This window comes from Gordonia metallireducens, assembly GCF_021245825.1.
In the GTDB taxonomy this organism is placed as follows: Bacteria; Actinomycetota; Actinomycetes; order Mycobacteriales; family Mycobacteriaceae; genus Gordonia; species Gordonia namibiensis.
The window spans coordinates 57,672-115,342 of record NZ_JAJQJP010000057.1 but is presented as its reverse complement, the minus strand read 5'-3'; the positions used below and the strand labels follow the sequence as shown (position 1 = coordinate 115,342).

The 57,671-nt window shown below is 69.2% G+C and carries 49 protein-coding genes (1 of these 49 only partly in view); 45 read left to right on the top strand and 4 right to left on the bottom strand.

Annotated features, from left to right (window positions below):
* The 14 genes from LQD00_RS21870 to LQD00_RS21805 form a co-directional block, all read left to right on the top strand.
* Positions 1 to 259 carry the final stretch of a hypothetical protein gene (locus LQD00_RS21870; protein WP_204718183.1) on the top strand. 512 nt of this gene lie to the left of the window's left edge, so only the last 259 of its 771 coding nucleotides appear in the window; its start codon lies off the left edge, out of view; it ends in the stop codon at positions 257 to 259.
* A gap of 157 nt (positions 260 to 416) precedes the next feature.
* Positions 417 to 896 carry a helix-turn-helix transcriptional regulator gene (locus LQD00_RS21865; protein ID WP_232719386.1) on the top strand — a complete coding sequence of 160 codons (480 nt, stop codon included), beginning with the start codon at positions 417 to 419 and terminating at the stop codon, positions 894 to 896.
* A gap of 45 nt (positions 897 to 941) precedes the next feature.
* A complete protein-coding gene (locus LQD00_RS21860) occupies positions 942 to 1,796 on the top strand; it encodes an acyl-CoA thioesterase (protein ID WP_006866372.1) in 855 nt (284 codons plus the stop codon).
* Positions 1,793 to 2,413: a pyridoxal 5'-phosphate synthase glutaminase subunit PdxT gene (pdxT, locus tag LQD00_RS21855; protein WP_232719385.1), complete on the top strand. Its 621-nt coding sequence runs from the start codon at positions 1,793 to 1,795 to the stop codon at positions 2,411 to 2,413. Before LQD00_RS21860 ends, pdxT begins: the two co-directional genes overlap by 4 nt.
* 144 nt (positions 2,414 to 2,557) lie before the next feature.
* Positions 2,558 to 3,313, top strand: coding sequence for a YebC/PmpR family DNA-binding transcriptional regulator (locus LQD00_RS21850; protein ID WP_232719384.1), 756 nt, complete (start codon positions 2,558 to 2,560; stop codon positions 3,311 to 3,313).
* Positions 3,314 to 3,421: 108 nt separating this feature from the next.
* On the top strand, positions 3,422 to 3,991 hold the full coding sequence (gene ruvC / locus LQD00_RS21845; RefSeq protein ID WP_232719506.1) for a crossover junction endodeoxyribonuclease RuvC: 570 nt from the start codon (positions 3,422 to 3,424) through the stop codon (positions 3,989 to 3,991).
* The gene (ruvA, locus tag LQD00_RS21840; protein ID WP_232719383.1) at positions 3,988 to 4,581 is read left to right on the top strand and encodes a Holliday junction branch migration protein RuvA; all 594 of its coding nucleotides are present in this window, start codon (positions 3,988 to 3,990) and stop codon (positions 4,579 to 4,581) included. The genes ruvC and ruvA overlap by 4 nt, the downstream gene beginning before the upstream one ends.
* On the top strand, positions 4,581 to 5,669 hold the full coding sequence (ruvB, locus tag LQD00_RS21835; protein ID WP_232719382.1) for a Holliday junction branch migration DNA helicase RuvB: 1,089 nt from the start codon (positions 4,581 to 4,583) through the stop codon (positions 5,667 to 5,669). The genes ruvA and ruvB overlap by 1 nt, the downstream gene beginning before the upstream one ends.
* Before the next feature lie 176 nt (positions 5,670 to 5,845).
* Entirely contained in the window at positions 5,846 to 6,232 is a 387-nt protein-coding gene (gene yajC, locus LQD00_RS21830) for a preprotein translocase subunit YajC (protein ID WP_006866366.1), read from the top strand.
* A 190-nt stretch (positions 6,233 to 6,422) separates the two neighbouring features.
* Positions 6,423 to 8,111 (top strand): protein translocase subunit SecD, encoded by a 1,689-nt coding sequence (secD, locus tag LQD00_RS21825; protein ID WP_006866365.1) that lies wholly within the window; start codon positions 6,423 to 6,425, stop codon positions 8,109 to 8,111.
* A complete protein-coding gene (gene secF, locus LQD00_RS21820) occupies positions 8,108 to 9,313 on the top strand; it encodes a protein translocase subunit SecF (RefSeq protein ID WP_232719381.1) in 1,206 nt (401 codons plus the stop codon). The genes secD and secF overlap by 4 nt, the downstream gene beginning before the upstream one ends.
* Before the next feature lie 10 nt (positions 9,314 to 9,323).
* On the top strand, positions 9,324 to 11,039 hold the full coding sequence (locus tag LQD00_RS21815) for an ABC transporter substrate-binding protein (RefSeq protein WP_232719380.1): 1,716 nt from the start codon (positions 9,324 to 9,326) through the stop codon (positions 11,037 to 11,039).
* A gap of 29 nt (positions 11,040 to 11,068) precedes the next feature.
* On the top strand, positions 11,069 to 11,644 hold the full coding sequence (locus LQD00_RS21810; RefSeq protein ID WP_232719379.1) for an adenine phosphoribosyltransferase: 576 nt from the start codon (positions 11,069 to 11,071) through the stop codon (positions 11,642 to 11,644).
* Positions 11,645 to 11,696: 52 nt separating this feature from the next.
* The gene (locus LQD00_RS21805; protein WP_232719378.1) at positions 11,697 to 14,051 is read left to right on the top strand and encodes a RelA/SpoT family protein; all 2,355 of its coding nucleotides are present in this window, start codon (positions 11,697 to 11,699) and stop codon (positions 14,049 to 14,051) included.
* A gap of 127 nt (positions 14,052 to 14,178) precedes the next feature.
* Here the strand turns inward: LQD00_RS21805 and LQD00_RS21800 are convergent, their stop codons facing one another.
* Positions 14,179 to 15,099, bottom strand: a complete 921-nt coding sequence (locus LQD00_RS21800; RefSeq protein ID WP_232719377.1) for a peptidylprolyl isomerase — start codon at positions 15,097 to 15,099, stop codon at positions 14,179 to 14,181.
* Between the two features lie 244 nt (positions 15,100 to 15,343).
* On the opposite strand from LQD00_RS21800, the gene LQD00_RS21795 reads away from it, so the two are divergent.
* The gene (locus tag LQD00_RS21795; RefSeq protein ID WP_232719376.1) at positions 15,344 to 16,093 is read left to right on the top strand and encodes an MBL fold metallo-hydrolase; all 750 of its coding nucleotides are present in this window, start codon (positions 15,344 to 15,346) and stop codon (positions 16,091 to 16,093) included.
* Positions 16,090 to 17,355: a histidine--tRNA ligase gene (gene hisS, locus LQD00_RS21790; protein ID WP_232719375.1), complete on the top strand. Its 1,266-nt coding sequence runs from the start codon at positions 16,090 to 16,092 to the stop codon at positions 17,353 to 17,355. The genes LQD00_RS21795 and hisS overlap by 4 nt, the downstream gene beginning before the upstream one ends.
* Before the next feature lie 76 nt (positions 17,356 to 17,431).
* Here the strand turns inward: hisS and LQD00_RS21785 are convergent, their stop codons facing one another.
* Positions 17,432 to 19,120 carry a DUF885 domain-containing protein gene (locus LQD00_RS21785; RefSeq protein WP_232719374.1) on the bottom strand — a complete coding sequence of 563 codons (1,689 nt, stop codon included), beginning with the start codon at positions 19,118 to 19,120 and terminating at the stop codon, positions 17,432 to 17,434.
* A 12-nt stretch (positions 19,121 to 19,132) separates the two neighbouring features.
* Positions 19,133 to 19,996, bottom strand: coding sequence for a KPN_02809 family neutral zinc metallopeptidase (gene ypfJ, locus LQD00_RS21780; protein WP_232719373.1), 864 nt, complete (start codon positions 19,994 to 19,996; stop codon positions 19,133 to 19,135).
* Positions 19,997 to 20,189: 193 nt separating this feature from the next.
* Here ypfJ and aspS point away from each other — a divergent pair, with 193 nt between their 5' ends.
* The 14 genes from aspS (at position 20,190) to aroB (ending at position 41,357) form a co-directional block, all read left to right on the top strand.
* A complete protein-coding gene (gene aspS / locus LQD00_RS21775) occupies positions 20,190 to 22,007 on the top strand; it encodes an aspartate--tRNA ligase (protein ID WP_232719372.1) in 1,818 nt (605 codons plus the stop codon).
* Between the two features lie 143 nt (positions 22,008 to 22,150).
* Positions 22,151 to 25,684: a transglutaminase family protein gene (locus LQD00_RS21770; RefSeq protein ID WP_232719371.1), complete on the top strand. Its 3,534-nt coding sequence runs from the start codon at positions 22,151 to 22,153 to the stop codon at positions 25,682 to 25,684.
* Positions 25,681 to 28,437: a circularly permuted type 2 ATP-grasp protein gene (locus LQD00_RS21765; RefSeq protein ID WP_232719370.1), complete on the top strand. Its 2,757-nt coding sequence runs from the start codon at positions 25,681 to 25,683 to the stop codon at positions 28,435 to 28,437. Before LQD00_RS21770 ends, LQD00_RS21765 begins: the two co-directional genes overlap by 4 nt.
* Complete coding sequence (locus LQD00_RS21760) at positions 28,434 to 29,393, top strand: transglutaminase family protein (RefSeq protein ID WP_232719369.1); 960 nt, start codon at positions 28,434 to 28,436, stop codon at positions 29,391 to 29,393. The genes LQD00_RS21765 and LQD00_RS21760 overlap by 4 nt, the downstream gene beginning before the upstream one ends.
* Before the next feature lie 131 nt (positions 29,394 to 29,524).
* Complete coding sequence (locus tag LQD00_RS21755) at positions 29,525 to 30,763, top strand: hypothetical protein (protein ID WP_232719368.1); 1,239 nt, start codon at positions 29,525 to 29,527, stop codon at positions 30,761 to 30,763.
* 7 nt (positions 30,764 to 30,770) lie between these two features.
* Positions 30,771 to 32,144, top strand: coding sequence for a replication-associated recombination protein A (locus LQD00_RS21750; RefSeq protein WP_232719367.1), 1,374 nt, complete (start codon positions 30,771 to 30,773; stop codon positions 32,142 to 32,144).
* 101 nt (positions 32,145 to 32,245) lie between these two features.
* Entirely contained in the window at positions 32,246 to 34,921 is a 2,676-nt protein-coding gene (gene alaS / locus LQD00_RS21745; RefSeq protein WP_232719366.1) for an alanine--tRNA ligase, read from the top strand.
* A complete protein-coding gene (gene ruvX / locus LQD00_RS21740; protein ID WP_232719365.1) occupies positions 34,921 to 35,352 on the top strand; it encodes a Holliday junction resolvase RuvX in 432 nt (143 codons plus the stop codon). Before alaS ends, ruvX begins: the two co-directional genes overlap by 1 nt.
* Complete coding sequence (gene mltG, locus LQD00_RS21735; RefSeq protein WP_232719364.1) at positions 35,339 to 37,138, top strand: endolytic transglycosylase MltG; 1,800 nt, start codon at positions 35,339 to 35,341, stop codon at positions 37,136 to 37,138. Before ruvX ends, mltG begins: the two co-directional genes overlap by 14 nt.
* Positions 37,135 to 37,989: a shikimate dehydrogenase gene (locus LQD00_RS21730; RefSeq protein WP_232719505.1), complete on the top strand. Its 855-nt coding sequence runs from the start codon at positions 37,135 to 37,137 to the stop codon at positions 37,987 to 37,989. Before mltG ends, LQD00_RS21730 begins: the two co-directional genes overlap by 4 nt.
* A gap of 52 nt (positions 37,990 to 38,041) precedes the next feature.
* Positions 38,042 to 38,437 carry an A24 family peptidase gene (locus tag LQD00_RS21725; RefSeq protein ID WP_232719363.1) on the top strand — a complete coding sequence of 132 codons (396 nt, stop codon included), beginning with the start codon at positions 38,042 to 38,044 and terminating at the stop codon, positions 38,435 to 38,437.
* A 42-nt stretch (positions 38,438 to 38,479) separates the two neighbouring features.
* Positions 38,480 to 39,688, top strand: coding sequence for a chorismate synthase (aroC, locus tag LQD00_RS21720; RefSeq protein WP_232719362.1), 1,209 nt, complete (start codon positions 38,480 to 38,482; stop codon positions 39,686 to 39,688).
* Positions 39,685 to 40,248 (top strand): shikimate kinase, encoded by a 564-nt coding sequence (locus LQD00_RS21715; protein WP_232719361.1) that lies wholly within the window; start codon positions 39,685 to 39,687, stop codon positions 40,246 to 40,248. Before aroC ends, LQD00_RS21715 begins: the two co-directional genes overlap by 4 nt.
* Positions 40,245 to 41,357 (top strand): 3-dehydroquinate synthase, encoded by a 1,113-nt coding sequence (gene aroB, locus LQD00_RS21710; RefSeq protein WP_006866342.1) that lies wholly within the window; start codon positions 40,245 to 40,247, stop codon positions 41,355 to 41,357. The genes LQD00_RS21715 and aroB overlap by 4 nt, the downstream gene beginning before the upstream one ends.
* Positions 41,358 to 41,427: 70 nt before the next feature.
* Here aroB and LQD00_RS21705 read toward each other — a convergent pair whose 3' ends face one another.
* On the bottom strand, positions 41,428 to 41,919 hold the full coding sequence (locus LQD00_RS21705; protein WP_232719360.1) for a B-4DMT family transporter: 492 nt from the start codon (positions 41,917 to 41,919) through the stop codon (positions 41,428 to 41,430).
* Between the two features lie 109 nt (positions 41,920 to 42,028).
* Between LQD00_RS21705 and LQD00_RS21700 the strand changes: the two genes are divergently transcribed.
* The 15 genes from LQD00_RS21700 to metK all read left to right on the top strand — a co-directional run bounded on the left by LQD00_RS21700 (position 42,029) and on the right by metK (position 57,616).
* Positions 42,029 to 43,144: a M24 family metallopeptidase gene (locus tag LQD00_RS21700; protein WP_232719504.1), complete on the top strand. Its 1,116-nt coding sequence runs from the start codon at positions 42,029 to 42,031 to the stop codon at positions 43,142 to 43,144.
* 21 nt (positions 43,145 to 43,165) lie between these two features.
* On the top strand, positions 43,166 to 43,729 hold the full coding sequence (efp, locus tag LQD00_RS21695; protein WP_005197124.1) for an elongation factor P: 564 nt from the start codon (positions 43,166 to 43,168) through the stop codon (positions 43,727 to 43,729).
* Positions 43,730 to 43,732: 3 nt separating this feature from the next.
* Positions 43,733 to 44,206 carry a transcription antitermination factor NusB gene (gene nusB / locus LQD00_RS21690; RefSeq protein WP_006357195.1) on the top strand — a complete coding sequence of 158 codons (474 nt, stop codon included), beginning with the start codon at positions 43,733 to 43,735 and terminating at the stop codon, positions 44,204 to 44,206.
* Positions 44,207 to 44,368: 162 nt separating this feature from the next.
* On the top strand, positions 44,369 to 44,953 hold the full coding sequence (gene pyrR, locus LQD00_RS21685) for a bifunctional pyr operon transcriptional regulator/uracil phosphoribosyltransferase PyrR (RefSeq protein ID WP_232719359.1): 585 nt from the start codon (positions 44,369 to 44,371) through the stop codon (positions 44,951 to 44,953).
* Positions 44,953 to 45,903, top strand: a complete 951-nt coding sequence (locus LQD00_RS21680; RefSeq protein WP_232719358.1) for an aspartate carbamoyltransferase catalytic subunit — start codon at positions 44,953 to 44,955, stop codon at positions 45,901 to 45,903. The genes pyrR and LQD00_RS21680 overlap by 1 nt, the downstream gene beginning before the upstream one ends.
* A 40-nt stretch (positions 45,904 to 45,943) precedes the next feature.
* Entirely contained in the window at positions 45,944 to 47,254 is a 1,311-nt protein-coding gene (locus tag LQD00_RS21675) for a dihydroorotase (RefSeq protein ID WP_232719357.1), read from the top strand.
* Complete coding sequence (locus tag LQD00_RS21670; protein ID WP_232719356.1) at positions 47,251 to 47,871, top strand: PH-like domain-containing protein; 621 nt, start codon at positions 47,251 to 47,253, stop codon at positions 47,869 to 47,871. The genes LQD00_RS21675 and LQD00_RS21670 overlap by 4 nt, the downstream gene beginning before the upstream one ends.
* The gene (gene carA, locus LQD00_RS21665) at positions 47,868 to 49,037 is read left to right on the top strand and encodes a glutamine-hydrolyzing carbamoyl-phosphate synthase small subunit (RefSeq protein WP_232719355.1); all 1,170 of its coding nucleotides are present in this window, start codon (positions 47,868 to 47,870) and stop codon (positions 49,035 to 49,037) included. Before LQD00_RS21670 ends, carA begins: the two co-directional genes overlap by 4 nt.
* Complete coding sequence (gene carB, locus LQD00_RS21660) at positions 49,037 to 52,372, top strand: carbamoyl-phosphate synthase large subunit (protein WP_232719354.1); 3,336 nt, start codon at positions 49,037 to 49,039, stop codon at positions 52,370 to 52,372. The genes carA and carB overlap by 1 nt, the downstream gene beginning before the upstream one ends.
* Complete coding sequence (gene pyrF, locus LQD00_RS21655) at positions 52,369 to 53,214, top strand: orotidine-5'-phosphate decarboxylase (protein ID WP_232719353.1); 846 nt, start codon at positions 52,369 to 52,371, stop codon at positions 53,212 to 53,214. Before carB ends, pyrF begins: the two co-directional genes overlap by 4 nt.
* Positions 53,215 to 53,685: 471 nt before the next feature.
* Entirely contained in the window at positions 53,686 to 54,000 is a 315-nt protein-coding gene (gene mihF, locus LQD00_RS21650; protein WP_004021989.1) for an integration host factor, actinobacterial type, read from the top strand.
* Between the two features lie 40 nt (positions 54,001 to 54,040).
* A complete protein-coding gene (gene gmk / locus LQD00_RS21645; protein ID WP_232719352.1) occupies positions 54,041 to 54,670 on the top strand; it encodes a guanylate kinase in 630 nt (209 codons plus the stop codon).
* A gap of 41 nt (positions 54,671 to 54,711) precedes the next feature.
* A complete protein-coding gene (rpoZ, locus tag LQD00_RS21640) occupies positions 54,712 to 55,011 on the top strand; it encodes a DNA-directed RNA polymerase subunit omega (protein ID WP_006357204.1) in 300 nt (99 codons plus the stop codon).
* Between the two features lie 13 nt (positions 55,012 to 55,024).
* Positions 55,025 to 56,284: a bifunctional phosphopantothenoylcysteine decarboxylase/phosphopantothenate--cysteine ligase CoaBC gene (gene coaBC / locus LQD00_RS21635; protein ID WP_232719351.1), complete on the top strand. Its 1,260-nt coding sequence runs from the start codon at positions 55,025 to 55,027 to the stop codon at positions 56,282 to 56,284.
* A 123-nt stretch (positions 56,285 to 56,407) separates the two neighbouring features.
* Positions 56,408 to 57,616 carry a methionine adenosyltransferase gene (gene metK / locus LQD00_RS21630; RefSeq protein WP_006866328.1) on the top strand — a complete coding sequence of 403 codons (1,209 nt, stop codon included), beginning with the start codon at positions 56,408 to 56,410 and terminating at the stop codon, positions 57,614 to 57,616.
* The last annotated feature ends 55 nt before the right edge of the window (positions 57,617 to 57,671 follow it).

Genomic DNA, 57,671 nt, shown 5'->3' with positions numbered 1-57,671 from the left:
GACCGGCGCCTCGTCGATCCCGTCGTCGGCCCAGGCCGCCCGACGCCTCGGCTGGCCGCTGACCAAGTTCAACCGCAAGCTCGACAACGTCTGCGACAAGCTCGATCAGCTCGGCGTCAGCGGGATGCGCGGCGGTGGCGGCAAACTCGCCAGCAACCGCCGGACCAAGCTTGTCGAATACGCGGTGTCCTCACGCATCGTGACCCGCGAGGACCTGCCGTTGATCGACGCGGAGGCCGCGCGGAACGCGGCGAGCTGACCGATCCTCTGACCTGCGGTTACGGCATGGGTAGTTCTCCCCATGCGGTGGGGAGTTCTCCCCATCGACCAGGGCACGGAACGCCCATAATCTTCAACTCATCGCCGGAGAAACCCGGCACCGACCACCCGGTTCGATGAGTGAAGAGGAAGCACACATGACTGCGATCGCCCACCAGGCCCCCCAGCACCCGCGCCAGATCAACGCTCGACGCGATGCCGAGGCGCAGGCCCGCCGCCAGGAGGCACTGGCCCGTCTCGCGGCCCGCCGGATGCCGCTCCCCGGACAGGTCTCCCGCCAGAACCAGCCCGGCCTCGGCCACCGCGCCGGGCACCCGCACCTGCACCGCGCCAATTCGCCCATGCCGGCGCCCGAGACCGCGGTGACCGCCGAGGTGTCCACGGGTCGCGCGAAGCCGAATCTCACCTCCCGCGAGGTCGAGGTGCTGCGTACTTGGATGCTCGTCGACTCCAAGCCCGCCGTCGCCCAGGAGCTCTACATCTCCCTCGGTACGGTCAACACGCACCTGACCCGCATCCGCGCCAAGTACGCCGAGATCGGTCGCCCGGCTCCCACCAAGGCCTCGCTGGTGGCCCGCGCCATCCAGGACGGGATCATGACGCTCGACGAGCTGTAGAGGCTGACGTCCGGAACGGTTGCCACGTGCGGGATACTGGACCGCGTGGCAGCCATCGAGGACATACTCCAGGTCGAGCAGATCGAGACCGACATCTACCGGGGTGGTGCTTTCCCCAGCCACCTCCAGCGCACCTTCGGCGGACAGGTCGCCGGCCAGGCGCTGATGTCGGCGACGCGGACGGTCGACGCGGACCATTACGTCCACTCGCTGCACGGATACTTCCTGCGACCCGGCGATCCCGACATCCCGGCGGTGTTCCTCGTCGACCGGATCCGCGACGGGCGGTCGTTCGTCACCCGGCGGGTCACCGGCATCCAGCACGGCGAGGCGATCTTCACGATGTCGGCGTCGTTCCATGTCCGGACCGACCAGGGCTATGAGCACCAGGACCGCATGCCGCCGGTGCCCGAACCCGAGGAACTCACCGACCGCCTCGACGAGCTCGGCGAGGAAGAGCGCGCGGTGTTCAAGGAATGGCGTAACTTCGACCTCCGCATCGTGCCGCCGGAGAAGATGGTCACCTCCCCGTATCTCGCTGCGCAGCAACGGGTCTGGTTCCGGTACCGGCACCCGTTGCCCGACGACACGGTGTTCCACGTGGGGACGCTCGCCTACATGAGCGACATGACGCTGCTCGGGTCGTCGCGCGTGCCGCACCCCGAGTCCAATCCCCAGGTCGCCTCCCTCGACCATGCGATGTGGTTCATGCGCCCGTTCCGCGCCGACGACTGGCTGCTCTACGACCAGACGTCGCCGTCCGCGGACGGGGGTCGTGCCCTGACTCAAGGCCGCATCTTCGACCGGCAGGGACGCATGGTCGCGGCGGTCACGCAGGAGGGACTCGCCCGCACCGGACGCCAGATGCCCGAGGACCAGCACGCCCGGACCGATCGGTGAGCGCCGGATCGCGACCGCGGATCGGGGTTCTCGCACTTCAGGGTGACGTGCGCGAACACATCCACGCCCTCGAGGCCAGTGGGGCCGACGCGCTGCCCATCCGCAGGCAGTCCGAGCTCGACGAGATCGACGGCATCGTCATCCCCGGCGGGGAGTCGACGACGATGAGCAAGCTGCTCGGCATCTTCGACCTGTTCGACCCGCTCGTCGAGCGGCTCTCCGATGGGCTGCCCGCCTACGGGTCCTGCGCGGGCATGATCATGCTCGCCTCCACGATCCTCGACACCCGCCCCGACGCCCGCCACCTCGACGCACTCGACATCACGGTGCGGCGCAACGCCTTCGGCCGTCAGGTGGAGAGTTTCGAGACCGATCTCGACTTCGCCGGAATCACCGATCGGGCCGGTTCACAGCCGATGCGGGCGGTCTTCATCCGGGCACCCTGGGTGGAATCGATCTCACCGGATGTCCAGGTTCTCGCCCGGGTCCCGGAGGGGCCGGCCGAGGGGCGGATCGTCGCGGTCCGCCAGGGAAATGTGCTCGCGACGTCGTTCCATCCGGAGGTCACCGGCGACCGACGCGTACATGAATACTTCGTGGAGATGGTGCGTCGGTAAGATCGTGCCGAACCAGCGACAGTGCAAGCGCCTGCGGCAGCAGTCGGCAGGCTTGAGGATCGCCGGATGCGGGGCCACGGGCCCGGCATGCGTGCCGCGGGCATCCACCCGCCGCGCACCGGCACCGGGAAAGGATGCGACGACATGAGCGGCCATTCCAAATGGGCCACCACCAAGCACAAGAAGGCGGTCATCGACGCCAAGCGCGGCAAGATGTTCGCCAAGCTCATCAAGAACATCGAGGTGGCCGCGCGAACCGGCGGTGGTGATCCGGCCGGCAACCCGACCCTCTTCGACGCCATCCAGAAGGCGAAGAAGTCGTCGGTGCCCAACGACAACATCGAACGCGCCCGCAAGCGCGGCGGTGGTGAAGAGGCGGGCGGCGCCGACTGGCAGACCATCATGTACGAGGGCTACGGCCCCAACGGTGTGGCGATCCTGATCGAGTGCCTCACCGACAACCGCAACCGCGCGGCCGGCGAGGTCCGCACTGCGATGACCCGCAACGGCGGCAACATGGCCGACCCGGGTTCGGTGTCGTACCTGTTCACCCGCAAGGGCGTCGTCACCCTCGAGAAGAACGGCCAGTCCGAGGACGACGTCCTGATGGCCGTGCTCGACGCCGGTGCCGAAGAGGTCACCGACCTCGGCGACACCTTCGAGATCGTCAGCGAGCCGACCGACCTGGTCGCGGTGCGCACCGCCCTGCAGGAAGCCGGCATCGACTACGACTCCGCCGAGGCCAGCTTCCGCGCATCGGTGGAGGTCGCCGTCGACGCCGACGGTGCGCGCAAGGTCTTCAAGCTGATCGACGCGCTCGAGGACTCCGACGACGTACAGAACGTCTACAGCAACGTCGACATCAGCGACGAGGTCCTCGCCGAGCTCGAGAACGACTGATCGGCACCGCCCCCGCGAGGGCGTGTTGCTCACCGGAGATGTCCGCCCACCCGGATAAGATCTCGAACAACTGTTCGTAACACTGTTCGGATGCCTGGGAGGGTACGAGTGCGCGTCATGGGCGTCGATCCGGGTCTCACCCGGTGCGGTATCGCGCTGGTCGAGTCGGGTCGCGGCAGGTCGGTGACCGCACTCGACGTGGACGTCGTGCGCACGCCGAGCGACATGGACCTGGCCGAGCGTCTGCTGGCCGTCTACACCTCGGCGTGCCACTGGCTCGACGTCCACCAGCCCGACGCGGTCGCGATCGAGCGGGTTTTCGCCCAGAACCAGGTGTCGACCGCCATGGGCACGGCGCAGGCCGGCGGCGTGATCGCGCTCGCCGCCAGCCAGCGCGACGTCCCGGTGCGTTTCCACACGCCCTCGGAGGTCAAGGCCGCCGTCACCGGCAGCGGTCGCGCCGACAAGGCCCAGGTCACCGCGATGGTCACGCGCATCCTCGGCATGCAGACCAAACCGAAGCCCGCCGACGCCGCGGACGCGCTGGCGATCGCCATCTGTCACTGCTGGCGCGGGCCCATGATGGAGCGCATGGCGGCCGCGCAGAAACAGGCCGACGCGGCCGCCGCGAAGCATCGTCAGCGGCTCGCCCAGGCACGAGAGGGGAGTCGCGCATGATCGCGTCAGTCCGCGGTCCGGTTCTCGAGATCGCCCTCGATCACGCCGTGATCGACTGTGCGGGAGTCGGTTACCGGGTTCTGGCGACTCCGGTCACGCTGTCCCGGCTGCGTCGCGGCGACGAGGCGACGCTGTTGACGTCGATGATCGTCCGCGAGGACTCGATGACGCTGTACGGGTTCACCGAACCCGACGCCCGCGCCCTGTTCGCGCTGCTGCAGACGGTCACCGGAGTCGGCCCGCGGCTGGCGATGGCTACCCTCGCGGTCCTCGAACCCGACGCGCTGCGTCGTGCACTGGCCGACTCCGACACCAAGGCGCTGACGTCGGTGCCCGGCATCGGTAAACGAGTCGCCGAACGGCTCTGCGTCGAACTCCGCGACAAGGTGGACCGCCCGACGGCAGACACGGCCGCCGGCAGCGTCCCCGCCGGCGGAATCCGCGAGCAGGTCGCCGAGGCTCTCGTCGGTCTCGGCTTCACCGCCGCCCCGGCCGAGAAGGCGGTCACCGCGGTGCTCGCCGAGAATCCCGACGCCGACGCCTCGACCGTGCTCCGCCGGTCGCTGGCGATGCTGGGCAAGGCGTCGTGATGACCGGCGATCCCGACGACCTCGAGGATCGCGAGGTCAGCGCCACCCCGGTCCGGTCCGACGGCGACCTCGACGCGGGCCTGCGCCCACGCTCGTTGGCCGACTTCATCGGCCAGCCGCGTGTCTGCGAGCAACTCGAACTCGTCCTCCACGGCGCGAAGGGCCGCGGCGGGACCCCCGATCACATCCTGCTGTCCGGCCCGCCGGGACTCGGCAAGACCTCGCTGGCCATGATCATCGCCTCGGAGATGGGTGCGGCGATCCGGGTGACCTCGGGTCCGGCGCTCGAACGCGCCGGGGACCTCGCCGCCATGCTGTCGAACCTCGTCGAGGGCGACGTGCTGTTCATCGACGAGATCCACCGCATCGCCCGGCCCGCCGAGGAGATGCTCTACCTCGCGATGGAGGACTTCCGTGTCGACGTCGTGGTCGGCAAGGGCCCGGGCGCCACGTCCATCCCACTCGACGTCGCCCCGTTCACCCTGGTCGGCGCCACCACCCGTTCGGGATCGCTGACCGGCCCGCTGCGGGACCGCTTCGGGTTCACCGCGCACATGGAGTTCTACGATCCGGCCGAACTCGTCCGGGTGCTCAACCGTTCCGCGGGCATCCTCGGCATGGAACTACGGCTCGACGCCTCCGAGGAGATCGCACGGCGGTCGCGTGGGACGCCACGAATCGCCAACCGTCTGCTCCGCCGGGTCCGCGACTACGCCGAGGTCCGCGGTGACGGCTCGATCACCGTCGACGTCGCACGTGCCGCCCTCAAGGTCTACGACGTGGACGAACTCGGCTTCGACCGACTCGACCGCGCCGTCCTCGACGCCCTGATCCGGGCGTTCGGCGGGGGACCGGTCGGGGTGTCGACGCTCGCGGTGGCCGTGGGCGAGGAGCCCGCGACCGTCGAAGAGGTCTGCGAGCCGTTCCTGGTCCGGGCCGGGATGATCGCCCGCACCCCACGTGGGCGCGTCGCCACCGCGGCGGCGTGGCATCACCTCGGCCTGACCCCGCCGGCAGGCGCGATGAACGCCTCCTTCGGCGCCCGCCCCCGCGACATCGGGGGCGAGTCCCTGTTCGACGACCTCTGACCCGACCCGCACCGAAAACCCGCGTGTGACGCGGGGCACCACCTGCGGGGATGCCCTCACGGGTGGACGTGGCACACTGTGTGGAGCACAGCGTGGCCACATGACGCCTCTCGCCGATCGGCGCGGGGCGGTGGTGCACGCGGTACAACCCGAAACAAAAGGACTGACTCTCACCCATGGACGCTCTGCTCTTCCCCCTCTTGCTGGCTCTCCTCGCCGGCTTCATGTTCTTGTCGATGCGGAAGCAGAAGAAGCGCGCGGCCGAGATGCAGGACATGCAGGCCTCGGTGTCGACGGGTACCCGCATCCAGCTGACCTCGGGCCTGTTCGGCACCGTCATCGACGCGGCGTCGTCCGACTACGTCGACGTGGAGATCGCCACCGGTGTGGTCACCCGCTGGAACCGTCTCGCGATCATGCGCGTCATCCCCACCGACGAGGCCGCCGCGACCTACCCGGGCCACACCGCGCCGGAGGCCGACTACACCGACTACGCCGACGACTCGGACTCGGTCAGCCTCGACAAGCCGTCGTCCGACGACGCGCGCGACACCGACAAGTAATCCCGGAGCAGCGCCGCGCCGTCGACCGGCGTGGCGCCTCCTGCCCACCTCCCGCGCATCCTGTCTTGCCGAGGTCTGCGTGCCCCCGCTGTGCTGAACAGCGCGTGCGCGCAGACCTTTCGGAGTCGGTGGGTCATGCGGTCCGAGCGCCCTCGGCCGGTTGACGTTCCCAAAGGAGACCTGAACAGCTGTGACAAGTCCTCGTTCGACCGCGAAGGCGGCCAAGTCCGCCGGCAAGCGGTCGCGACCGAGTCGAGAGATCCCGCCGTGGCGTCCGCTCGTGGCCTTCCTCGCTCTGCTCGCCGTCGTGTACGGGTTGATCTACTTCACCGGTCCCAAGACGCTCGAGCCCAAACTGGGCATCGACCTGCAGGGCGGAACCCGGGTGACGCTGACCGCGCGCACCGAGGACGGCAAGGAACCGACCCGCCAACAGCTCGATCAGGCCAAGCAGATCATCGAGCAGCGTGTGAACGGTCTCGGTGTCTCCGGATCCGAGGTCGTCGTCACCGGCAACAACCTCGTGATCACGGTGCCCGGTGAGGACGGCGCACAGGCCAAGTCGCTGAGCCAGACCGCGCGTCTGTACGTGCGGCCGGTCGTCGGCGCCACGGCGGCGACCCCGCAGCCGCCGAAGCCGGAGGACCAGGACGAGGACCAGGCCGACGGGATGCCCACCGAGGTGGCCGCGGCGGCGATCGCCGAACAGCGCAAGATCCGTCAGGCTCCGGGCGACGCCAAACAGGAGCAACTGGTCCCGCTGCAGGAGCAGATGGCGAAGATGGACTGCTCGCCGACCGCCAACGACCCACTGCGCGGCAACGATCTGCCCGATCAGTACCTGGTGGCGTGTTCCACCGACGGCAAGGAGGTCTACCTCCTCGGTCCGCAGATCATCGACGGCCGCGACATCAAGGACGCGTCGGCCGGCACCGATCCGCAGACCGGCGAATGGGTCGTCACCCTCGAGTTCAAGGGCAAGGCCGCGGACTTCTGGCCCAAGTACACCGCCCAGGAAGCGCCCAACCGCACGCAGACCGCGTTCACCCTCGACTCGGCCGTCGTCTCCGCGCCGGCCATCAACGAGCCGATCCCGGGCGGCCAGACCCGCATCAGCGGCAGCAGCGCCGACCCGTTCACCGAGAAGTCGTCCAACGAGCTCGCCAACGTGCTGAAGTACGGCTCGCTGCCGCTGTCGTTCAACGCCTCCGACGCCGAAACCGTCTCGGCCACACTGGGTCTCTCGTCGCTGAAGGCGGGCCTCCTCGCCGGCGCGATCGGCCTCGTCGCGGTGCTGATCTATGCACTGGCCTACTACCGGATGCTCGGCATCCTGACGACGCTGTCGCTGGTCCTCGCCGGCGCGATGGTCTACGGCATCATCGTCCTGCTCGGCCGCTGGATCGGGTTCACCCTCGACCTCGCGGGCATCGCCGGTCTGATCATCGGTATCGGTATGACCGCGGACTCGTTCGTCGTCTACTTCGAACGCATCAAGGACGAGATGCGTGAGGGTCGGAGCTTCCGCTCGGCCGTGCCACGCGGTTGGGCGAGTGCCCGTCGCACCATCTGGTCGGGTAACGCGGTGAGCTTCATCGCCGCCGCGGTCATCTACATCCTGGCGATCGGTGAGGTGCGCGGCTTCGCGTTCACCCTCGGACTCACCACCATCCTCGACGTCATGGTCGTGTTCCTGGTGACCCACCCGCTGGTGGTCTACGCGAGCCGGTCGTCGTTCCTGTCCAAGCCGAGCGTCAACGGCCTCGGCGCGGTCAGCGAGGTGGCCCGCGAGCGCAAGGTCGCGGCCCGCCGCCAGGCCGAGGCCGCCGAAGCAGCCCGTGCCGACGCGTCCACCAGCGAGAAGGGGACTGTGCGATGACCCGTCCGGACAACCCGAACAAGGACTCGCGGGAGCCCGGCGACACCGCGGTCGTCGAGCCGCCGTCACCGTCGACCGGTACCGACGCGGACTTCGTCTCCGACACCAAGCGCGGCTTCTTCGCCCGCCTCTACACCGGTACCGGTGCCTTCGAGATCGTCGGCAAGCGGAAGTTCTGGTACATCGTCACCGCCGCGATCATGCTGATCTGCCTGGCGTCGATCGCGATCCGGGGCTTCACCTTCGGCATCGATTTCGAGGGCGGCACCCAGATGTCGGTGCCGGTCGCCTCGTCGGAGATCACCGCCGACTCCGTCGAGAAGGTCGTCACCGAGGCACTCGGTGAGGAGCCCGAATCGGTCCAGACCGCCGGTGCCGGCAACAGCGCCACCGTGCAGGTGCGCACCGAGACCCTCGACCTGGCCCAGGCCGAGGCCGTGACCCGCGCTCTCACTGCGGAATTCGGTCCGGCACTGACCGCCTCGGAGGTCAGCATCTCCGACGTGAGCTCCACCTGGGGCCGTGAGATCACCGAGAAGATGGTCATCGCGCTCGCGGTGTTCCTCGTCATCGTGTTCGTCTACATCGCGGTCCGGTTCGACCGGGAGATGTCGATCGCGGCGATGGCATCCCTCGTCTTCGACATCGTGGCCACCGCGGGCGTCTACTCGCTGGTCGGCTGGGAGGTCACCCCGGCCACGGTGATCGGTCTGCTGACCATCCTCGGCTTCTCGCTCTACGACACGGTCGTGGTGTTCGACAAGGTGCAGGAGAACACCCGCTCGGTACTGCAGACAACTCGTCGGACCTATGGCGAGCAGGCGAACCTGGCGGTCAACCAGACGCTGATGCGATCGATCAACACGACCATCATCTCGGTCCTGCCGATCATCGCGCTGATGGTCGTGGCCGTCTGGCTGCTCGGCGTCGGCACGCTGAAGGACCTGGGTCTGATCCAGCTCGTCGGCGTCGTCGTCGGCACGTACTCCTCCATCTTCTTGGCCTCGCCGCTGCTGGTGACGCTGAAGGAACGCCGCGAGGACGTCTCCCGGCACACCGCCAAGGTGCTGAACCGTCGCGCCGGGATCGAGTCGGGCGTGGCTCCGAGCGCCGACGTCCGGCCGGTGCGCCGTCGTCGTGGCGCGGCCGACACGGACGACGCCGAACGGGTACCGACCGGCAAACGCCGTCGCAACCGTTAGTCTCACCCACGTGATCGTCAGGCACCGGGAGTTCATCAGGGTCCTGAGCCTGCTCGTCGGGATCGTCACGGGCGCCGGCGTCCTGACGGCCTGCGGCGACGACGGGCCCCCGACCATCGACTACGTGGTCGACGCCCACGTGACCAGCTACAACGCGAACACCGTCGACGGCAACGCCGACGGTGTGCTCATGGCCACCAGCCGTCTGTTGCCGGGTTTCAGCCTGCTCGGACCCCAGGGGCAGGTCATCCCGGACCGCGACGTCGGCACCGTGACCCGGATCCCGGGACGCGCACCGGCGCTGCGGTACGAGTTCACGCCCGAGGCGGCCTTCACCGACGAGGTCGCACTCGACTGCGACGACCTGATGCTGGCGTGGGCGGCGATGAGCGGACGTTTCCCGGGGTTCACGCCGGCGACGACCGCCGGGTACCGCGACATCGAGAAGGTGGAGTGCTCGCCCGGCGAGAAGTCGGCGACGGTCACGTTCGCGCCGGGTCGTGAGTACCGCAACTGGCTGTCGTTGTTCGGCGCGGGCACCTTGCTGCCGGCGCACATCGTGGCCCGCGAAGCCGGGCTCGCCAACGTCGTCGACCCCATCCGCGCGAAGGACCGCGGCGCGCTGGCCCGCATCGCGACGGCCTGGAACACCGGTTTCGACCTCACCTTCGGACCGGTAGACCATGCCCGGTTCCCGTCCTCCGGGCCGTACCGCATCGACCGCTACTCGCGGTCGGGCGGACTGGTCCTGGTCGCCAACGAATCGTGGTGGGGGGACAGGCCGGAGACCTCACGCATCGTGATCTGGGGTCGCGGAACCGATTCGACGCGCCGCCTGCCCGACGGCAAGTTCGACATCGTCGACGTCACCGCGGGCGTCGTAGAGGGCGACCTCGCCGGGACGTCGGGGCCCGACGGGCCGGCGTCACCCGCCCGGGCGATCGGTGTGGAACAGATCGTGCTCGCCGGCAAGGGCGTCTTCGGGGACGTGCGGATGCGCCAGGCGTTCGCCTCGTGCGTGCCGCGCGCCGACCTCGCCCGCGATTTCTCCGGTGGCGCCGCCGTCTGGAATCTGCGCGTCCTCGCACCCGCCGACAACCTCGCCGGTCCGATGAACCCCGAGTTCGGCCGCGCCTACCAGACTCCCGACCTCGAGCGGGCCCGGAACCTGCTGCGCGCCGCGACCGGTCAGGGTGCAGGGGACGGGAGCACGACCACCGCGAGTCTGCAGCCGCGGCGCGTCCGCATCGGTTACGTGGCGCCTACCCTGCGCTGGCAGCAGATGGTCGCGGCCATCGCGGCGTCGTGCCGGGATGCCGGCTTCGTCGTCGAGGATGTCGCCACACCCGACGTCCAGCCCGGCTCGCTGGGCAAGGACGTCGACGCGGTCATCATGGCCAGCGGCGACTCCTTCGCCGCGGCCGGCGCCGCCGACCCGAGCCGGGACGCCTACTCGTTGCGCGGCGGCGACCCGCTGAACCTCTCCGGGACGCGGGACCCACAGGTGAGTCGCGGGATCGATCAGTTCGCGGTCACCGTGTCCGAATCCGACCGGCTGCGGCTGGCCCGGTCGATCGAGAACGCGAGCTGGTCGTCGATGCCGTCGATACCCCTGTTCGCCTCGCCGCGCATCCGGCAGTGGAAGGATCAGGTGGGTGGTGTCGCCGCGGGACTCAGTCGCGCCGGCACCGGATGGAACATGGATCGATGGACGATCAGCAAGTGACAGTGCAGACAAATGGCAGGGGAGTTCTGATGGCCGGCGTGGTACCGGAACGGACCGCGGAAGCGGTCACACGTGCCCAGGCGGCGATCGCCCGGCACACCCGACTCGTCGACGACTTCCCGAGCCCCGGGATCGCCTTCAAGGACCTGACCCCGGTGCTCGCCGATGCCGTGGGGCTGTCGGCGATCGTCACCGCGCTGACGCACGGCTGTACCGAGATCGACCTCGTCGCCGGCATCGACGCCCGCGGCTTCCTCCTCGGCGGTGCGGTCGCCCGTGAGCTCGAGGTCGGGGTCCTCGCGGTGCGCAAGGGCGGCAAGCTGCCGCCGCCGGTGCACGCGGTCACCTACAGCCTCGAGTACGGCTCGGCGACGCTGGAGATCCCCGCGGACGGCCTCGACCTGACCGGGCAGCGTGTACTGCTCGTCGACGACGTCCTGGCCACCGGCGGTACCGCGGTCGCCGCGGCGGATCTGCTCAACCGGACCGGAGCGCGCGTGGTCGGGGTCGCGGTCATCATGGAGCTCGTCGGCCTCGGCGGCCGGGACACGATCGCCCGTGGACTCGGTCCGGACGTCCCCGTCCACTCGGTGGCGCTCGACTGACCGTCGGGGATCTAGACTCGAAAAGACCACGACACGCGGAGGAGGACCGGCAATGCCCGATGAATCCGGCACGGCTCAGCACTCCGTGACCCCTGCCGACGCGACCGGCGACGCCGTCGTCCAGGGTGCACCCGCCGCGACGTCGACCTCCCCGTCCGCCTCACGGCGCGTGCGCGCCCGCCTCGCCCGGCGGATGACCGCCACGCGCAGCCAGGTCCGCCCCGTCCTCGAGCCGCTGGTCACCCTGCACCGCGAGATCTACCCGAAGGCCGACGTCGCGCTCCTGCAGCGGGCCTACGACGTCGCCGAGGAGCGCCACAGCGGGCAGAAGCGCAAGTCCGGTGACCCCTACATCACCCATCCGCTGGCAGTCGCGACGATCCTCGCCGACCTCGGCATGGACACCACGACCCTGATCGCCGCGCTGCTGCACGACACGGTCGAGGACACCGGCTACTCACTGCAAGCGCTCGAACGCGACTTCGGTCAGGAGGTGGCACACCTCGTCGACGGCGTCACCAAACTCGACAAGGTCGCGCTGGGCAGCGCCGCCGAGGCCGAGACGATCCGCAAGATGATCATCGCGATGGCCCGCGACCCGCGGGTGCTCGTGATCAAGGTCGCCGACCGGTTGCACAACATGCGGACGATGCGTTTCCTCCCGCCGGAGAAGCAGGCGCGCAAGGCCCGCGAGACGCTGGAAGTCATTGCGCCGCTTGCTCATCGACTCGGTATGGCGACGGTCAAGTGGGAACTCGAGGACCTCTCCTTCGCGATCCTGCACCCCAAGCGGTACGAGGAGATCGTGCGCCTGGTCGCCGACCGCGCCCCGTCGCGCGACACCTACCTCGCCCGGGTCCGGGCCGACATCAACAACGCGCTGTCCGCGGCGCGGATCTCGGCAACCGTCGAGGGTCGGCCCAAGCACTACTGGTCGATCTATCAGAAGATGATCGTCAAGGGACGCGACTTCGACGACATCCACGACCTCGTCGGCATGCGCATCCTCTGCGAGGAGGACCGCGACTGCTACGCGGCCGTCGGCGTCGTCCACTCGCTGTGGCAGCCGATGGCCGGACGCTTCAAGGACTACATCGCGCAGCCGCGGTTCGGTGTCTACCAGTCGTTGCACACCACCGTGATCGGGCCCGAGGGCAAGCCGCTCGAGGTTCAGATCCGCACGCACGAGATGCACCGCACCGCCGAGTTCGGCATCGCCGCTCACTGGCGGTACAAGGAGAGCGGCTACCGCAAGTCGGGCAAGAAGTCCGACACCGCCGAGATCGACGACATGGCGTGGATGCGGCAGCTGCTCGACTGGCAGCGTGAGGCCGCCGACCCCGGCGAGTTCCTGGAGTCGCTGCGCTACGACCTCGCCGTCCGCGAGATCTTCGTCTTCACTCCGAAGGGCGACGTGGTCACGCTGCCCGCCGGATCGACGCCGGTCGACTTCGCCTACGCCGTCCACACCGAGGTCGGTCACCGTTGCATCGGCGCCCGCGTCAACGGCCGGCTGGTCGCGCTCGAACGCAAGCTCGAGAACGGTGAGGTGGTGGAGGTGTTCACCTCCAAGGCGCCGACCGCCGGGCCGTCGAAGGACTGGCAGACGTTCGTGGTGTCGCCGCGGGCCAAGGCCAAGATCCGGCAATGGTTCGCCAAGGAGCGCCGCGAGGAGGCCCTCGAGGCCGGCAAGGACGCGATCGCCAAGGAGGTCCGTCGCGGCGGACTCCCGTTGCAGCGCTTGCTGTCCGCGGAGTCGATGGCGGCGATCGCCAAGGAGTTGCGGTACAACGACGTCACCGCGCTGTACACCGCGGTGGGCGAGAACCACGTCTCCGCACGGCACGTCGTCAACCGCCTCGTCGCATCCCTCGGCGGCATCGAGGACGCGGAGGAGGCGCTCGCCGAGCGGTCCACCCCGTCGACGATGCCCACCCGCTCACGTCAGGGCGGCGATGCCGGCGTGGTCGTCGACGGCGTCGACAACGTGGTGATCAAACTCGCCAAATGCTGTACGCCCGTACCGGGTGACGACATCATGGGCTTCGTCACCCGCGGCGGCGGCATCAGCGTGCACCGCACCGACTGCACCAACGCGACCTCGCTGCAGCAGCAGTCCGAACGCATCCTCGACGTGTCGTGGGCGCCGTCCCCGGAATCGGTGTTCCTGGTGGCGATCCAGGTCGAGGCACTCGACCGCCATCGCCTGCTGTCCGACGTCACCAAGGTGCTCGCCGACGAACGCGTGAACATCCTGTCGGCGTCGGTCACCACCAGCCGCGACCGGGTGGCCATCTCCAAGTTCACCTTCGAGATGGGCGACCCCAAACACCTCGGCCACGTACTGAACGTGGTCCGCAACGTGGAGGGCGTCTACGACGTCTACCGCGTCACCTCGGCTGCGTGATCCACCACGCTGGTTGAGTAGGCGAGGAGCTTGCGACGAGCCGTATCGAAACCAGAGATCCCGTTGCGTTTCGTCCCGGATTCCGGGACAAAACGCAACGGGATCTTCGTTGGCTCAGCGGGTTTCGCTAGTCGATGACCGCGGTCTCGACGGTCACCGGGAGCTTCGGCTTGCCGTCACCGGGCTGGCTGCCGGCCGGGCCGGGGGTGATCCCGCCCTCGTAGATCTTGTCCAGCACGGCGAGTCCGGGCTCGTCGACCTTGCCCACGACGGAGTAGTCGGGACCCAGCTCGCTGTCGTTGATGACGATGAACAGCTGGCTCGACCCGGTGTTGGGGTTCTGGCCGCCCTGGCTGCTGTTGGCGATGGCCACGGTGCCGCGCGGGTAGACGACCGGCTGCGATCCGGTCATCGGATCGGGCTGCCCGACCTTCTTCAGGTCCGTCGGCGGCTCGTCGGGGCTGGTCCAGCCGGGACCGCTCATGCCGGTGCCGGTGGGGTCGCCGCACTGCAGGATCTTCAGCTTGTCGCTGGTGGTCATGCGGTGGCAGGTGGTGTCGTCGTAGAACTTGTTCTCGATCAGCGAGGTGACCGCGGCGACGTTGCAGGGGGCGCCGTCACGCTCCAGCGTGACCGGCAGGACGCCCTGGGTGGTGGTGAAGGTGGCCTGCTCGGTGCCGGACTTCAGGACCTTGTCGTCGGGCCTGGGGGACTTGCGCTCGTTCTTCGCGGCAGCCTTCAGCTCGTCGAGTTCGGCCTGGTACTGCGGACGCTGGTCCGCCGGCACGTTGTCGGGAACCTGGTCGGGGAGCTGGTCGAAGCGGCTCGGGGAGTCCTCGAACGCGCAACTCGTCCAGCGGGCGGCCTCGCGGTCGTCCATGATCTTCTTCACCACGACGGCGGTCACGCCGGCGACGACGGCGACCACGACGGCAGTCGAGACCGAGGCGATGACGATCTTCCGCTTGCGCCGGGCGCGGCGCTCGGTTTCGAGGCGTTCCTCGAGCTTCCGCTTCGCTGCCTCGCGGCGCTCCTCATTGGTGGTCACGCGGGTGGATCCTCCTGAATCCCGGCACATGGTGCCGTCTCAGCTGTACAGCATCGTCGTGCCGACAATCTGCGCGGATGTCACTTACTCGAGAGGCAAGTGTGCCAGTTGTACCTGAGAACGTCGCTCAGCGGGTGTTGGAGTGGGGTGTCGCGGTCGGCGAAACGACGCGTGGAGAACCGGCTGTCGGTCGCCGTGGGCAGCTAGGACACAATGGAAGGACCCGCGACCCTCGAGGAGTGCCATGCTGATCACCGGATTCCCCGCCGGCATGTTCCAGACGAACTGTTACCTCGTGGCGGCCGAAGCCGGATCGGATGCGGTGATCATCGACCCGGGCCAGGACGCCGCACCCCGCGTGCGCGAATTGCTCGCCGAGCACGACCTCACCCCGGTCGCCGTCCTGCTGACCCACGGGCACCTGGACCACACCTGGAACGCCACCCAGCTCTGCGACGAGTACTCCATCCCCGCCTACATCCATGCCGCCGACCGGCCGATGCTGACCGACCCCGGCCTGGGCATCGGGCGAGCGCTCGGCGCGATGATCGGGGACGAGAAGTTCCGCGAGCCGGAGAAGGTCATCGAGTTCGACGACGGTGAACCGGTCGAGCTCGCCGGCATCCACTTCGCGGTGGACCTCGCGCCCGGGCACACCCAGGGGTCGGTGCTGCTGACCGTCGACGTGGCCGTGCCGGGGGAGTCGGAGTCCGACGCCCCGACGACCGTGCCGGTCTGCTTCTCCGGCGACGTGCTGTTCGCCGGCTCCATCGGACGCACCGACCTGCCCGGCGGCAGCCATCAGCAGCTGCTCGACTCGATCGCCGCGAAGCTCCTGCCGATGCCGGACGACACCCTGGTGCTGCCCGGCCACGGGCCGCAGACCACCATCGCGCAAGAACGCGCCACCAACCCCTTCCTGGTCGACCTGCGGGCTCCGGGAACCGACACCACCATCCCCACTGATCGACCGAAGGGACGACACGGACTGTGAGCGGAGCATTTCAGGCACCCCGGGGTATCCCGGACTACTTCCCGCCGAACTCGGCGGATTTCCGGAAGGTGCGGGACACGCTCACCGACGCGGCGCGTCGTGCGGGATACGGGCACATCGAGTTGCCGATCTTCGAGGACACCGCGCTGTTCGCCCGCGGCGTCGGCGAGTCGACCGACGTCGTCAGCAAGGAGATGTACACGTTCAACGACCGCGGTGACCGATCGGTGACGCTACGTCCCGAGGGCACCGCAGGTGTGGTGCGCGCGGTCATCCAGCACGGACTCGACCGCGGACAGCTGCCGGTCAAGGTCTGCTACGCGGGACCGTTCTTCCGCTACGAGAAGCCGCAGACCGGTCGCTACCGTCAGCTGCAGCAGGTCGGCGTCGAGGCCATCGGCGTCGACGACCCGGCACTCGACGCCGAGGTCGTGGCCGTCGCCGACGAGGGCTACAAGCGTCTCGGACTCTCCGGCTACCGCCTCGAGATCACCTCACTCGGCGACGATGCGAGCCGTCCCCGCTACCGGGAGGCGTTGCAGGAGTTCCTGTTCAAGCTCGACCTCGACGAGGCGACCCGAAAGCGCGCCGAGATCAACCCGCTGCGCGTGCTCGACGACAAGCGTCCGGAGATCAAGGAGGCGACCGCGAACGCGCCGCTGCTGATCGACTACCTGTCCGACGAGGCGAAGGCGCACTTCGACCTCGTGCTGGCCAACCTGGACCGGCTCGGCGTCTCCTACGAGATCAACCCGCGACTCGTGCGCGGCCTGGATTACTACACCAAGACCACCTTCGAGTTCGTCCACGACGGCCTCGGCGCGCAGTCGGGCATCGGCGGCGGTGGCCGCTACGACGGCCTCATGCGTCAGCTCGGCGCCAAACAGGATCTGTCCGGCATCGGCTTCGGCATCGGCGTCGACCGCACGATGCTGGCCCTCGAGGCCGAGGGTGTCGCCGGCACGCAGGCGGCACGTTGCCAGGTTTTCGGTGTCCCGCTCGGCGCGGACGCCAAGGCCGAACTGGTCGGCGTCGCAGGTGCTTTGCGTGCCGCGGGCGTCAGCGTCGACCTCGCCTACGGCGACCGCGGACTCAAGGGTGCGATGAAGGCCGCCGACCGGTCCGGCGCCCGTCTGGCACTGGTGCTCGGCGAGAACGAACTCGCGGAGCGCCAGGTCGAGGTGAAGGACCTGAGCAACGGTGAGCAGCACCGCATCTCGCTCGACGACGTCGTCGCCGAGGTCAACCGACTCCTGCGCTGAAAAGCGCCCCTGAGATCCGCCCTCCACAGGTCCGCCGCCGACATATCGTCGGCGCCGGTCCTCTGGAGGGTGCTTTCTAGGGGCGGATTTCGTCGCCGTCGCGGGTCATCTCGTCGGCCAGCACATCCAGCGACACCCCGCCCAGAGCCAGTGCGCGCGAGTGGAAGTCCTTGAGCGTCCACTCCGGGTGAGCGCTGAGGGCGGCGTGCCGCGTCTGTTCCCAGACCCGTTGTCCCAGTGCGTACGACGGCGCTTGACCCGGCCAGCCGAGGTAGCGGTCGAGTTCGAAGCGCAGCACGGAATGGTCCATGGCCACCGAGGCGGTCAGGAACTCCCACGCCTTGTCGGCATCCCAGATCCCGCCGCCCAGGGACTCCGGCGCGGGCAGGCGGCAGTGCACGCCGATGTCGACGACGACCCGCGCCGCGCGCAGTCGCTGCGAGTCGAGCATGCCCATCCGGTCGCCCGGATCCTCGAGCCAGCCGAGCTCGTCCATCAGTCGCTCGGCGTAGAGGGCCCAACCCTCGCCGTGACCGGAGGTGAACGACGCCAGTTTGCGCCAGGCGTTCAGGTCGGGATCGACGATGGCCGAACCGAGTTGGAGGTGATGGCCGGGGACACCCTCGTGGTAGACGGTCGTCTTCTCCTGCCACGTGTGGAAGACGGTCTGGTCGTCGGGGACCGCCCACCACATCCGGCCCGGACGGGAGAGATCGGCGGTCGGCTGCGTGTAGTAGATGATCCCGGTCGACGACGGCGCGAGCCGGCATTCGAGCCGAGACAGGCGGGCGGGGATGTCGAAGTGCCGCCCGGCGAGTCCGGTGACGGCGGCGTCCGAGGTCTCCTGCATCCAGTCGACGAACTCGTGGCGATCGTGGATCTGGTATTGCGGCTGGCGATCCAGCCAGGCGAGTGCCTCGGCGACGCCGCGTCCGGGCAGGAGCGACTCGGCGATCTCGTGCTGTTCGGCGACGATCTGCTCGAGGCGGGTCAGCGCCCAGGCGTAGGCGTCCTCGGGATCGGCGTCGGCACCGAGATACGACGGCAGGTGGAGCAGATAACGATCCCGGCCCACCGCATCGTCGTCGACGGAGGCCGGCAGGACCTCGGTCTCCAGAAAGTTGGCGAACGTGCCGAACGCGGTGCGGGCCGCGTCGAGGGCGGTGCCGAGCGTTCCGGCGAGCGCCGGGTCGGCAGCGATCGGCGCCGTGTTGTCGGTGATGGCGTCGGTGGCCGAATCAGCCTGTCGTACCACGGCCACGACCTGTCGTCGCGCGATCGGGGGACCGTGCCGCAGGCGGTGCGCCAGCCCGTCGACGGCCCGGTTCAACGCACCCGGGATCGCGGTGAGCCGGGCGAGGAACACCTCGCGGTCGGCACGGGTGTCGGTGGGCATCAGGTCGAAGATGTCGCGCAGCGCCTGAAGCGGTGACGCGATCACGTTGCACTCGCCGATGTGCTCGCCGGCCTCGGCGAGGGCGAGTTCGCGCCGCAGCGACGCGGACATCGTCGCGACCGTCACCCGGTCGATCGCGTCGACGACGGGTGCCTTGCCGAGCACCGCCAACGTGTCGGCGGCGACCGCGGCCCGTTCGGCACAGGCCTGCGCGGAGAAGTCGGTCAGGGCGTCGTCGTGCCCGCCGTGGCCGATCTCGGTGCCGAGCAGGGGATCGAGTTCACACAACCGGTCGAGGTGCGCCTCGGCGATCGCATCCACCTCGGTGCGTTCGCGGGGGCTCGTGGGGGTCGCGGCGGTGGGGGTCATCTCGGAGTCGCGTCAGAGATCGTTGGTCGCGAAGGTGTCGCAGCGGTTGGGGTCGCCCGACTGGTATCCGATGCCGAACCACTTCGCGCGCTGCGTGGCCGAGCCGTGTGTCCAGCCCTCGGGGTTGGAGCCGGGCCCCTGGATGGTGTCGTCGCCGATGGCCTTCGCGGTCTGGATGACGGTCGCGATCTGCTGTTCGGAGATGGGGGCGAGCAGCGCGTCGGGACCGTTGTCGGCGTGCTGGGCCCAGACGCCGGCGAGGCAGTCGGCCTGCAGTTCCACGCGCACCGAACCCGACCGCGGTCCCTGTGAGCCCATCCGCTGGCCCTTGGCGAGGGCGCCGGTCAGGTTCTGCACATGGTGGCCGTACTCGTGGGCCACCACGTACTCCTGGGCGAGGGGGCCGTCGCTGCCGCCCATGCGGCGCAGCTGCGTGAAGAACGACGGATCGAAGTAGGCGGTTCGGTCGGCGGGGCAGTAGAACGGGCCGGTCGCGGCACTCGCCGCGCCACACCCGGTGTTCACCGAGTCGGCGAAGATGACCGTCTTCGGCGGCTGGTACCCCGGCATGAGCTCCGACCACACGTCGTCGAGGCTGACGGTGGTCGCCTTGATCCGGCAGATGGTGTTCTCGTTGGCCATCTCCCAGGTGCAGGAGTCGAGCTGCTGCTGGATCTCGGCCGCATCCGACGAGGTGCCCTGCTGGGGAGCCTGGCTGCCGAGGAGTTCGCCGGGGTTCACGCCGAACAGCAGGGCCACGATCGTGATGATCAGACCTGCACCACCGCCGAGCGCGATCCGCCCGACACCGCCACCTCCGCCGCCACCGCCGGAGACGTTGCCGGTGCCGATCGATCCGCTGCCTTGGAATGTCACGCGGTCATTCTGGCACGATGCGGTGCGCGAACCGGACATCTCCGGGTGGCCGGGTTCAGGACACCGACGCCGATGCGGCACGATGGGTACCTGGCCTGCGTTTCCACCGGGTCACGAACAAGCCGACACAAACAACGCCGCCGACGCCGCCCGCGAGACCGGGCCGGCCGCATGACGTTGGGAAGGACTCTCAGTGCTCCGCACGCATTCCGCAGGTTCGCTGCGCCGGGCCGACGCGTCGCAGACCGTCACCGTCGCCGGTTGGGTCGCGCGCCGACGCGACCACGGCGGTGTGGTGTTCATCGACCTGCGCGACTCCACCGGTCTGGTGCAGGTGGTCTTCCGCGAGGAGTCGGTCGCCGCGGCCGCCCACCGCCTGCGCGCCGAGTACTGCGTTGCCGTCACCGGCGTGGTCGAGGTCCGTCCCGAGGGCAGCGAGAACCCGAATCTGAGCTCCGGTGAGATCGAGATCAACGCCGTCGAACTCGAGGTGCTCAACGAGTCGGCGCCGCTGCCGTTCCAGCTCGACGAGTCGCCGGGTGAAGAGGCGCGTCTGCGTCACCGCTACCTCGACCTCCGCCGCGAGGGCCCGAGCGCCGCGCTGCGCCTGCGCTCTAAGGCCAACGCCGCCGCCCGCGGTGTCCTCGCCGCCCACGACTTCGTGGAGGTCGAGACCCCGACGCTGACCCGCTCGACGCCCGAGGGCGCCCGCGACTTCCTGGTGCCTGCACGTCTGCAGCCCGGCACCTTCTACGCCCTGCCGCAGAGCCCGCAGCTGTTCAAGCAGCTGCTGATGGTCGCGGGTATGGAGCGCTACTACCAGATCGCGCGCTGCTACCGCGACGAGGATTTCCGCGCCGACCGTCAGCCGGAGTTCACCCAGCTCGACATCGAGATGAGTTTCGTCGACCAGGACGACGTCATCGCGGTCGCCGAGGAGATCCTGGTGGCCTTGTGGAAGCTGATCGGCGTCGACATCTCGACCCCGATCCCGCGCATGACCTACGCCGACGCGATGCGTCGCTTCGGCTCGGACAAGCCGGATCTGCGTTTCGGCATCGAACTCGTCGAGTGCGCCGAGTACTTCAAGGACACCCCGTTCCGCGTCTTCCAGGCCCCGTACGTCGGCGCCGTCGTCATGCCGGGCGGTGCCTCGCAGCCGCGTCGTCAGCTCGACGCCTGGCAGGAGTGGGCCAAGCAGCGCGGCGCCCGCGGTCTCGCCTACGTGCTCATCGCCGAGGACGGCACGCTGTCCGGCCCGGTCGCCAAGAACCTGTCCGAGGAGGAACGCGCCGGTCTCGCCGCTCACGTCGGCGCGAACCCGGGCGACTGCGTCTTCTTCGGTGCGGGCGAGGTCAAGCCGACACGCGCGCTGCTCGGCGCGGCCCGCGGCGAGATCGCCTCGAAGCTCGGCCTCATCAAAGACGGCGACTGGGCGTTCACCTGGGTCGTCGACGCGCCGATGTTCGAGCCGACCGCCGACGCCACCGCCTCCGGTGACGTCGCGCTCGGCCACTCGGCCTGGACCGCGGTGCACCACGCGTTCACCTCGCCCAAGCCGGAGTCGATCGAGAAGCTCGACACCGATCCGGGCGAGGCCCTGGCCTACGCCTACGACATCGTCTGCAACGGAAACGAGATCGGCGGCGGCTCGATCCGTATCCACCAGCGCGACGTCCAGGAACGCGTCTTCGAGATCATGGGCATCGGCCACGACGAGGCGCAGGAGAAGTTCGGCTTCCTCCTCGACGCCTTCGCCTACGGCGCCCCGCCGCACGGCGGCATCGCCTTCGGCTGGGACCGCATCACCGCGCTGCTCGCCGGTGAGTCCTCCATCCGCGAGGTCATCGCCTTCCCGAAGTCCGGCGGCGGCGTCGACCCGCTGACCGATGCACCCGCGGCGATCACCCCGCAGCAGCGCAAGGAGTCGGGTATCGACGCCAAGCCGGCACCGCGCGGCGGAGCCGAGCAGGCCGAGGGTGCGGCCGAGAAGGCAGCAGCCGACAAGTAGACCCCGGAGCAACGAAAAGCGGTGGCCGAGCGTGAGTTCGGCCACCGCTTTCGTCTCGGCGGTTTCGACGGCGGGCGGTCGCAGTCCATCTGTGGTGAGATCGATTCCATGTCTGCGAGCGCGTGCATTCCGGAGGTACGTCGGTGACGATCAAGGTGGCCCTCGAACACCGGACGAGCTACTCGTTCGACCGCCCGACGAAGATCTACCCGCACGTTGTCCGTCTGCGACCGGCACCGCATTCGCGGACGCCCATCGAGGCGTACTCGCTGAAGGTCGAGCCGGGGGAGCACTTCCTCAACTGGCAGCAGGACGCGTTCAGCAACTACCTCGCACGGCTGGTGTTCCCCGAGCCGTCGACGACTCTGAGCATCACCGTCAGCCTTGTCGCCGACCTCACGGCGATCAACCCCTTCGACTTCTTCATCGAGGACTGGGCCGAGCACTACGGGTTCGAGTACCCGGAGGAGCTGCGTCGCGACCTGGAGATCTTCCTGCGTCCGGTGGGTGTCACCGAGGGTGAGTTCGCCGGTGCTCCGGTTCATCCCGAGGTCGCCGCGTTCGCCGCGAGACACAAGCCGATCGGCAAGACCCGCGTCATCGACTTCCTGGTGGCGCTGAACTCCGCGGTCCGCGAGGCCGTCGGCTACACCGTGCGTCTCGAGGCCGGCGTGCAGACACCGGAGTACACGCTGGAGAGCGCGATCGGTTCCTGTCGTGACTCCGCCTGGCTGCTCGTGGCCCTGCTACGCGAACTCGGCCTGGCCGCACGATTCGTGTCCGGTTACCTGGTGCAGCTGACCTCCGACATCAAATCGCTCGACGGCCCGTCGGGCCCGGACGCCGACTTCACCGACCTGCACGCGTGGACCGAGGTGTACCTGCCCGGAGCCGGCTGGGTCGGCATGGACCCGACGTCGGGGCTGTTCGCGGGCGAGGGGCACATCCCGCTGGCCGCGACGCCGCATCCGGTCGGTGCCGCGCCGATCACCGGCGCGACCGGTCCGTGCCACGCGACACTCGACTTCTCCAACACCGTCACGCGTTTCCACGAGGACCCGCGCGTCACCCTGCCGTACACACCGGAGCAGTGGGACCGCGTCGTCGAGCTCGGTGCGGCCGTGGACGAGCGCATGGAGCGCAACGGCGTCCGCCTCACGATGGGTGGCGAGCCGACCTTCGTCTCCATCGACAACCAGACCGCGCCCGAGTGGAACACCGCTGCCGACGGTCCGCACAAACGACTCCTCGCGTCCCGGCTCGCCGAGCGCCTCAGGGAGGCGTATGCACCCCAGGGTCTGATCCAGCGCACCCAGGGCAAGTGGTATCCCGGAGAACCGTTGCCGCGCTGGCAGATGGAGATCATGTGGCGCGCCGACGGCAAGCCGATCTGGCGGAACCCGGAGCTGCTCGCCGACCCGTGGTCGACACCCGAGCAGTGTGCTGCGGCGATCGAGACCGAGACCAACGGCGCCAACCCGGACGGCACCGTCGGTGAAGACCCGGCCCGGGCCGAACGCGCCCAGAAGCTGCTGGCCGCCTTCGCGGCGAATCTCGGGCTGCCCGCCGAACAGGTGATGCCCGCCTACGAGGACCCGCTGGTGCGGATGCGCGAACTGGCCACCATGCCGCCCGGAGACCCCGGCGACGATCCGACCCTGCCGACCGCCCGCACGTTCACCCAGGCGGAGTTCGACGTCGACCTGGAGACCCTCGAGGACGGCGACGAGGAGGAGCTGGCACCGGAGAAGGACTCGGTGGCGCGACGCCGTTCGCTGCTGGCCCGACTCGACGCCGCGGTCAACGACCCCAGCGCCCATGTCCTCCCGTTGAGTCGGTCGGAGGACCGGACCGCCTGGCAGAGCGCGGTGTGGTCCCTGCGCCGCGGCCGCGTCGTCCTGACCCCGGGTACTTCGCCGGCGGGTCTCCGCCTGCCGCTGAACTCGCTGTCCTGGGGGCCGGCACCGACCATGTTCGAGGCCGACCCGACGGCGCCCCACGGAGCACTTCCGGCCGATCCGGCAGAAGCGCTCGGTCACACCGTCCGCCCGGTGGACCCGTCCGAGTTCCTGCCGCGCACGGCGCTGGTCGCCGAGGTCCGCGATGGCGTGACGTACGTGTTCATGCCGCCCACCTCGACCGCCGAGGAGTTCCTCGCCCTCGTCGAACTCGTCGAGGGTGCCGCCGCGGCGACCGCGACCCCGGTCGTCATCGAAGGCTATGGGCCGCCGTCGGATCCGCGTCTGACGTCCCTGTCGGTGACCCCCGACCCCGGCGTCATCGAGGTCAACATCCAGCCGACGGCGAGCTTCGCCGAACAGTCCGAACTGCTCGAATCCCTCTACGATCACGCCCGCCACGTCCGGCTCGGCACCGAGAGCTTCGACCTCGACGGCAGTCACGGCGGCACCGGCGGCGGCAACCACATCACCCTCGGCGGGACGACGCCGGCCGACTCGCCGATGCTGCGCCGCCCCGACCTGCTGGCGTCGATGCTGACCTACTGGCAGCGTCACCCGTCGCTGTCGTACCTGTTCTCCGGCCGCTTCATCGGCACCACCTCGCAGGCGCCGCGCGTCGACGAAGGCCGGGAATCTGCGCTCTACGAACTCGAGATCGCGCTCGCCGAGATCGACCGGCTCTCCGCCACGGTCGCCGACCCGCGGGGGACCGGCCCCAAGGGGGCCCACAGTGCCGACGATCCCGAGTCGAACGCACCCAATCCGTGGGTCGCCGACCGCGCTCTCCGCCATCTGCTCACCGACATCACCGGCAACACCCACCGTGCCGAGTTCTGTATCGACAAGCTCTACAGTCCCGACTCGGTCCGCGGCCGACTCGGCCTGCTGGAACTACGCGCCTTCGAGATGCCGCCGCACCACCGGATGGCGATGGTCCAGTCGCTACTGGTGCGCAGCCTGGTGTCGTGGTTCTGGGAGAAGCCCTACCGCGCCCGGCTCATCCGCCACGGCGGCGACCTGCACGGCAAACATCTGTTGCCGCACTACGTCATCGAGGACATCGCGCTCGTCGCCGAGGAACTACGCGAGGCCGGCTATCCGTTCGAGACCGCCTGGCTCGACCCGTTCACCGAGTTCCGTTTCCCGCGTCTGGGAACCGTGCAGATCCGTGATCAGGAAGTGGAACTGCGCGGCGCCATCGAACCCTGGAACACGCTGGGGGAGGAGTCGACCGGAGCCGGCACCGCCCGCTACGTCGACTCCTCCGTCGAGCGGGTCCAGGTGCGTGTCCTCGGCGGCGAGGACGATCGCTATCTGTTGACCTGCAACGGTTTCCCCATCCCGCTGCGGTCCACCGGCCGGACCGGCGAACGGGTCGCCGGTATCCGGTTCCGGGCCTGGCAGCCGCCGAGCGCACTGCATCCGTCGATCAGCATCGACACCCCGCTGACCTTCGATCTCGTCGACACCGTCAACGGTCGGTCGGTCGGCGGTGCGACCTACCACGTGGTCCACCCGGGCGGTCGCGCCTACGACCGTCCGCCGGTGAACGCCGTCGAGGCCGAATCCCGCCGCAACGGGCGCTTCGAGGCGTCCGGTCACACCACCGGCGCCGTCGACATCGGATTGCTCCGGGAACGACAGGCCCGGCAGGCCATCGACTTCGGGGTCCCCGGGATCCTCGATCTACGGCGGGCACGTACAGTTCTCCGGTGACCTCCACACCGGGCAACGCTTCCGCGGTGTTCGATGCATCCACGGTTTTCGACCGTTACCGTGACGAGGGTTACACGCTCTTCGACCTCGCCGGACCCGGTGATCCCGACCTCGTCTCGGGAACCCATTACGACGAGCTCCTCGACTCCGCCGGCATGGTCCGTCCCGCGTGGGAAGACCTTGTGCGGCTGTATCAGCGGCGCGGTGACACCCGCCTGCGCGAGTCCGCGGACCGGCTCGCCGCGGCCGTCCGCGACGACGGCGTGGTCTACAACGAGTTCGACGGTCAGACCACCCACACCCGCGACTGGGACATCGACGCGGTGCCGCTCATCGTCGACGGCGTCGAGTGGGCGGAGCTGGAGAAGGCGATCACCCAGCGCTCGATGCTGCTCGATCTGCTGCTGCGCGATCTCTACCGCGACCAGAAGACCATCACCTCCGGTCTCGTGGCGCCCGAGATGGTCTTCGGACACCCCGGCTACATCCGCAAGGCGGCACGCCTCGAGGTCGCCGGACCCCACGCCCTGTTCCAGCACGCGGTCGACGTCTCGCGTGCCGCCGACGGCCGGTTCGTCGTCTACCGCGACCGCACCCAGGCCCCGTCGGGCATCGGCTTCTCGATCGTCGGCCGGCGTCTGCTGACCAAGACCCTCCCGCAGCTCTTCCAGGCGTGCGCGCCGCGTCCGGTGACCGGTTTCGCCGGGACGATGCGCCTCGCGCTCGCCGAGTACGCCCCACCCGGCGTCGACGACCCGACGGTCGCCGTCCTCAGCCCCGGCAGCATGTCGGAGACCGCTTTCGACCAGGCATATCTGGCCTCGGCGCTCGGCTACCCGCTGGTCGAGGGTGCGGACCTCACCGTGCGTGACGGCGCGGTCTACATGCGCTCCCTCGGGCGGTACAAGCGCGTCGACGTCCTCCTGCGACGCGTCGACGCCGCCTACGCCGATCCACTCGATCTTCGGACCGACTCCCGGCTGGGCGTCGCCGGTCTCGTCGAGGCGATCTCACGCGGTAACGTCACCGTGCTGAACACACTCGGTTCCGGTGTCCTCGAGAATCCTGCCCTGCACACGGTGCTCGAACGTCTCGCACCCGTCCTCCTCGACGAGGAGCTCGCGCTCGGCTCCGTCACCACGTACTGGGCCGGAGATGACCTGCAGCGCAGCAAGATCCAGAGCCGGATCGGATCGCTGGTGCTCACCAACACCCGCACCGCCGAGGAGTTCATCGGCCCGCTGCTCGACACGCGGACCCGCACCGAGGTCGCCGCGCGGATCGACGCGCAGTCCTGGCAATGGGTCGGACGCGAACTCGACGCCTACTCGGTGGCGCCGACCATCACCACCGGCTCGCGGCCCGGACGTCACACCACCGCGCTGCGCGCCGCACCGGTGTCCATCCGCGCGTTCAGCGTCGCCCAGGGGCCGACCTACGCCGTCATGCCCGGCGGTCTCGGCGCCGTCCTGGCCGACGGTGTCGAAGGGGCCGCCCACCACATCGTCGCGGCCAAGGACGTCTGGGTCACCAGCACCGAGGTCGGCGGCCATGTGTCGCGCCGCTCGGAGACCCGCGCCGAACCCGCCGGCGAGGTCATCCCGGAGGCGGGGCGTCCCGTGTCGCTCGAGTACTCCGAGGTCGCGGCCGCCGCGAGTCCGCGTGTGCTCGCCGACCTGTTCTGGCTCGGCCGCTACGCCGAGCGCACCGAGCAGGTCACCCGCCTCGCGAAGGTCTCCCGGCAGCGCTACCAGGACTTCCAGTACCGGCCGTGGATGTCGGGGACCCCGGCGGTGCCGCTGCTGCTGCATGCGGTCGCGACGATCACCGGCACCGACGGGTACCTCGACACCGCGGATCTGTTGCTCTCGGACACCGACCGCCAGCCCTCGCCGGATCAGGTCAACGAGGCCATCGAGAAGATCGCCGACCTCACCGTCGCCCGCTCGATCCCGGGCTCGGTCGCCTACTCGGTCGAGCGCCTCGTCGCCTCCGCCCGCGCGGTCCGCGATCAGATGTCGACCAGCACGTGGATGGTCCTGGCGCCCGTCGAACGCGTCGTCGCGAGCACCGCGCGCCTGGTCGCCCGGTCGCGGGCCGATGCCTCCGACGCCGGCATCGAGGGTCTGGGCGACGCCGCCCTCGACCTCGGTCCCGACCTCGGACGGGCGCACGAGGAGGTCCTGCACGGCGTGCTCGCACTGACCGGACTCCAGGAGGAGTCGATGGTCCACGACCCGGGCTGGATGTTCATGGACCTGGGTCGGCGCATCGAGCGCGCGATCACCCTCGCCGACCTCACCAGGGCGATGTTCACCGAGGCCCACGACACCGACGTCGAGCAGACGTTGCTGGAGTCGTACCTGGCCGCCAACGAGTCGTCGGTGATCTACCGGCGCCGCAACCGCGGTCTGTACCGGTTCGCGAGCGTCGCCGAACTGCTGCTGTTCGACCCGACCAACCCGCGCTCGATGATCTTCCAGCTCGAGAAGATGAACCACGATCTGACCTCGGTCCCCGAACCGCTCCGCTCGGCCGGGGCCGAACGAGGAGTGCAGGACATGATCGCCGAGCTGCGCCGGAGCGGACCGGTCGACCTTTCCGGCGTCGACGCGCAGGGGACCCGGACCGAACTCGCGGAGCTGATGACCACGCTGCGCTCCGGTTCCCGCGACCTGTCCGACCTGCTCAGCCGGACCCGCTTCGCCGTGCCGCGCCAGGCGCAGCCGATCTGGGGCGGGGGTGAGATGTGAGCACCCGCGTCTACCGGGTCATGCATCGCACCCGGTACACCTACAACGACGACGTGTCCTCGTCGTACGGCCGCTGCTACCTGACCCCCCGCGACCTTCCGGGGCAGCGAGTCCTCTCGGCCACCGTCGACATCGAACCCGAGCCCGACGACAGGTCGACGGGCATCGACGTCTACGGCAACAACGACACCTACTTCCACGTGCGCACCGCCCATCGGGAGCTTTCGGTCACCGCGCGCTCGGTCGTCGAGGTGGACGGCGTCGACCAGGGCATGCTCATCGGTCCGGCGGCGCGGGCACCGTGGGAGTCCGCGCGCCCGGCGGCGGTCGGGAGCCGCGGGGCCGCGCTCGCCGCCGAGTTCGTCCTCGACCTCGATCCGCCGGAGATCACCCCCTCGGTACGCGACTACGCCGCTCAGGTGTTCACCCCCGGACGACCGCTGATCGAGGCCGTCACCGACCTCACCACGCGGATCTTCGACGACTTCACCTACCGCTCCGGGTCGACGGCGATCTCGACGAAGGTCGACACGGTGATGCAGCGCCGCGAGGGTGTGTGCCAGGACTTCGCCCGGGTCGCGATCGCGTGCCTGCGCTCGGTCGGGCTCGCCGCCCGCTACGAGTCCGGTTACCTGGCGACCGACCCGCCGCCGGGCAAGGAGAAGATCTTCGGCGCCGACGCCAGCCACGCGTGGGCGGCGGTGTGGATGCCCGACGACCGCTGGCTGCCGTTCGACCCGACCAACGACAAACTGGTCGACGAACGCCATGTGACCCTGGCCTGGGGTCGTGATTACGATGACGTCCCGCCGCTGCGCGGGGTCATCTACACCGACTCGACCAAAAGCCACATCGACGTCTCGGTCGACGTCCGGCCGGTCGAGGACGAACCGGCGGAGGCCGGTACGACGCCGGCGGTTGCGTCCACCGAGGGCGCAACCCGGCACGATTTGTGAGCCGGTCCGCTAAACGCCTGGGAGGCAGCGGAATCGACGTGACTGAATCGTGATTCACCGGTCACGACGTCGTACAGAAGGATGAACACCGGTGTTGCGACGGAGTTGCAACGGGTACCTTGGGACACGACATGACGGTCATTACTGAAAGCCGCATCACCAGCGTGGTGCGGGCGGCAGAGGCGCTGCTGTCACACCGCGCCGGTTCCTCCGTTGTCCTCGACGACCCGGAGGACCTCGGGGGTAGCGGCCGTACGACGGTGGTCCGGGTGAGGGTGGCGCAGAACCCACTCAGCCTGGACCGTTCGCTGGTGATCAAGGCGCTGCCCGAACACGAGGACCCACAGGCGTTCCACCGAGAGATCGCCTCGTACAAGTACGCCACCGCGCTCCCGAACGAGTCGCGGCCGGGCCCGCAGCTCATCGCCTCCGACCCCGACCAGCGCCTCATGGTGCTCTCCGACCTCGGCCACGGCCGGTCGATGCTGGAGTTCCTCGACGGCGTCGATCCGGTGGAGACCTCCCGCGCGGTGAGCGCCTGGGGTCAGGCCCTGGGCCGGATGCACGCGGCGACCGTCGGCGGCGAGATCGACTTCGATGCCCTGGTCCGTCGCGGCCCGTCGGGCACCGAGGGCCGCGACATCCTCCGGGACGAGGCCCGACGCTCCGTCGAGGCGCTCGCCGGACACGCGGCCGCACTCGGCGTGCAGGTGCCGGACCGCGTGATCGGGGCTCTCGAGACCGCCGCCGCCCTGTTCGACGACGGTGAGCACCGCGCGTTCAGCCCGTCGGACGTCGGTCCCGAGAACATCATGCTCAACGACGACGGCGTGCAGTTCATGGATTACGAGTGGGGTGGTTTCCGCGACGCCACCCTCGACATCGCCTACGCCGTGGTGACCATGACCGCGCAGCTGCCGGCGCACGCCGCGGGACGCGCCACCGACCTCGAGGTGTCGATGGTCGACGCCTGGCGGTCGGAGGTGAACCCGATCTGGCCGACCCTCGCGCACGAGCGTGAGATGCAGCGCAAGGTGCTCGTCGCCCGGTTGCTGTGGGTGTGGCTGTCCACCGCGTGGATGCTGCCCGCCGACTCCGACCTCGTCGACCCGGAGAACGCCGGCGCGGACGCCGACGCGAGCGTGGAGATCACCCCGTTCGATCCGGACCTGCAGAACTCGGCCGCGGGCACCCCGACGGAGAGCGCAGGCGGCTTCACCCACGACTGGGCACTGCACACCAACGACCCGCGTGTGCTCGTGTCCCGCTGGACCGACCTCGCGGCCGCCGCCGGTCGCGCCGGCGAGGACGAGATCGCCGACTTCGCGACTGCAACTGGTCTGGCGTTGCAGCGCATCTGGATGGCCTGATCGGCTCGTGGACGGATTGTTCGACCCGCCCGTGGATCCCCGGGCCGGAGCCGGTGGGCCGACGTCCGGCGCCGACGGCCTGACGGCGGCTCCGAAACCGACGGCACCGCTGGCGGTCCGGATGCGCCCGCAGACCCTCGACGAGATCGTCGGCCAGCAGCACCTGCTCGGCGACGGTTCGCCGCTGCGTCGCCTGATCAGCGGTGTGGGCGCGGCCTCGGTGCTGCTCTACGGCCCGCCCGGCACCGGCAAGACGACGATGGCGTCGCTGATCGCGCGCGCGACCGGCGGTCGGTTCGAGGCGTTGTCCGCGCTGTCTGCGGGAGTCAAAGAGGTGCGTGCGGTCATCGACATCGCCCGCCGCCGACTCATCGACGGCCAGCAGACCGTCCTGTTCATCGACGAGGTCCACCGCTTCTCCAAGACCCAGCAGGATGCGCTGCTCGATGCAGTCGAGAACCGGATCGTGCTGCTGGTGGCGGCGACCACCGAGAATCCGTCGTTCTCCGTGGTGGCGCCACTGCTGTCGCGGTCTCTCGTGCTGCAATTGCGGTCCCTCACCGACGACGACATCCGTGAGGTCCTGACCAGGGCCGTCGGCGACCCGCGAGGCCTCGACGGGCAGGTCGAGGTGACCGAGGCCGCCTACGACCACCTGGTCGCGGTCGCCGGCGGCGACGCCCGGCGCGCATTGACCGCACTCGAGGCCAGCGCCGACTCGGCCACCCACGTCGACCTCGCCGACGTCGAGACCGCGATCGACCGGGCGGCGGTGCGTTACGACCGCGACGGCGACCAGCACTACGACGTGACCAGCGCGTTCATCAAGTCGATCCGCGGTTCCGATGTGGACGCCGCGGTGCACTACCTGGCGCGGATGATCGCGGCGGGGGAGGACCCGCGCTTCATCGCCCGGCGCCTGATGATCCACGCCAGCGAGGACATCGGGATGGCAGATCCCACCGCGCTGCAGACCGCCGTGGCCGCCGCCCAGGTGGTCAATCTCGTCGGTATGCCGGAGGCCAAGCTGGCCCTGACCCAGGCGACGATCCATCTGGCGACCGCACCGAAGTCGGCCGGCGTGGTGTCGGCGATCGGCGCGGCGCTCGCCGACGTCGAGGCGGGCAAGGCCCGGGCGGTGCCCGCCCACCTGCGTGACAGTCATTACGCGGGTGCCAAGAAGCTCGGCAACGGCGTCGCTTACCGGTATCCGCACGACCATCCCGACGGCGTGGTGCCGCAGCAGTACCCGCCCGACGAGCTCGTCGGCGTCGACTACTACGAGCCCACCGATCACGGGCTCGAACGCGAGATCGGGCCGCGCGTGGCACGCCTGAGATCCATCGTCCGGGGTGCCGTCACACGCCGCCGATCCCGCTGATCGCGCCGGATGTGCCGGGGATGACGCCCGGGACCGGTTCCGCGACGCGCCGACGGTACTCTGGGATGTCGCGACAACCAACGGCGAGGACGAGACCAACAGTGCAGACGCATGACATCCGGAAGCGTTTTCTGGACCACTTCATCAAGGCCGGCCACACCGAGGTGCCCAGCGCCTCGCTGCTGCTCGACGACCCCAACCTGCTGTTCGTCAACGCCGGCATGGTTCCGTTCAAGCCCTACTTCCTGGGCGAGCAGACCCCGCCGTACACCCGCGCGACAAGCGTCCAGAAGTGTGTGCGCACCCTCGACATCGACGAGGTCGGCATCACGACCCGCCACAACACCTTCTTCCAGATGGCGGGCAACTTCTCCTTCGGCGACTACTTCAAGCGCGAGGCCATCAACTTCGCCTGGACGCTGCTGACCAACAGCGTCGAAGACGGCGGCTACGGCATCGACCCGCAGAAGCTGTGGCCCACCGTCTATCTCGACGACGACGAGGCCGAGGCGATCTGGCGGGACGAGATCGGTGTGCCCGCCGAGCGCATCCAGCGTCGCGGCCTGAAGGACAACTACTGGTCGATGGGCGTCCCCGGCCCCTGTGGTCCGTGTTCGGAGATCTTCTACGACCGCGGCCCCGAGTACGGCATCGAGGGCGGCCCGGAGGCCGACGAGGACCGCTACATCGAGATCTGGAATCTCGTGTTCATGCAGAACGTCCGCGGCCCGGGCGGCGGCAAGGACAACTACGAGATCCTCGGGCCCCTGCCCAAGAAGAACATCGACACCGGCATGGGCGTCGAACGCGTCGCCTGCATCCTGCAGGGCGTCGACAACGTCTACGAGACCGACCTGCTCAAGCCGATCATCGACCTGGCCGCCGAGCTCACCGGCCGCACCTACGGCTCCGGATCGCATGCCGACGACGTGCGCTTCCGCGTGATCGCCGACCACGCCCGCACCTCGGCGTTGCTGATCGGCGACGGCGTGCTGCCCGGCAACGACGGTCGCGGCTACGTGCTGCGTCGCCTCCTGCGCCGCGTCGTCCGCTCGATGCGCCTGCTGGGCGCCGGCGACAACCAGGCCACCATGGGCACGATCATCGGCAAGGTCATCGACCTGATGGCCCCGTCGTACCCCGAGCTCGAGACCAAGCGTGCCGACATCGTGAAGGTCGCGGTGGGCGAGGAGACCTCCTTCGCCAAGACCCTCGCGGCCGGCTCCAAGCTGTTCGCCGACGCCGCGACCGCCACCAAGAAGTCGGCGAGCACCACCATCACCGGTGCCGACGCGTTCACCCTGCACGACACCTACGGCTTCCCGATCGACCTCACGCTCGAGATGGCGGCCGAGGCCGGACTCGAGGTCGACCAGGAGGGCTTCACCGCCCTGATGGCCGAGCAGAAGCAGCGCGCCAAGGCCGACGCGACCGCACGCAAGACCGGCCACGCCGACCTGAGCGTGTACCGCGATTTCCTCGACCGCGGACCCACCGAGTTCACCGGCTTCGACGAACTCGTCTCCGAGGCACGCGTTCTCGGTCTCGTCGCCGACGGCGCCCGGGTGCCCGTGGCGACCGCCGGGCAGGAACTCACCGTGGTGCTCGACCGCTCCCCGCTTTACGCCGAGTCGGGCGGCCAGATGGCCGACGTCGGCACCATCTCCACCGGTTCCGGTGTCCGACTGTCCGTGACCGACGTGCAGAAGCTCGGGAAGTCGGTGTGGCTGCACAAGGTCCGCGTCGACGAGGGCGAGATCGAGGAGGGCGACGAGGTCCTCGCCGCCGTCGACACCGCATGGCGCCACGGCGCCACCCAGGGCCACTCGGGCACCCACATGGTGCATGCCGCCCTGCGCGAGGTGCTCGGACCCGGTGCGACACAGGCGGGTTCGCTCAACCGTCCCGGCTACCTGCGCTTCGACTTCAACGCCAGCGGCCCGGTCACGGAGTCGCAGCGTCGGGAGATCGAGGAGATCGCGAACGCCGCGGTCGAGGCCAACTACCAGGTCAACACCTTCGAGACCGGACTGAACGAGGCCAAGGCGATGGGCGCGATGGCGCTCTTCGGCGAGAACTACGGCGACGTCGTGCGCGTCGTCGAGATCGGCGGCCCGTTCTCGATGGAGCTGTGCGGCGGCACGCATGTCGTGTCGTCGTCGCAGATCGGTCCGATCACCCTGATCGGCGAGTCCTCCGTCGGTTCCGGTGTGCGCCGCGTCGAGGCCTACGTCGGCATGGACTCGTTCCGCTTCCTGTCCAAGGAGCGTGCACTGCTCGCCGGCCTGGCGTCCTCGCTGAAGGTGCCCTCCGAGGAGGTGCCCGGACGCGTCGAACAACTCGTCACCAAGCTGCGCGACGCCGAGAAGGAACTCGCCCGGGTGCGCGCCGAGCAGGCGCAGGCGGCCGTGTCCGGTCTCCTCGACACCGCGACCACCGTGGGTTCCACGCTCGTGGTCGAGGGACGTGTCCCGGGACTCGACGCCAACGGATTGCGTTCGGTCGTCACCGATCTGCGGGGCCGGGTCGCCGACCGCCAGGCCGTGATCGCCCTGTTCTCGCCGAGCGGCGACGGACCGGATGCCAAGGTGCCCTTCGTGATCGCCACGACCGCAGCCGCCCGCGATGCCGGCATCAAGGCCGGTGACCTCGTCAAGGAGGTGGCACCGCTCGTCGGTGGACGCGGTGGTGGCAAGCCCGATCTCGCCCAGGGATCGGGAACCGAACCCGGCGGGATCGACGCCGCCCTGTCGCGCATCCGCGAGCTCGTCGGCTGATGCCGCTGCAACGAGGCCGCCGCCTCGGCATCGACGTCGGGAGCGTCCGGATCGGCGTCGCGGTCTGCGATCCCGACGGGATCCTCGCCACACCGGTGGAGACCGTCCGTCGAACACCCTCTGCCACAACCGATCTCGATCGGATCGTGGAACTGGTCGCCGAATACGAGGCGACCGGGGTCGTCATCGGGCTGCCGAAGACGCTGAAGAACACCACCGGGGTCGCGGCGGAGACCGCGCGCGCCTTCGGTGATCGACTCGCCGAGCGCATCGCGCCGGCCGAGGTGCATTGGCAGGACGAACGATTCACCACCGTGACCGCGCAGCAGGCGCTACACGCGAGCGGCCGGACGGTGAAGTCATCTCGAGGAGTCATCGACCAAGCGGCCGCGGTAGCTATCCTTCAGGGATGGCTGGATGCGCGACGGTGAGTCCGATGGTCCCTCGACAGAGTCGGGAGGGGAGCCGGCGGTGACCGAAGAACGGCGTCGCACGCGACACCGGGACAGCCAGGGACGCCGTGCCGACGCGCACCAAAGCGGTGCCGAGGGCATGGATCCGGAGCGTCTGCGGTACTTCACGCAGCCCGGCGAGGGAGCGCCGCACACCCGGCATCGTCGCCGGCGTGCGGCCCCGCCCGCGCCGCCCGGAGAGCCCACACCCCCGGCCCAGGGTGGTCGGCCGGGTGGGATCCCGGGGCGTGCGCAGCCCGTGCGGATCCCGCCGGGCGGTCAGCCCCCACAACCGCCGCGCGTGCAGCAGGCGCCTCCGCCGCCGGCCGCCCCGCGTCGGCCCGTGCCGCCGCCACCGCCGGTGGCCCCGCCTCAGGAAGCCGCCGACCGGTATGAGGACGCGGAGTTCACCGACGTCGACGCCCAACCCGTCTACGACGAACAGACCTACGACGAACCGGCCTTCGACGAGGCTGGATATGCCGAGCCCGCACACACCGAGCCCGTGACGACGACGCCGCGCGGTGTGCGCGGTCGCGACGAGGACGATTGGTGGCCGGGTGCCGACGAGGCGGAACCGGCGGCGGCGCCGCGACGTCCGCGCCGGCGCAACCGCGAGAACCAGAAGAAGCGCCGCGTGGTGCTGGCGCTGGCGATCGTGTTCATGCTCGCGCTCGTCGGCGGCGTCGGCTACTACGGTCTGCGCTCCATGGGAGTCCTGGAGTCGCGCAAGGACTACACCAACACCGCAGGCGCCAGCGACGTGATCGTCGACATCCCGGAGAACTCGACCCTGTCCGACTTCGGCCAGATCCTTCTCGACGCCGATGTCGTCGGCAGCATGCGTGCTTTCCTCGACGCCGCGGACGGCCAGCCCATGTCCGGCGGCCTCTACAAGATGCGGACCCAGATCCCGGCGTCGACCGCCGTGGAGATGCTCACCGACGACAGTGCCCAGCACCGGGTCGGACGCGTGGTGATCCCGCCGGGTCTGCAGCTCGACTCCAAGACCGGCATCGACGACAAGATCACGCCGGGCATCTTCCAGCTGATCGAGGACGCCACGACGACCGAGATCAACGGTCAGCCCGAGGGCGTCACCGTCGCCCAGCTCGAGGAGGCGGCCGCCACCTCGACCCCCGAGGCGCTCGGGGTGCCGGACTGGGCGAAGGAGAACGTCGCGTCGATGACCGGCGACCATCGCCGCATCGAGGGCCTGATCGCGCCCACCACCTGGGAGCGCGTCGAACCCGATCACACCGCGGTGCAGATCCTCAACGAGATGATCACCAAGAGCGCGGCGATGTTCGACCAGTGGGGTCTGGTGGACGACAACAAGTCCGGGCTCTCGCCCTACGAGACGCTGATCGCCGCGTCGATCGTCGAACGCGAGGTGCGGCACGTCGAGGACGCGCCGAAGGTCGCCCGCGTCATCCGCAACCGGCTCGACGAGGATCAGCGGCTCGAGATGGACTCGACGCAGAACTACACCGCCGCGGTCACCAACATCGACGTGCACGGTGACGCCTACAAGGCCGACAACGAGTGGAACACCTACCGCTACAAGGGTCTTCCGCCGACCCCGATCGCGGCCGTGGGTGTACCCGCACTCGAGGCGATGCTCGACCCGGCCCCGGGTTCGTGGCTGTACTTCGTCACCGTCGACACCGCGGGCACCACGCTGTTCGCCGACACCTTCGAGGAACACAAGCGCAACCGCAACGTCGCCTGCAAGAACAAACTCGTGTCGACGGGATGCCAGTGACCCGTTCGCCCAACGGTGACCGTCGCCGGGCGGCGGTGCTCGGTTCGCCCATCGCGCACTCCAAGTCGCCCGCCGTGCACCTGGCCGCCTACCGGGCGCTGGGTCTCGACGACTGGACCTACGACCGGATCGAGTGCACGGCCGACCGATTGCCCGAGATCGTGTCCGGCGCGGCGCCGGAGTTCATCGGGTTCTCGGTGACCATGCCGAACAAGCTGGCCGCGTTGGACTTCGCGACCGAGCGGACCGAACGGGCCGAGCTCGTCGGATCGGCGAACACCCTCGTCCGCATCGACGGCGGGTGGCGAGCCGACTGCACCGACATCGACGGCATGACCGGTGCGCTGGCCGAACTGGGCGTCGACGCCGACCTCGCCGCGGGGGCCGCGCCCGACGCGGTCGTGGTCGGTGCCGGCGGCACCGCGCTGCCGACCGTCATGGCACTCGCCGAGGTGGGAGTCTCGACGATCTCGGTCGTCGCGCGCGACGCAGGTCGGGCCGCGTCCGTCCTGGAGCTGTGCGAGCGCCTCGGCATCGCCGGTGAGGTCATCCCCTTCGACGCCGGGACAGCGCTCGAAAACCGTTGCCGGGCAGCGTCTGTCGTGGTGTCGACGGTGCCCGCACCGGCGGCCGGGACGCTCGCGCCCGCAATCGCCCATGCGCGCAAGGTCGTCGACGTGATCTACGACCCCTGGCCGACGCCGCTCGCCGCCACCGTCGAGGCGGCCGGTGGCGCTGTCGTCGGGGGACTGGTCATGCTGCTGAACCAGGCCTTCCGTCAGGTCGAGCTGTTCACCGGGCTCCCGGCACCCCGCGAGGCGATGACGAAGGTGCTCATCCCCAACGCCTGAGGCTGTGGAGACCGTCGGTCACTGTGTCGGCGATACGCGCGAAGCTCGGCACATGGTCGAACCCGCCATCCTGTTCTGGTTGCTCGCGATCGCGGTCACCGACGCGCGCACCCGGCGCATCCCCAATGCGATGGTGTGGCCCGGGCTCTGCGCGGTGGCCGCTGTCGCGATCGCCCAGCCTGCCGTGGGGCTTGCCGCCGCGGCGGCCGCGACGCCGTACCTGCTGACGTTCACGATCGGATGGTGCGGCGGCGGTGACGTGAAGCTCGCCTTCGCCTGCGGCGGTCTCGCGCAGCGCTGGGACACCGCGATCGCGATGGTGGCGTGCGCCTCGCTCGTGACACTGGTGATCGCCCTCGTGAGCGTCGGGCGAAGTGCCCCACGACGGGGACATGCGCACGCCCCGGCGCTCGTCGGTGCACTGATCGCCGTGTCCGATCTGGCCTGACGACGCCTGCCCCACGACCGCTGTCGGGGAGTTGTGGGGCACATGGAACAATTGATCACTGTGCTGCGCTGGATAACTGCCGGAGAATCCCACGGACCCGCCTTGGTCGCCCTCGTCGAGGGCATGGTCGCCGGGGTCGAGGTGACCTCGTCGGACATCGCCGAACAGCTCGCCCGCCGTCGCCTCGGCTACGGTCGCGGCGCGCGGATGAAGTTCGAGGCCGACAAGGTCACCGTGATCGGTGGCGTGCGCCACGGACGCACGATGGGCGGCCCGGTCGCCATCGAGATCGGCAACACCGAATGGCCCAAGTGGGAGACCGTGATGGCGGCCGACCCGGTCGATCCCGCCGAACTCGAGGGCAGCGCCCGCAACGCACCGCTGACCCGTCCGCGGCCCGGTCACGCCGACTACTCGGGCATGCTCAAGTACGGCTTCGACGATGCTCGACCGGTCCTCGAACGCGCCAGTGCCCGCGAGACCGCGGCCCGCGTCGCCGCCGGCACCGTCGCCCGCAACTTCCTGCGTCAGGTCTTCGACATCGAGGTCGTCTCGCACGTCATCTCGATCGGCGCGAGTGATCCCTACGTCGGCCCGCCGCCCCGCTACAGCGACCTCGAGGCCATCGACGCCAGCCCCGTCCGCGCCTTCGACGCCGCCGCCGAGAAGTCGATGATCGATGAGATCGAGGCCGCCAAGAAGGACGGCGACACCCTCGGCGGCGTCGTCGAGATCGTCGCCACCGGTGTGCCCGTCGGCCTCGGCTCGCACGTCAGCGGCGAGACCCGCCTCGATGCACGTCTGGCCGCCGCCCTCATGGGCATCCAGGCCATCAAGGGTGTCGAGGTCGGCGACGGCTTCACCACCGCCCGCCGCCGCGGCAGCGAGGCCCACGACGAGATGGTCCCCGGACCCGACGGTGTGCTGCGCTCGACCAACCGCGCGGGCGGCCTCGAAGGCGGCATGACCAACGGCGAGGACCTGCGCGTCCGCATCGCGATGAAGCCCATCTCGACGGTGCCGCGCGCGCTGTCGACGGTCGACATGGAGACGGGGGAGACCGCCAGCGCGATCCACCAGCGCTCCGACGTGTGCGCCGTACCCGCGGCCGGTGTGGTCGCCGAGGCCATGGTGGCGCTCGTCGTGGCCCAGGCGGCACTGGACAAGTTCGGTGGCGATTCGGCCACCGAGACCGCCACCAACCTCGGCGCCTACCTGACTGCCGTCCACGCGCGCCCGCCGCGCCCATGACCCAGACGCCGACCCCCACACGGGCGACCACGGGGCGACGCCCCAGCGCCGTGCTGATCGGCTTCATGGGCGCCGGCAAGTCGACCGTCGGGCGTCTGCTCGCCGACCGGCTCGGGGTCGACTTCGTCGACACCGACATCGAACTGGTCCGGCGCACGGGGCGTTCCATCCCGGAGATCTTCGAATCCGACGGGGTCGACGGCTTCCGCACCATCGAGGAGAACGTCGTCTGCGACGTCCTCGACAACCACGGCGGGGTCGTGTCACTCGGCGGGGGCGCGGTCACCACGGCCGGTGTCCGCGACGCGCTGGCCGACCAGCGGGTGGTCTATCTGCGCGTCAGCCCCGAACGCGGCTACGAGCGGGTATCCGGCACCGACCGGCCGCTGCTGGCCACCGAGGACCCGGCCGCCCGCTATGCGGAACTGCTCGCCGAACGCACCGACATCTACTCGTCGGTGTGCACCTTCGAGGTCGACGCCGACGCCGCCCCGGACGCCGTCGCCGACGCCATCGTCTCCGAACTCGCCCGCGAACTCGACGTGAGGACACCAGAATGACCGACACCGAACCCGTTGCGATCCGCGTCAACGCGGGTGCGCCCTACGATGTGACGATCGGGCGCGGGCTGCTCGGCGAGGTCGCCGAGGCCGCCGCCGGCGCCGACCGTATCGCGATCCTGTACCAGCCGCCGCTGAACAAGACCGCCGAACAGATCCGGGAATTCCTGGCGGACAAGGGTTTCGACGCCCACCGCATCGAGATCCCGGACGCCGAGGCGGGTAAGGACCTGTCGGTCGCCGCCTTCTGCTGGGAGGTTTTCGGGCGGATCGGTCTCAAGCGCAACGACAAGGTCATCAGCCTCGGCGGCGGTGCCGCGACCGACGTCTCCGGATTCGTCGCCGCCACCTGGATGCGCGGCATCGGCGTCATCCATGTCCCGACCACACTGCTGGCGATGGTCGACGCCGCGGTCGGCGGCAAGACCGGCATCAACACCGAGGCGGGCAAGAACCTCGTCGGCTCGTTCCACGAACCCGACGCGGTCCTCATCGACATCGGCACCCTCGAGACCGTGCCCCGCAACGAGATCGTCGCCGGGCTCGCCGAGGTCATCAAGACCGGTTTCATCGCCGATCCGACCATCCTCGACATCATCGAGGCCGACCCGGAGGCCGCGCTCGACCCCACCAGCCCGGTCCTACCGGATCTGATCCGCCGCTCGGTGCAGGTGAAGGCCGACGTCGTCTCGGCCGATCTCAAGGAGTCCTCGCTGCGCGAGATCCTCAACTACGGCCACACCCTGGGCCACGCGATCGAGCGCCGCGAGCGGTACCGCTGGCGTCACGGCGCCGCGGTGTCGGTGGGCCTGGTGTTCGCCGCCGAGCTGGCCCGCCTGGCCGGACGTCTCGACGACGCGACCGCCGACCGCCACAAGTCGGTTCTGGAGCTCGTCGGCCTGCCGACGACCTACGATCCCGATGCCTTCCCCGACCTGCTCGAGGGGATGGCGGGGGACAAGAAGAACCGTTCCGGTGTGCTGCGGTTCGTCGTGCTCGACGGGCTGGCCAAGCCGGGCCGTCTCGAGGGACCTGATCCGGGCCTCCTCGCCGCCGCCTACTCGGCCGTCGCGGGCGGGGCGGGCAAGAGCACGTCGGTCCTGCTCTAGGCCCATACCGCCAGAGACGAACGAACCCCACGACCTCGCGGTCGTGGGGTTCGTTGTTCGTCGGAGTGGGCTACTGGGCGGTCGCGTCGGCGTGATGGTCCTCGTGGACCGACCAGTCGTCCTCGGGGGCGCCCTTGTTCTGGTCGCGGCGGATCAGCCAGCGGCCGATGGCCGCACCGACGAACGCCGGGACGAACACCAGCAGCGCGGTGAACGAGGCGCCGGCGATCAGCTCGACGAACAGGCCGGCCTGGCCGATGCCGGCGAGGACCGTGTTGCCGAGGATCCAGGAGATCAGTCCGGCGATGACACCGGCCATGACACCCGCCTTGAGCCAGCGGACGGTGAGGTCCTCGTAGTCGTCCGGATCGGGGTTGGCGCGGGCATCGCGGATACCGTCGAAACCGCCCCAGACCAGGGCGATCAGGACGACCGCCGCGATGGTGACGGTGCGCCACACGGTGGAGTTCAGCGGGGCCTCGACCACCGCGACACCGAGCAGGATTCGGGCGAGGACGTGAACGGCGGTCATCGTCAGACCGCGTACCAACCACGAAGACATGCGCGTCATACTACGCATCTGTGCCGTGATCGCCGACACACCCGGTCGATCCGGCCGGTCCAGCGTGCCGGGTTCGCACTGGGCGTCGTCCCGCCGTAGCGTTGCCCGGGTGCCGATCATCCACGACACAGCAGCCCGGCGGGACCGGCTGCGGAACCAGTTACGCGAGCGTCCCGACGCCGAGCAGGTGTCGACGTTCGTGGTCTCCGACCTCGTCAACGTCCGCTATCTGACCGGCTTCACGGGGTCCAACGCGGCGGTCCTCATCGACGTGTCCGATCCCGCGGGGGATCGGATCGCCACCGATGGCCGCTACCTCACCCAGGTCGCCGCGCAGGTGCCGGACGTCGAGTCCGTCATCGAACGGGCCTGCGTACCGGCGCTGATCGCCCACGCACGGACCGCGGGTGCGTCGCGGATCGGCTTCGAGGCCGACGCCGAGACCGTCGCCGGCCACCGTGCCGTGACCGCGTCGATCGAGGACTCCGGTGTCGAACTGGTCGGCCTCACCGGCGTCGTGCAGGCGCTGCGTTCGGTCAAGGACGCGGGGGAGATCGCGCTGCTGCGTGCCGCCTGCGCGATCGGTGACGCCGCCCTCGCCCAGATCATCGCCGACGGCGTCCTGCGTGCCGGCACCACCGAGCGCCAGGCCGCCCGTGCACTGGAGTTCGAGATGTACCGCTTGGGCGCCGACGGCATCGCCTTCGAGACCATCGTGGCCGCCGGTGCGCACTCGGCGATCCCGCATCACCGGCCCACCCACACCGCGCTGGCCGACGGCGATCTCGTGAAGATCGACTTCGGCGCGGTCGTCGGCGGTTACCACTCCGATATGACCCGTACCTTCGTGTTGCGCCGCGCCGCGGACTGGCAACGCGACATCTACGACCTCGTCGCCACCGCGCAGGCCGCCGGCCGGGCGGCCCTGCGTCCCGGTGCGGAGCTGCGGGAGGTGGACGCCGCCGCGCGCGACGTCATCGCCGACGCGGGGCACGGCGACCACTACGTGCACGGCCTCGGCCACGGCGTGGGCCTCGAGATCCACGAAGCGCCGGGAATCGGCAAACTCGCGGCGGGTACACTGCCATGCGGTGCTGCGGTCACCGTGGAGCCCGGTGTGTACCTACCCGGATGGGGTGGGGTCAGGATCGAGGACACCCTGGTCGTCACACAAGGCGACCCGGAACTGTTGACCACCACCGACAAGACATTCACCGTCATCTGACTGCAAGGGAAGAAACACCACATGGCGACCACCGCCGATTTCAAAAACGGCCTCGTGCTGCGCATGGACGACCAGCTCTGGCAGATCCAGGAGTTCCAGCACGTCAAGCCGGGCAAGGGCCCCGCGTTCGTGCGCACCAAGATCAAGAACGTGCTGAGCGGCAAGACTGTCGACAAGACCTTCAACGCCGGCGTCAAGGTCGAGACCGCCACCGTCGACCGTCGGGACATGACCTTCCTGTACAACGACGGCACCGACTACGTCTTCATGGACGCACAGGACTACGAGCAGTTCTCGCTGCCGCCGGCCGTCGTCGGCGACGGCGCACGCTTCCTGCTGGAGAACATGACCGTGCAGGTCTCGCTCAACGAGGGCAACCCGCTGTTCGTCGAGCTCCCGGTCACCGTCGAGCTCATCGTCGCCCAGACCGACCCGGGTCTGCAGGGTGACCGCTCCACCGGCGGCACCAAGCCCGCCACGCTCGAGACCGGTGCCGAGATCCAGGTGCCCCTGTTCATCAACACCGGTGACAAGCTCAAGGTCGACTCGCGTGACGGCAGCTACCTCGGCCGCGTCAACTCCTGACCTGTGAAACAACCCGGAACCCGACACAAGGCGCGGCGGCGCGCGGTCGACCTTCTCTTCGAGGCAGAGGCCAAGAAGGTCAGCCCCGCGCAGCTCGTCGCCGAACGTCGTGAATACGTCCGCAGTGACGAGAGCGTCGGCTCGATCCACGACTACACCGCCACGGTGATCAACGGGCTTGCCGACGATCAGGATCAGATCGACGCGGTCATCTCGTCCCATCTGCGGGAGTGGACGTTGGAGCGTCTGCCCGCCGTCGACCGCGCCATCATGCGCCTGGCGACCTGGGAGCTGTTCAACTCGCTCGACGTCGACACCATCGTGGTTGTCGACGAGGCGGTCGAGCTCGCCAAGGAGCTGTCCACCGACGACTCGCCGGCCTTCGTCAACGGCGTGCTCGCCAAGATCGCCGAGCTCGCGCCGCAGGTCCGTGCCGCCGCGTCCGCCGAGCCGCGGCCGTCGGGTGACGCCGAGTAGTACGGAAGATCTCATGCCATCGGTCCCGGTCGTGTTCGCGACCGGGACCGATTGCTGTGGCGCAGGTCGCGGGAATTCGTCTGTCTCGCGACGCGGTGTAAAGTGTCGCAAGACAGACATCCTTTAACGATCCGTCCTGCGAGGCGGAGAAGGAGGTCGGCTTTGGCCAGCCCCGCCCCCAGGGTGCTGCTCGATGCCGCTGACGTGTCGCGCACGATTGCTCGTGTCGCACACCAGGTGATCGAGAAGACAGCTCTGGACTCGCCCGACGCCCCGCGCGTCGTTCTCATCGGAATCCCTACTCGCGGAACGTCTCTCGCGACCCGTTTGGGTTCCAAGATCGGCGAGTTCGCCAACGTCGAGGTGCCGGTCGGCTACCTCGACATCACTCTCTACCGCGACGATCTGCGCGGTAAGCCCCATCGCCCGCTCGAACGGACCATGGTCCCGGCCGGCGGCGTCGACGGCGCGATCGTGATCCTCGTCGACGACGTGCTCTACTCCGGACGCACGGTCCGCGCTGCACTCGACGCGCTGCGTGACCTCGGCCGCCCGGCCGCGGTCCAGCTCGCGGTGCTGGTGGATCGCGGTCACCGCGAACTGCCGCTGCGCGCAGACTATGTCGGCAAGAACATCCCCACCGCTCGCGACGAGCAGGTGTCGGTGCACCTCACCGAACACGACGGGATCGACCAGGTCGTCCTGAGTTCGGCTGCGAATACCGCTGCCGCCGAGGGTGATTCCTGATGCGGCATCTCCTCTCCACGCAGGACCTCAGTCGCGACGAGGCCACCGCGCTGCTCGACGACGCCGAGCGTTTCGAGCAGGCGCTGACGGGCCGCGAGGTCCGCAAGCTGCCGACGCTGCGCGGCCGCACCGTCATGACGGTGTTCTACGAGAACTCGACCCGCACCCGCGTCTCCTTCGAGGTCGCCGGCAAGTGGATGAGCGCCGACGTGATCAACGTCAGCGCCTCGAGTTCCTCTGTGGGCAAAGGCGAATCGCTGCGGGACACGGTCAAGACCCTGCACGCCGCAGGCGCCGACGCCCTGATCGTCCGGCACCCCGCATCGGGCGCGCCCGCCCAGATCGCCGACTGGACCACCGATTCCGACGGCGAGGGCCCGGCGATCATCAACGCCGGCGACGGCACGCACGAGCATCCGACGCAGGCACTGCTCGACGCGCTCACCCTGCGCCAGCGGCTCGGTTCGCTGGACGGGCGCCGCATCGCGATCGTCGGCGACGTGGTGCACTCGCGGGTCGCGCGGTCCAACGCGCACCTGCTGTCGACCCTCGGCGCCGAGGTCGTCCTCGTCGCCCCGCCGACCCTGCTCCCGGCGGGAGTGGGCGAGTGGCCGGTCACCGTCTCGGGCAACCTCGACGCCGAACTGCCGTCGGTCGATGCGGTCATGATGCTGCGGGTGCAGGCCGAGCGCATGAACGGCGGGTTCTTCCCGAGCGCCCGGGAGTACTCGGTCCGCTTCGGTCTCAACGACCGCCGCCTCGCGATGCTCTCCGACGACGCGGTCGTGCTGCACCCCGGCCCGATGCTGCGCGGCATGGAGATCGGCTGGTCGGTCGCCGATTCGCCGAAGGCCACCGTCCTCGAACAGGTCCGCAACGGCGTGCACGTCCGCATGGCGGTGCTCTTCCGCCTCCTCGTCGGCTCCGACTCGGCGGGAGCCCATCTGTGACGCCGAGTACGCCCACCGTCAGCACGTCAGGAGTTCGCAAGTGACCGCCCCGGCAACCGGAACCGTCCTGCTCGCCGATGTTCGCCCCTACGGCGAAGGCGAGCCGGTCGACGTTCTCGTCGTCGACGGTGTGATCACCGAGATCGGCGCGGGACTGTCCGCACCCGAGGACGCCGAGCGCATCGAGGGCAGGGGCGGGGTCCTGCTGCCCGGTTTCGTCGACCTCCACACACATCTGCGCGAACCCGGCCGCGAGGACACCGAGACCATCCGGTCCGGCTCCGAGGCGGCCGCCCTGGGCGGGTACACCGCGGTCTTCGCGATGGCCAACACCAGCCCGGTCGCCGACAACTCGACCGTCACCGACAACGTCTGGCGCTCCGGCCGCGAGGTGGGCCTCGTCGACGTGTACCCCGTGGGTGCGGTCACGGTCGGACTCGAGGGCAAGCAGCTCGCCGAGATGGGCATGATGAACGCCGGTGCCGCGGGCGTGCGGATGTTCAGCGACGACGGCAAGTGCGTCTACGACCCGCTGCTCATGCGCCGCGCCCTCGAGTACGCGACCGGCCTGGGCGTACTCATCGCCCAGCATGCCGAGGAGCCGCGCCTGACCGTCGGAGCCGTCGCCAACGAGGGCCCGACCGCATCCCGGCTGGGTCTCGCCGGCTGGCCGCGTGCCGCCGAGGAGTCGATCGTCATCCGTGACGCCCTGCTCGCCCGCGATGCCGGCGCGCGCATCCACATCTGCCACGCCTCGACCGAGGGCACCGTCGAACTGTTGCGCTGGGCCAAGGACCAGGGGATCGCGATCACCGCAGAGGTGACCCCGCACCACCTGCTCCTCGACGACTCGCGTCTCGAAACATATGACCCGGTCAACAAGGTCAATCCACCGCTGCGCGAGGTCCGTGACAAGGAAGCCCTGCGCCAGGCCTTGGCGGATGGGATCGTCGACTGTGTGGCCACCGACCATGCGCCGCACGCCGCGCAGGAGAAGTGCTGCGAGTTCGCCCAGGCCAAGCCGGGCATGCTCGGGCTGCAGACCGCGCTGCCGATCGTCGTCGAGACGCTGGTGAAGTCGGGACTCCTCGACTGGCGCGGCGTCGCACGGGTGATGAGCGAGCGGCCCGCGCAGATCGTCGAGCTGACCGATCAGGGCCGCCCGATCGAGGTCGGCGAGCCGGCCAACCTCACCGTCGTCGACCCGGACACCTCGTGGGTGGTCCGCGGCGACGAACTGGCCAGCCTGTCGCGCAACACTCCGTTCGAGGAGATGACGATGCCGGCGACCATCACCGCCACCGTCCTGCGCGGCGTGGTCACCACCCGCGAGGGCCGGGTGACCCGATGAGCGAGGAGTCCCGGCGCGGACTGGTCCCGGGCGTCTTCCTCATCCTCGTGGCCGCGTCGCTCTTCACCACCTGGCTCGGCTACGGCAGGTTCGTGTTCAACGCGTGGTTCATCGGCGTGTGCGTGCTGATCGTGATCGGCCTGCTGTCGATGTTCTACCTGCTGATCACCGGCAACAAGAAGAAGCAGGCGGCACAGGCCGAGCTCATCGGCGAACTGCCGCCCACCCCGGCCGATCTCGGGGCGGAGCAACGCGGCCCCGACACCGGCCTCTACCTCGGCAGCACCATGGCGCCGAGTTGGCAGAACCGCGTGGTCGTGGGAGACATCTCCGACCGCGCGTCGGCGACGATCGCCGAGTTCGCGGAGGGAATCCTCATCTCCCGGCAGGGTGCGAGCGACATCTGGATTCCGCGCGCGGCGATCACGGCGGTACGCACCGAACGCGGCATCGCGGGCAAGGTGATGAGCGCCGACGGTGTCCTGGTGATCCGATGGGTCCTGCCCAGCGGCACCGAGATCGACACGGGAATCCGCGCCGACGACAAATCGATTTATCCCGGCTGGGTGAACGCCTTTGCCGGGCAGCATGACAGTGGACAGGGGACACAGGAATGAACACAGCGGTCTTGGTGCTGGAGAACGGCCAGGTGTTCACCGGCCGGAGCTTCGGCGCAGTGGGCGAGACCCTCGGTGAAGCGGTGTTCTGCACCGCGATGACCGGCTACCAGGAGACCCTGACCGACCCGAGTTACCACCGGCAGATCGTCGTGGCCACCGCGCCTCAGATCGGCAACACCGGCTGGAACACCGAGGACGGCGAGAGCACCGGCAGCGCGGGCAGCACCGGGGTCGAGGGCGACTCCGGCAAGATCTGGGTGGCCGGATATGCGGTGCGCAATCCCACGCGTCGCGTCTCCAACTGGCGCGCCACCACCTCGCTCGAGGACGAGCTCGTCAAGCAGGGGATCGTCGGCATCGGCGGGATCGACACCCGCACCGTGGTCCGCATCCTCCGCGACCACGGCTCGATGAAGGCCGGCATCTTCTCGGGGCCGGCCCTGGCCGACACCGACGAACTCGTCGGCCGGGTCCGCAACCAGCCGGACATGAAGGGCGCCAAGCTCGCCGACGAGGTCACCACCTCCGACGGGTACGTCGTGGAGCCGGTCGATCAGCACCGGTTCACCGTCGCGGCCATCGACCTCGGGATCAAGACCAACACCCCGCGCATGTTCGCCGAGCGCGGCGTCCGCACGCATGTGCTGCCGTCGAACATCGCGCTCGACGCGATCGCCGACCTCAAGCCCGACGGCGTGTTCCTGTCGAACGGTCCCGGTGACCCGGCGACCGCCGACGACGTCGTGGAGCTCACCCGCGGTGTCCTCGGCCGCGATCTGCCGCTGTTCGGTATCTGCTTCGGCAACCAGATCCTGGGCCGGGCCCTCGGCCGGTCCACCTACAAGATGAAGTTCGGGCACCGGGGCATCAACATCCCGGTTGTCGACCATGCCACCGGCAAGGTCTCGATCACCTCGCAGAACCACGGCTTCGCACTCGAGGGTGAGGCGGGGGAGGAGTTCGACTCCGACTTCGGCCGCGCACGGGTCAGCCATGTCTGCGCCAACGACGGAACCGTGGAGGGCCTCGAGCTGCTCTCCGGCCGCGCCTTCTCCGTGCAGTACCACCCGGAGGCGGCCGCCGGGCCCCACGACGCCGCGTATCTGTTCGACAAATTCGTCACCCTGCTCGAGGGTGACCGTGCGCAAGGAGCGAGTGCCTGATGCCGCGCCGCGAAGACATCAACCACGTCCTGGTCATCGGCTCCGGCCCGATCGTCATCGGTCAGGCCTGTGAATTCGACTACTCGGGCACCCAGGCCTGCCGCGTGCTCAAGGCCGAGGGCCTGCGCGTCAGCCTGGTGAACTCCAACCCGGCGACGATCATGACCGACCCGGAGTTCGCCGACGCCACCTACATCGAGCCGATCACGGCCGAGTTCGTGGAGAAGGTGATCGAGGCCGAGCGCGACGCCGGCCATCCCATCGACGCCGTGCTCGCCACCCTCGGCGGGCAGACCGCGCTGAACACCGCGGTTGCGCTGCACGATCGCGGCTCGCTGGAGAAGTACGGCATCGAGCTGATCGGCGCCGACTTCGACGCCATCCAGCGCGGCGAGGACCGCCAGATGTTCAAGGACATCGTGGAGAAGGTCGGCGGCGAGAGTGCTCGCTCCCGCGTCTGCCACACCATGGACGAGGTCCGCGACACCGTGGCCGAGCTCGGTTTCCCGGTCGTCGTGCGGCCGTCGTTCACCATGGGTGGTCTCGGTTCGGGCATGGCCTACGACGACGCCGATCTCGAGCGGATCGCCGGCGGCGGTCTCGCCGCGTCGCCGACGGCCAACGTCCTCATCGAGGAGTCGATCCTCGGATGGAAGGAATACGAGCTCGAACTCATGCGTGACAACCGCGACAACGTGGTGGTCGTCTGCTCGATCGAGAACCTCGACCCGGTCGGCGTGCACACCGGCGACTCGGTGACCGTCGCCCCGGCGATGACCCTCACCGACCGCGAATACCAGATCATGCGTGATCTCTCGATCGACATCCTGCGCGAGGTCGGCGTAGACACCGGCGGCTGCAACATCCAGTTCGCCCAGGACCCGCGCGACGGTCGCCTCGTCGTCATCGAGATGAATCCGCGTGTGTCGCGGTCGTCGGCCCTGGCGTCGAAGGCCACCGGCTTCCCGATCGCCAAGATCGCTGCGAAGCTGGCCATCGGCTACAGCCTCGACGAGATCGTCAACGACATCACCAAGGAGACCCCGGCCTGCTTCGAGCCCACGCTCGACTACGTCGTGGTCAAGGCTCCGCGGTTCGCGTTCGAGAAGTTCCCCGGCGCCGACGACACGCTGACCACCACGATGAAGTCGGTGGGCGAGGCCATGAGCCTCGGCCGCAGCTTCGCCGAGGCGCTCGGCAAGGTCATGCGTTCGCTGGAGACCAAGGCCGGCGGGTTCTGGGTGGAGGCCAACCGGCCCGACCCGAAGACCGTCGACCTGCCCGCGCTGCTCGAGGAGATCAAGACGCCCAAGGACGGGCGTCTGTACAAGCTGATGCTGGCGTTCGACGCCGGGGCCACCATCGAGCAGCTCTACGAGGCCACCGCGATCGATCCGTGGTTCCTGGCCGAGATCGGCGGCATCGCCGCACTCGGTGCGGAGATCCGCGACGCCGACACCCTCGACGAGGCGCTGCTGCGCGAGGCGAAGTCGAACGGCTTCTCCGACCGTCAGATCGCCGCTCTCCGTTCGGAATTCGAGGACGAGGCCGCGGTGCGCGCGCACCGTCTGTCGCTCGGTGTGCGCCCGGTCTACAAGACCGTGGACACCTGTGCGGCCGAGTTCGAGGCGAAGACGCCGTACCACTACTCGACCTACGAGCTCGATCCCGCGGCGACCAGCGAGATCGCGCCGCAGCCGGATCGTCCGAAGGTGCTGATCCTCGGTTCGGGCCCCAACCGCATCGGTCAGGGCATCGAGTTCGACTACTCGTGTGTCCACGCCGCGCTCACCCTGAGCGAGGCCGGGTACGAGACCGTGATGGTCAACTGCAACCCGGAGACGGTCTCGACCGACTACGACACCGCCGATCGTCTGTACTTCGAGCCGCTGACCTTCGAGGACGTACTCGAGGTCTACTACGCCGAATCCCAGTCGGGCACCGTCGCCGGTGTCATCGTGCAGCTCGGCGGCCAGACCCCGCTGGGTCTCGCACGCCGCCTCGAGGAGGCGGGCGTCCCGATCGTCGGCACCAGCCCGGCCGCCATCGACCTCGCCGAGGACCGCGGCGAGTTCGGCAAGGTCCTCACCGAGGCCGGCCTCCCGGCCCCGGCCTTCGGCACCGCGACCAGCTTCGCCGAGGCCCGCGACACCGCCGCCCGCATCGGATACCCGGTGCTGGTGCGCCCGTCCTACGTCCTCGGTGGCCGCGGCATGGAGATCGTCTACGACGAGAAGTCCCTGGAGGACTACATCTCTCGTGCCACCGAGCTCACCCCCGACCACCCGGTGCTCGTCGACCGCTTCCTCGAGGACGCGGTGGAGATCGACGTCGACGCCCTGTGCGACGGCGACGAGGTCTTCATCGGCGGCGTGATGGAGCACATCGAGGAGGCCGGTATCCACTCCGGTGACTCCGCGTGTGCGCTGCCGCCGGTCACCCTCGGTCGCGCCGACCTCGAGATGGTCCGCACCTCCACCGAGGCGCTCGCCAAGGGCATCGGGGTGAAGGGGCTGCTCAACGTCCAGTACGCACTCAAGGACGACGTGCTCTACGTGCTCGAGGCGAATCCGCGCGCGAGCCGCACGGTTCCGTTCGTCTCCAAGGCGACCGCGGTTCCGCTGGCCAAGGCCTGTGCCCGCGTGATGCTCGGCTCGTCGATCGCGGACCTGCGGGAGCAGGGCATCCTGCCGAAGACCGGCGACGGCGGCGAGGCCCCCTCGACCGCGCCGATCTCGGTGAAGGAAGCGGTCCTGCCGTTCAACCGGTTCCGTCGCCACGACGGAAGCGGGGTCGACAACCTGCTCAGCCCGGAGATGAAGTCCACCGGCGAGGTCATGGGCATCGACGCCGACTTCGGTCGCGCGTTCGCCAAGTCGCAGACCGCCGCCTACGGATCGCTGCCCACCAGCGGCAAGATCTTCGTCTCGGTCGCCAACAAGGACAAGCGGGCGCTGATCTTCCCGGTCAAGCACCTCGCCGACCTCGGCTTCGAGATCCTGGCCACCGAGGGTACTGCGGACGTGTTACGCCGCAACGGGATCAAGTGCGAGACCGTGCTCAAGCACTTCGAGGCCGCCGAGGGGCAGCGCACGGTCGTGGACATCATCCGCGCCGGTGAGGTCACGATGGTGATCAACACCCCGTACGGCAACTCGGGCCCGCGTGTCGACGGCTACGAGATCCGCAGTGCAGCCGTCTCGGTCAACATCCCGTGCATCACCACGGTGCAGGGTGCCAGTGCCGCGGTGCAGGGCATCGAGGCCGCGATCAACGGTGACGTCGCGGTCCGCTCGATCCAGCGACGCCACGCGGACATGGCCGGCCGGTCATGACGGAGGCGTCCGGTTTCGGCGCCCGCTACCGGCGGGTGACGGCCGAACGCGGACGCCTGTGCGCGGGCATCGACCCGCATGCGGCGCTGCTGACCGACTGGGGCCTGGACGTGTCCGTCGACGGGTTGTCCCGTTTCGCCGACATCTGCGTCGAGGCGCTGGCCCCGTCGGCGGCGGTCGTCAAGCCGCAGGTGGCCTTCTTCGAGCCGTTCGGTGCCGCGGGTTTCGCGGTGCTCGAACGGGTCATCGCGGATTGCCGCGAGGCCGGTGCCCTGGTGATCGCCGACGCCAAACGCGGTGACATCGGCTCGACCATGTCTGCCTACGCGCAGGCCTGGTTGGCCGATGCCTCACCGTTGTGCGCCGACTCGGTGACCGCCTCGCCCTACCTCGGATACGAATCGCTGCGTCCCGCGCTGGATCTGGCCCGTGAGGGCCGGCGTGGCGTGTTCGTGCTGGCCCGAACGTCGAACCCGGAGGGTGGCGACGTGCAGAAGGCCCTGACAGAGAAGACCCCGGCGGGGGAGCGGACGGTCGCCCAGTCCATCGTCGACGCCGCGGCGGCCGAGAATGCCGACGGCACGGCCACGGTCGGTCTCGTCGTGGGCGCCACTCGCGAGCACGGACTCGACCTCACCCACCTGAACGGCCCGATCCTGGCGCCGGGTCTGGGCGCTCAGGGAGCCACCGCCGAGGACCTGAAGGTCGTCTTCGACGGTGCCGACCCGGCCTGGGTGCTCCCGGCGAGTTCGCGTGGCGTGCTCCGTGCAGGTCCCTACGTCGCCGCGCTGCGGAACGCGTTCGTACAGGCGCGGGACGAGGTCGAGGCCGCGCTCGGCTGACGCCGAGGTGGCCGGGGGAGCACGCGACACGCTCGAACCGCGATCGAATTCCGCGCGGATCTGGTCACATCACTCCAGTCACATCTGTCTCAGGGTGTGAATCGCGCGATCGCATGTATTTCGCATGGCTACCGACCTCCGTCGCCAGTGTCGCTGCTGTGACCTGCAGGTTCGGCGCAAAAGCCGTAGTCAGAGCGTTGCAACGATGAGTGAAGCGTCGATGTGGCGGAGCGAACCACCGCGGTGCACTACAACATGAGAAAACACCGCGAAAACGGGGGGTCGCGCTCGCAAATGCCTGATCACGTGGGTACGGTCGCATTCGCCGCCAACAATCGGTGATGCCGGACGGGTCCCCACCCGACCGCATCGTTGCGAATACGACGCAGCGTCACCAGTGTGGCAACAGCCGTCGGACGCCCCCGGGCGGACGATGACAGTCCCAATCAAGAACGAAAGACGGAGGAACCCGTGGCCCTTCCCCAGTTGACTGACGAGCAGCGCGCCGCTGCGTTGGAGAAGGCAGCTGCCGCTCGTCGCGTCCGCGCGGAGCTCAAGGAGCGCCTGAAGCGCGGTGGCACCGATCTCCAGCAGGTGCTCAAGGATGCCGAGAACGACGAGATCCTGGGCAAGATGAAGGTCTCGGCACTGCTCGAGGCCCTGCCCAAGGTCGGCAAGGTCAAGGCTCAGGAGATCATGACCGAGCTGGAGATCGCTCCGACCCGCCGCCTGCGCGGTCTCGGCGACCGTCAGCGCAAGGCTCTGCTCGAGAAGTTCAGCTCCTGAGCGTGAGCATTGCAACCGAACACGGCAGCGTGACGAGCTCGTGGGACCGGCGGTGACCAACCGGCCGGATACCGCGGGAGCCGCACGCACGAGGGGTCGACTGATCGTCTTGGTCGGCCCCTCGGCCGTCGGCAAGTCCACCGTGGTCGCCAAGGTGCGCGCCGCGTTGCCCGACCTGTACTTCAGCGTCTCGGCGACCACCCGCGCACCGCGCCCCGGTGAGGTCGACGGCCGCGACTACTACTTCGTCTCCGCTGCGGAGTTCGACAAGATGATCGCCGGTGACGAGCTCCTGGAGTGGGCGGAAATCCACGGTGGCCTGCAGCGATCGGGTACCCCGCTCGCGCCCGTCCTCGCGGCTCTGGAGGCCGGCAAGCCCGTGCTGGTGGAGGTCGACCTCGTCGGTGCGCGCAATGTCGTCGCCCGATTGCCCGAGGCGACTACCGTCTTCCTCGCACCGCCGAGCTGGGACGAACTGGTGGCCCGGCTGACCGGTCGCGGCACCGAGAGCCCCGAGGCGATCGAGCGCCGGCTGGCCACCGCGAAGGTCGAGATGGCCGCCCGTGACGAGTTCGACCACGTCATTGTGAACAGCGAAGTCGACCGAGCGGCCTCCGACTTGGTATCCTTGCTGGTCGGACCTGAGCAGCCCACCGCGCCCGCGACCTGACCAGCCTCTCTGACATCCCAGACCTCGACGCAGGAGTTTGTGTGACCACCCCGACCAATTTCGACATCACCGAGATCGCCGACGCACCGGCATACGACACGCCGCTGGGTATCACCAATCCGCCGATCGACGATCTCCTCGAGCGCGCCTCGTCGAAGTACGCTCTCGTCATCTACGCGGCCAAGCGTGCCCGCCAGATCAACGACTACTACAACCAGCTCGGCGACGGCATCCTCGAGTACGTCGGCCCGCTGGTCGAGCCGGGCCTGCAGGAGAAGCCGCTGTCGATCGCGATGCGCGAGATCCACTCCGACCTGCTCGAGCACACCGAGGGCGAATAGTCTCGGCGTCGGGATGACCAAACCGACCAAGACACGACGCCGAATTCTCATCGGCGTCGGTGGAGGTATCGCCGCATACAAGGTGTGCTCGGTGATCCGCCACTTCACCGAGTCCGGGCACGAGGTCCGCGTGGTGCCAACCCCCGCCGCACTCAAGTTCGTCGGCAAGGCGACCTTCGAGGCACTCAGCGGCAATCCGGTCAGCACCACCGTCTTCGACGACGTCGACGAGGTCGCGCATGTGCGTCTGGGCCAGGGCGCCGACCTCGTCATCATCGCGCCGGCGACCGCGGACCTCATGGCCCGCGCCGCTCAGGGACGCGCCGACGACCTGCTCACCGCTTCGCTGCTCACCGTGCGGTGCCCGGTGCTCTTCGTGCCGGCCATGCACACCGAGATGTGGGAGCACCCGGCCACCCAGGCCAACATCGCGACGCTGCGCGAACAGGGCTCGACGGTCATGACCCCCGCCTCCGGCCGTCTCACCGGCACGGATTCCGGCCGCGGCCGCCTCCCGGACCCGCAGGAGATCGCGCTCATCGGCGAGCTGCTCCTCGACCGCGCCGACGCCCTGCCCTACGACCTCGCCGGTGTCCGCGTACTGATCAGCGCCGGCGGCACCCGTGAACCCCTCGATCCCGTGCGCTACCTGGGCAATCACAGCTCGGGCAAGCAGGGATTCGCGCTGGCCCGCGCGGCCGCACAGCGCGGCGCGAGCGTCACCGTCGTCGCCGGTTCGACCGCCGACCCCGGCGATCCCGCCGGGGTGCACATCGTGCGGATCTCCAACGCCCAGGAACTCGCCGAGGAGATGACCAAGCGCGCGGCCGACGCCGACGTCGTCATCATGGCCGCCGCCGTCGCCGACTTCCGGCCCATCGCGGTGGCCGACGCCAAGATCAAGAAGGGCGATCAGGGTCCGGCCCCGATCGAACTCACCACCAACCCCGACATCCTCCGCGGGCTGGTCGAGGCGCGGGACGACGGTCGGATTCCGTCCGAGACCGTCATCGTCGGCTTCGCGGCCGAGACCGGCGACGAGACCGGCGGGGTCCTCGACCATGGCCGGGCCAAACTCGCCCGCAAGGGATGCGACCTGCTCGTGGTGAACGCGGTCGGCGACGGCAAGGCGTTCGGCACCGAGGACAACACCGGTTGGCTGCTGTCCGCCAAGGGTGACGAGACCGCTCTGCCCTTCGGATCGAAAACACTCATGTCGAGTCGGATACTTGACGAAGTGCGTCAACTGGTGCCTGATGGTCGGGGGGCCTGAGCGGCACCGCGACAGCAACTGCCTGCTGTGTAGTTTTGAAAGTGACTCCACCGGCCACAACGACGGCCGATACCTGCCAAACGGCGCCGGAACCATCCGCGCGCGAGATCTCGAGAGGATCTGATGACCACCTCGTCACGCCTGTTCACGAGCGAATCCGTCACCGAGGGACATCCCGACAAGATCTGTGACGCGATCAGCGACTCGATCCTCGACGCCATCCTCACCGACGACCCGAAGGCCCGGGTCGCGGTCGAGACGCTGGTGACCACCGGCCAGGTCCACGTCGCGGGCGAGGTGACCACCACCGCCTACGCCGACATCCCCGGCATCGTCCGCGCCAAGATCCTCGAGATCGGCTACGACTCCTCCACCAAGGGCTTCGACGGCGCGTCGTGCGGCGTCAACGTCGCCATCGGCGCGCAGTCCCCGGACATCGCGGGCGGCGTCTTCAACTCCCACGAGAGCCGCAGCGGTATCTCCGAGGACGAGATCGACAGCCAGGGCGCCGGCGACCAGGGCCTGATGTTCGGTTACGCCACCAACGAGACCCCCGAGCTGATGCCGGTGCCGATCGCACTCGCGCACCGTCTCTCGCGCCGTCTCACCGAGGTCCGCAAGGACGGCACGCTGCCGTACCTGCGTCCCGACGGCAAGACCCAGGTCACCATCGAATACGACGGTGACATCCCGGTCCGCCTCGACACCGTCGTCCTGTCGACCCAGCACGCCGCCGACATCGACCTCGACAACCTGCTGGCTCCCGACATCAAGAAGCAGGTCGTCGACGCCGTCCTCGCCGACATCGACCTGCCGAACCTCGACACCTCCGACTACCGCCTGCTGGTCAACCCGACCGGCAAGTTCGTCCTCGGCGGTCCGATGGGCGACGCCGGCCTGACCGGCCGCAAGATCATCGTCGACACCTACGGCGGCATGGCCCGCCACGGCGGCGGCGCCTTCTCCGGCAAGGACCCGTCGAAGGTCGACCGCAGCGCCGCCTACGCGATGCGCTGGGTCGCCAAGAACGCGGTCGCCGCGGGCCTGGCGAACCGCATCGAGGTCCAGGTCGCCTACGCAATCGGCAAGGCCGCTCCGGTCGGCCTGTTCGTCGAGACCTTCGGCACCGAGCACGTCGACCCGGCGGTCATCGAGCGCGTCATCAAGGAGAACTTCGACCTGCGTCCGCTCGCGATCATCCGCGACCTGGACCTGCTGCGTCCGATCTACGGTCCGACCGCCGCGTACGGCCACTTCGGCCGCACCGACGTCGATCTGCCGTGGGAGCGGACCGACCGCGCGGACAAGCTGCGCGCGGCCGCCGGACTCTGACCCCGAAGGGCGCAGTCCCTGCCCCCGAAAGGCGCACGGGTCCCGGCTGATTCGC

What these genes read in the sequence shown, in the direction of transcription:
- LQD00_RS21715 (WP_232719361.1), top strand. Translation starts at nt 39,685, where the DNA reads ATGACCCAGACGCCGACCCCCACACGGGCGACCACGGGGCGACGCCCC.
- LQD00_RS21705 (WP_232719360.1), bottom strand. Translation starts at nt 41,919, where the DNA reads ATGTCTTCGTGGTTGGTACGCGGTCTGACGATGACCGCCGTTCACGTC.
- LQD00_RS21850 (WP_232719384.1), top strand. Translation starts at nt 2,558, where the DNA reads ATGAGCGGCCATTCCAAATGGGCCACCACCAAGCACAAGAAGGCGGTC.
- ruvA (WP_232719383.1), top strand. Translation starts at nt 3,988, where the DNA reads ATGATCGCGTCAGTCCGCGGTCCGGTTCTCGAGATCGCCCTCGATCAC.
- yajC (WP_006866366.1), top strand. Translation starts at nt 5,846, where the DNA reads ATGGACGCTCTGCTCTTCCCCCTCTTGCTGGCTCTCCTCGCCGGCTTC.
- efp (WP_005197124.1), top strand. Translation starts at nt 43,166, where the DNA reads ATGGCGACCACCGCCGATTTCAAAAACGGCCTCGTGCTGCGCATGGAC.
- carB (WP_232719354.1), top strand. Translation starts at nt 49,037, where the DNA reads ATGCCGCGCCGCGAAGACATCAACCACGTCCTGGTCATCGGCTCCGGC.
- LQD00_RS21795 (WP_232719376.1), top strand. Translation starts at nt 15,344, where the DNA reads ATGCTGATCACCGGATTCCCCGCCGGCATGTTCCAGACGAACTGTTAC.
- LQD00_RS21865 (WP_232719386.1), top strand. Translation starts at nt 417, where the DNA reads ATGACTGCGATCGCCCACCAGGCCCCCCAGCACCCGCGCCAGATCAAC.
- LQD00_RS21670 (WP_232719356.1), top strand. Translation starts at nt 47,251, where the DNA reads ATGAGCGAGGAGTCCCGGCGCGGACTGGTCCCGGGCGTCTTCCTCATC.
- coaBC (WP_232719351.1), top strand. Translation starts at nt 55,025, where the DNA reads ATGACCAAACCGACCAAGACACGACGCCGAATTCTCATCGGCGTCGGT.
- aroC (WP_232719362.1), top strand. Translation starts at nt 38,480, where the DNA reads ATGGAACAATTGATCACTGTGCTGCGCTGGATAACTGCCGGAGAATCC.
- metK (WP_006866328.1), top strand. Translation starts at nt 56,408, where the DNA reads ATGACCACCTCGTCACGCCTGTTCACGAGCGAATCCGTCACCGAGGGA.
- ruvB (WP_232719382.1), top strand. Translation starts at nt 4,581, where the DNA reads ATGACCGGCGATCCCGACGACCTCGAGGATCGCGAGGTCAGCGCCACC.
- LQD00_RS21680 (WP_232719358.1), top strand. Translation starts at nt 44,953, where the DNA reads ATGCGGCATCTCCTCTCCACGCAGGACCTCAGTCGCGACGAGGCCACC.
- pyrF (WP_232719353.1), top strand. Translation starts at nt 52,369, where the DNA reads ATGACGGAGGCGTCCGGTTTCGGCGCCCGCTACCGGCGGGTGACGGCC.
- mltG (WP_232719364.1), top strand. Translation starts at nt 35,339, where the DNA reads ATGCGCGACGGTGAGTCCGATGGTCCCTCGACAGAGTCGGGAGGGGAG.
- aroB (WP_006866342.1), top strand. Translation starts at nt 40,245, where the DNA reads ATGACCGACACCGAACCCGTTGCGATCCGCGTCAACGCGGGTGCGCCC.
- LQD00_RS21785 (WP_232719374.1), bottom strand. Translation starts at nt 19,120, where the DNA reads ATGACCCCCACCGCCGCGACCCCCACGAGCCCCCGCGAACGCACCGAG.
- ruvX (WP_232719365.1), top strand. Translation starts at nt 34,921, where the DNA reads ATGCCGCTGCAACGAGGCCGCCGCCTCGGCATCGACGTCGGGAGCGTC.
- secF (WP_232719381.1), top strand. Translation starts at nt 8,108, where the DNA reads ATGACCCGTCCGGACAACCCGAACAAGGACTCGCGGGAGCCCGGCGAC.
- LQD00_RS21805 (WP_232719378.1), top strand. Translation starts at nt 11,697, where the DNA reads ATGCCCGATGAATCCGGCACGGCTCAGCACTCCGTGACCCCTGCCGAC.
- LQD00_RS21810 (WP_232719379.1), top strand. Translation starts at nt 11,069, where the DNA reads ATGGCCGGCGTGGTACCGGAACGGACCGCGGAAGCGGTCACACGTGCC.
- LQD00_RS21755 (WP_232719368.1), top strand. Translation starts at nt 29,525, where the DNA reads ATGACGGTCATTACTGAAAGCCGCATCACCAGCGTGGTGCGGGCGGCA.
- LQD00_RS21725 (WP_232719363.1), top strand. Translation starts at nt 38,042, where the DNA reads ATGGTCGAACCCGCCATCCTGTTCTGGTTGCTCGCGATCGCGGTCACC.
- carA (WP_232719355.1), top strand. Translation starts at nt 47,868, where the DNA reads ATGAACACAGCGGTCTTGGTGCTGGAGAACGGCCAGGTGTTCACCGGC.